Genomic DNA, 42,852 nt, shown 5'->3' on the forward strand with positions numbered 1-42,852 from the left:
GCTTGTTGGTATCCATTGTCATGCCAGCGAACACCGGCCCGAACTCCGGCGTGTTGCGACAAAACCCCGCCCAGGCAATCAACGGTTCATCCTTGACCGAAAACCAGGCCCGCGTCTTTTTCCCGGGCTCGCCTTCGGGATTTGCAAAGTGGGTGATAGGAATGAGACAGCGGTAGCGCGGTTCGACGACGAGGCGTTCCCACATTGGGTTGGTGAGGTCCGCGACGAGACCAATGCGACTCGGTGGCCCGCCATTCAGACGCGTCTCTTTCGTATGCCGCGGGAAGCCCCAGGGCATCGCTTTGAGCACCCGACGCCCATCGTTCTCAAAGACGACCAGCCCTGCGGTACCCTCGATGGTCTCTGGTGGCACGGTAATCGCCGCCGCCTCATCGACGCCAAAATGTGTTGCGATCTCCCCGGCCGTTCGGACGACTGCAAAAAGCCTCGACATGGCTGACCTCATCATTACTTTCTCATGCGGCGTACCGTATCATAAGAACATTACCAGAACAAACCGCCTGTTTCCGCCAAGCTCAATAAATGTGAGTCCGGAAGCAAGCTCAGATGTCGAGGTCGATCCAAACCGGGGCGTGGTCGCTCGTGTGCGGAAGCGCCCGTACTGACTTGTCAACACCGGCGGCCCTGAGCGTCTTTGCCAGGCCAGGGCTCAACAGAAAATGATCGATCCGCAATCCGGCGTCACGGGCAAAGGCATTTCGAAAATACTTCCAGAATGTGTAGATCCGCTCATTCGGATGGAGGTGCCGCACCGCATCGGTCCAGCCTTGCTCGACGAGTGCGGCATAGGCTGACTTTACTTCCGGTCGGAACAGCGCGTCATCGCGCCACCGTTCAGGTTTGTAGACATCGAGGTCGGTCGGCATCACATTGAAGTCGCCGACGAGAGCGACTGGAATGTCTAGTTCGAGCAGTTCCGCGGCATAGTCGTGCAACCGTTCGAACCAGCGAAGCTTGTAGTCGAACTTCGGTCCGGGCGCGGGATTACCGTTTGGTAGATAGAGGCAACCGATAATAACGCCGTCGATTGCCGCCTCGATGTAGCGACTGTGCGTGTCATCCGGATCGCCGGGCAGGCCACGCCGCGTTTCGAGCGGATCCTGCTCACGCGCTAGAATGGCCACTCCATTCCAGGATTTCTGGCCATGCCAGATTGCGCCGTAGCCGGCGCGCTCAAGTTCTCGACGTGGAAACTTGTTGTCGGGGGCTTTCAGTTCCTGCAGGCACACGACATCTGGTGCCGCCTCACCAAGCCAGCGCAGCAGCACGTCGAGACGGCCGTTGATGCCGTTGACATTGTAGGTGGCGAGTTTCATCTGACATTAGCGCTTGCGATCGCCTTTACCACCTTGGCCCGGCTGGGCGTCATTCTTCGCATCGTGACGCGCATCGGCCGACAGAGATCGCGAGACATCGACGCTTTCCTTGAACTTGCCATCTTCATCGCGACGGATATAGCGTTTGTCGGGACCGGTATCGATCAGTTCACGCTTGTTCATGGCAGGACTCCCTTGAGGTTGTTCCTCCTAGAAACGCGCGTGAACGCCAAAAGATGCATGCGAATCAAGACGCTAATCGGCGACTCGCAATGCGAGCGGCCGCTGCCAGCTAAGTCATTGAAAATGATTCATTTTGACTCGGAACGATTCGCCCGCTGATTCGGTTGAATCGCATTGGTTGCGTCAGGAGTATCGGGGTCATGGTTAGCCCAAGAGCGAACTGGAAAGGCTTCATCAAGTTCGGAGAGGTCTCCTGCCCTGTGGCGCTCTATACGGCCGCTTCCTCGTCGGAGCGGATCGCATTCAACACGCTCAACCGGAAAACAGGAAACCGGGTCAAACGCGAGTTTGTCGATAGCGAGACTGGCAGGCCTGTCGAGCGCGACGACCAGGTCAAGGGCTATGAGATCGACAACGGCAGGTATATCGTCCTGGAGCCGGATGAAGTCGCCGCAGCCGTGCCCGAGAGCAACAAGACGCTGAACATCGAAGCCTATATCCCCTGCTCACAGATCGACACGACCTACTTCGACAAGCCCTACTATCTGGCGCCGGACAAGATGGGGTCGGATGCCTTCGTGCTTCTGCGCGATGGCATGAAAAACGAAAAGGTCGCAGCCATCGCCCGGACGGTTCTCTTCCGCCGCATGCGCACCGTTCTCATTCGCCCACACGGCAAAGGCCTTATCGCCAACACGCTCAACTTCGATTATGAGGTCCGCTCGTCGGCGAAAGCCTTCGAGGACATGCCCGACCTCAAGATCGAAGGCGAAATGCTGGAACTTGCCGAACACATCATCGGCACCAAGAAGGGTAGTTTCGACGCGAGCACGTTCGACGACCGCTATGAGGCTGCCGTCGCCGAACTCGTGAAAGCCAAGATCGAGGGCCGTTCGCTGCCGAAGAGGAAGGCACCGGTGGCCTCGAAACCCAGCGACCTTCTGCAGGCGCTGCGCGAAAGCGCTGGCCTCGGTGCAAACGAGGCCCAACCCAAACGCACTGCTGCAAACGTCAACAAGGGCGCCGTTCGCCAGAAAGCTGCAAAGCCTGTGGCAAAGCCCAAGGCCGCCGCGGCGACGCGCCGGGCCGGCTGATCGAAGGAGTTCGCCATGGCAGTTCGTCCCTATTGGAAAGGCTATCTCAAGCTCTCGCTGGTCACGTGTCCGGTGCAGATGATGCCGGCGACCTCCGAGAACGAGAAGGTCCGTTTCCATACTCTCAATCGCGAGACTCAAAACCGCGTCGTCAGCCACTACGTCGATTCCGTCACCGGCAAAGAGGTCAAGGAAGAGGACGAAGTCAAAGGCTATCAGCGCGGTGAGGACGAATACATCATCCTGGAAGACGAGGAGCTCGAGAATGTCGCGCTAGACAGCACCAAGACGATCGATATCTCGACCTTCACGCCGCGCGACAGCATCGAATGGGTCTGGCTCGATACACCCTACTATCTCTCCCCCAACGATCCGGTCGGTCAGGAGGCCTTCTCCGTCATCCGCGATGCGATGGCATCGCAGAACATGGTCGGCATTTCTCAGCTGGTCATCACCCGTCGTGAACGCGCCGTCATGATCGAGCCACGCGGCAAAGGTATCGTTCTCTGGACTTTGCGCTATGGTGACGAGGTCCGGGATGAAGAAACCTATTTCGAGGGCATTGGCGATGAAAAGGCAGATTCCGACATGATGCCGCTCATCCAGCAACTGATCAAAAAGCAGACCCAGGACTGGACGCCGAAGCTGGTCATTGACCCCGTGCAGGATCGGCTTCTCGACATCATCAATACGAAAAAGAAGGCGCTCAAGAAGCCGTCGAAGAGCACGACCAAGGCTCCCGCCTCGTCACCGACACCCAACAACGTCGTCAACATCATGGATGCTTTGCGCAAGTCGGTCGCTGCGGAAAGCCGGTCCGGTAAATGAGCAGACGTGCCAAACCGCTGCTCCAGGATGACCAGGTCGCCAAGTCTCAGCCACGCCGGCGGCGCGATCCAGCCCAGCCGAACCTGCCGTTCGATCCGATGCCTGATCGTATCGAGCCATGCCTGGCGCTGTTGAAGACAACAGCGCCGGTCGGTCCGGACTGGGCCTATGAGGTGAAGTGGGACGGTTATCGGCTGGCGATCCATATCGAGCCGAAGGGGGTTCGCATCATCACGCGCGGCGGCCATGACTGGACGCACCGGTTTCCGGCAATCGCAGACGCAGCCAAGAATCTGGGTGTCGGGACAGCCATTCTGGATGGCGAGGCGGTGGTGCTCGACGAGCAGGGCCGATCGGATTTCGGGGCTCTGCAGCGATCACTGGGCGGACGCGGCGGCAAGCGGACATCGACGGAATCCATCCTCTATGCCTTTGACCTCCTCTATTTCGACGGCCACGATCTGACGGGGACGGAGCTCTCTGTGAGACGACATCTGCTCGAAGATCTGCTCGCCGGCGCCGGCGGCGCGATCCAACTGTCCGAGGAGGTCAGCGGCGACGGCACCAAGCTCCTGGAGCATGCCTGCACCATCGGGCTGGAAGGTATCATCGCCAAGCATCGCGACAGCACCTATCGATCGGGCCGCACCGGTGATTGGCTGAAGATCAAATGCGTGCAGAGCGAGAGCTTCATGATAGTCGGCTATGAGCAGTCGGCGTCGGCCCGCGGCGGCCTCGGCAGCTTGCTGCTTGCCGGCCGAAACGGGAATGATTGGGTTTACGTCGGGTCGGTCGGAACCGGGTTCAACGCAAAGGATGCCGAGTACCTGCGCAAGACGCTCGACAAGCTCAAGACAAAACAGCCGGTCGTGCCGCTCAAAGGAAAGAACCTGGTATTCGCGCAGCCGACGCTGATTGCCGAGATCGATTTCCGCGGCTGGACCCACGACGGCAGTCTGCGCCACGCATCCTACAAGGGCCTTCGCGAGGTTCAGGATAATGCCGCCGTCTTTGACATGAGCGAACGGCACGCCAGCTAAAATGAGCAGGGCGCTCGACCCTTGCGGGGAGCGCCCTGTCAGACCCGGACAACCGCACGCGACAGACAAGCTGCTCGGTAAGCGGTCATCAAAACGGGTAGTGGGCGATAGGTGATAGCTGGCTCCGGGAAATTCAAGCCCTGCCCAAGCAATCAGCGCTCACGGCTCATCAATCCGTTCGAGTTCGAAGAAGTAAATGCGATCATCTCCCTGGGTCGTCATCGCTCCCATGATCCTGCGATCATCTATCCTGCGGAAGTGATCGACAATGGGCTGGTCGTCATAGACCATCGCGGCACTCGCCACGCCGTGAAATGACATGGTTTTCAGGGACGCCACGGGGCCTTTGGCCCGGAACCCGCGCTGAAGATGCGAAAACAGGTTCTTCGCGACATTCATCCTACCAGTGGAAACTTGAGCATGTAGTACTCATGGGTGTTGTGCCGATGCGGCTTCAGATGAGTGCCTGCGGCGATCTCGAACTCGGAGACATATTCTAAATACGCCCCTTCGGTCATGACCCGCATCGACTCCTTGAGGACCATGAAATAGGTCTTGCAGCTTCCGCCGTGCTTGTTCGTCGGCTCGATCTGGCTCTTCATCCCTTCCATTCGGTATCCTTGGGTTCGGTGAATTACTGGGCGAGATAGCCGCCGTCGACAACAAGCTCACTGCCGGTGACGAACGAGGAGTCGTCGCTCGCCAGGAAGAGGCAGCATTGAGCGACTTCCTCCGGAGTGCCCATCCGACCCATAGGCGTATTCCCGATGATGCCGTTGTTCATTTCCTCAGACTGGGCCGTGACAAGCGGAGTGCGAATGAGACCGGGATGCACGGAATTCACGCGCACGTTGTCGGGAGCATAAGACACGGCGGCGTTCTTGGTCATGTTGCGGACGCCGCCCTTCGCGGCGTTGTAGGCTGCGGCACCAGGCACACCGACATTCCCCCAGATCGAGGAGAAGTTGATGATCGATCCCGAACGGGCCTTGCGCATCGCGGGCAGCACCGCCTGCATACCCAGGAACGATCCGGTCAGATTGACGCCGATCACTTTATTCCAATCCGCGAGGCCGGTGTCGAGTATCTTCCCATAATTGAGGACGATCCCGGCGTTGTTTACGAGGATGTCGATCCGGCCGTGAGCCTGGAGCGTGAAGTCGACGACGGCCTTCCAATTGGTCTCGTCGGAGACATCCAAGTCTTGGTTTACAACGCCGGCGAGAGCTACTGGCTGCTGCTTGACGTCTCCAGCGATAACCTGCGCGCCCTCAGCCGCGAACAGTTCGGCGACGGCGCGCCCGATGCCCTGAGCCGCTCCGGTCACGATCGCCACTTTGCCTTGAAGTCTACCCATGCTTTTCCTCCTCAGTGATGTATCCTTGGAGCGCCGGAGCGCTAAGTCTGGTCGGCGAGTAAACATCGGCCATCCGGATGAGTATCTTCGGATGCTCGTTTCCCGTCTTGGTGAGTTCCTCGAAATCTTCTGTGGCTGCAGCGTCCTGCGTCACACGGTCCGTCACGATCTTTGGTTCATGCCTTGTCGAGTTCTTCGAGAAGGGCTTCGAAGCCCGGCATCAGGCGCGACATGATTTCGTCGCCCTCGAGCTTGTCGAGCACGTCGGAGAAGATTTCGGGACCGACGCTTTCGATATGCCCGGCGTCCTTGAGGATTTTCAGGATTTCGAGGTTCGGGATTTCGCCCTGGCCGATCGGCACCCGATAGGAAAGGCAGTCGCGTTTCATCGATCGACCCGGCGGGCAGACAAGGGGACCGTCGGCAATCTGGACGGTGTCGAACGTTCCGACCGGAATCTCCATGAGAAGCGCATCGTTGCGCCCGCCGCGGACATAGTGCCAGGTGTCGAAGATGATGCCGCTGTTCTTCCGGCCAGCGTCTCGGACGATCGTCCAAACCTCGTCTACGGTCTTCAGACCCCAGAGTGGCATGGCTTCGATCAGGCACTTGAGACCGTTCTCCGCGGCGCGGTCGCACATCGCCGCGTAATGGCCGGTCAGTTCGTCGAGGGTGTAACGACCCTCCGGAAAGCTCCCGATCAGGTGGATGCGGTCGACCTGCAGGGCCTCGGCGATCCGGAAGAACTCGTCGGGCGTCGTGTCGAGATAGGGCTTGATGTCGGGGTCTTCGCCGGGGGTAAGGCCATCGGGGACCCAGCTCGTCAGCGGGTCCAGGTAGCTCAGCCTGACGCCGTTGTCGGAGGCGATCGAACGGATGTCCTTATCCGACAGGCCGCCTGCGCGGGTGTTTTTGTAGTCCATCGGAGAAGTGCTGAGCCAGCCAAAGCCGTTCTTCGCAGCGAGCTCGACGCGCTTCCGATAGGGCACGCTGCGGACCTGGGACAGCCACAGCATCCGCTTTTCGGTGGGGTATTTCATCGTGTCTTCCTCGGACGTCACTTGAACTGGGCCATGGTGGTTTCGAACGAACACTTCGCCTGCTCGGCGAGCGGCAGCTTGCGATAGGTCTCGCTGATGATCTCGACACCCCAGGGACCTTCGTAGCCGGCATTCTGGACGGCCTCGATGAACTCCTTAGGCTTCAGCACGCCTTCGCCCGGTAGGCGGCGATGATAGATAGTGTCTTCCCACAGGAGGCCTTTCACATCGGCGTCGGCGTCGTCCAGCTCGATAGAGCCGATGAAGCGGGACGGAATCTTCTCGATGTCCTTGTAGGGAATGCCGCCGCGGGCCATGTGCCAGATGTCGATGAGCAAGCCACCGTTGGGCTGATCGGCACCTTCCACGATCGCGCGTGCCACTTCCAGCGTCCGGACATTGGAGAAGGGCATGATCTCCATGACGACCCTGACGCCGTACTTGGCGGCGTCTCGGCAGACTCCGGCGAACGCTTCGCACATGCGGTCGACGTCGGGCGTCATTTCCGCTTCGGTCGGTGCATACAGATCGCTTCCGAGGCCGGGAGCTATCTTGAGATTGCGGACGCCGAGACCCTGCGCCACCTCGAGCATCTCCGTCCGCATGACGTCCGACTTCGCCCGGCGCTCGCCGTCCAAATACCAGCCGGAGAGAAACTCGTACTCGAGGTATTTGATGTCGTTGTCATCGACGATCCGCTTCATTTCCTTGAGGCCGATCTGGGCGGCCGTCGCCTGGACATCGGCGTGGATAAGGCCCATGCCCTTGTAGCCTACCTTGGCGGCCGCCTCGACGCGATCCTTGAAGGGGATCGGACTGATTTCGGTCGGACCGAACGGATAGACGTCGCCTCCGAGTGTGAAGAACGCCGCCAGCAACTCGATGCCGTTTTTCCCAGTCATTTCCATTACTCTCCTGACGACATCGCGCCGTCTGCGTTTTAGATGACCCTTTCTACACTGAAGCTCTGGCGCAATAAATCACGCGCCAGAGATCAACATTGTAGCATAAGGATATACAATGAGCGGGCCTAGATGGAGCGGATGCTGCCGCCGTCCACGCCCCAAACCGACGACGTGACGAAGCTGGCGAGGTCGGACGCAAGGAAGACAATCACGTTGGCGACCTCTTCGGGCGTCCCAAGACGTTCAAGCGGAAGCTGCCGCAGCTTCATCTCATGCTCGACAGCCGCCTGCGGCTCCATCTTGTGGAACGCGCCCATCGTCTCGGCGAAGCCGCCCGGCTTGGTCCAGAACGGAGTCCAGATCGGTCCCGGCGCGACCGCGTTGACCCGCACGGCCTTACCCTCGGCACGTGCGAGGCCTTTGGTCAAGGCGAGCACGGCAGCCTTCGACGCCGAGTAGTCGATCGGGACGGGTTCGGGCTGACGGGCGAGATCGGAAGCGTTGTTGACGATGACCCCTTTCCGCTCGCGGAGGATCGGAAGCAGCTTCCGCGTCGCCCTGACATAGCTCATGAAATTAAGGGAGAAGGTCTTTTCCCATTCCTCGTCGGTCAACTGGTCGAAGGTGCGGATCGCACCCGAACCGACATTGTTCACGAGCACGTCGACCGCGCCGCCGGTCGCCGTGAGTAATTCGTCCAGGCCCGCCGATACGCCGGCTCCCGTGGACAGGTCTGCCTTTGCGGTATAGGCCGTTCCGCCCGCGGCGGCGACTTCGGCCTTCGCCTCAGCCATGGCATTCTCGTCGATGTCCACGAGGCCCAACGTCGCACCTTCCCGTGCGAACGCCACCGCGGTCGCACGACCGATGCCGTTGGCGGCACCCGTGATGAAGACAATTTTACCCTTCAGTCCAGTTTCCATTTCTCTCTCCCTTGGGATCGTTTGAATATCGGGGGCGCGTCAGACCGAAGCGCCTTCCTCCCCGGTTCGGAAATCAAAGCTCGTGGTCAGCCCGCCATCGGCGACCAAGTCAGCGCCCAACACTGCCGTCGAGCCGCTCGACAACAGGAACATCGCCGCCTGCGCGACTTCTCGGGCCTCCAGAATGCGGCCGCCCGGCTGGCGCGCTGATCTGGTCGCAAGAAACTTGTCGCTATCGGTGGCGGATTCAAGGTGGCGCTTGAAGAGGCCGGCCAACATGGGCCCAGGGCTGAGAACATTGACGCGGACGCCACTTCGGGAGTGGTCGACCGCGACCGTGCGGGCCAACTGCCGCACCGCTGCTTTCGTGGCGTTGTAGATGCTAAGTTGCTGTTCCGCCAAAGTGGCGTTGACGCTGGCGACAGCCACGATCGCCCCATCATGGGCCTTGATCATCAGCGGCAGCAGGGATTTGATCGCCAGGGCAGTGCCCACGACGTTCACGTTGAGCGCCCGGGAGATGATCGCAGGTGTGGCCTCCAAGATAGTGCCGACGTCTAGGATGGCTGCAGATGTCACAAGGCCGATGCGCTTCGCGCCAGAAGACCTCAGATCGGCGACGACCGTCTCCCAGGTCGCCTCTCCGGCGACATCCCCAGCAACATGGTGATACCCCGCGAGCGCGGCCAGGTCGTCCTGAGCGGTGGCGATATCGACGCCGACCGTGGCCACTCCCGCCTCAACGAGAAGGCTGCAAAGTTCATGGCCAAGGCCAGACGACGCTCCGGTCACTACGACGGTGTCGGGAAGTTCGAAGGTGAGTTGCGGCATCGTCATTTCTCCTTGGCGGCGAGCACGAAGTCCCAGTCGACCGACCAGAACGAGCCTTCAAAGCCGAGTTCGTTGGCCCGTGCGGGATCGGTCACCTTGTCGAAGTCTGCTATGAGCGAGTCCTTCACGCCGAAGACTGAGTCCTCGGCGAGGTATTGGCAGTCGGGCGTGAAGATGTGGGTGATGACCGGGTCATAGCCGGGGGCGGTCACGATGAAGTGGATATGCGCGGCTCGGTTGGGATGCCTGCCAAGGTGACCCAGCAGTTTGCCCACCGGACCATCGTCTGGGATTGGGTAGTAACGGGGTTTGACCGCCCGGTACCAGTAAGTGCCGTCGCTTTCCGTGGTGAAAACGCCGCGGAGGTTCCAGTCGGGCTGCACGTCCTTCTGCTGCACGTCATAGAACCCGTCATCGTTGGTCTGCCAGACGTCGACGAGCGCGCCGGCGATCGAATTGCCATCGGTGTCGACGACATGTCCGCGCACGACCATCGGCTCTCCCTTGCCGTCCAGGCAAATGTTGGTCCCGTTGGCGTAACGCGGCGCAGCAGGAACATAGAACGGTCCCAGGATCGTGTTCTCCGTCGCACCGTTGGGGCGACGATGGTTGATGGAATCGACCAACATCGAGACGCCAAGAGTGTCGGAGAGCAGGATGAACTCCTGACGCCAATCCGAACACATCTGCCCGACCTCGGTGAGGAATTTGATGCCCTGAAGCCATTCCTCGTGCGAGGGCTCGATTTCCTTGATCGCGGCGTGGAGGTGCTTCACCAGGACGGACATGACCTCGCGAAGGCGCGGATCGACGTCCGGACCCATTCTCGCGTTCACGACATCGACCGAGGTCTCCTCCGCGAAATACGGATATTTTGGCTTCGACCCTTCGGCTTTGCTCATCTCAGACATTATCTATCCTCCTCGGCCCGAATTGCTCGCCATCAAATGGCCGGAGCGTCGCCCGCATAGGCGCGGGCGATCAGCGCGCGGATGCCGTCGCGCTCCAATGGTTGGGGGTTCCAGTACGGGTTGGCCAGGGCGCGTTCGGTCGACACGTCGACACCGTGTTCCGGCATGCCGATCTCTCGCAGGGACCTCGGTGCTCCGATCCGTCCAGCGAGTTCGAAAAGCGCCGCAGCGGGGTCCCGATGACCCAGCACGTCTCGGAGCTTTTCCATCACTTCGGGGATGGCGGGTGCGTTGTAGGCAAGCGCATGCGGCAGGACCACCGTGTGGGTCTCCGCATGTGGCAAATCGAACGAGCCGCCCAGCGTGTGGCAGAGCTTGTGATGGAGGGCCATACCGACCGCACCCAAACAGATGCCGCAAAGCCATGCTCCGTAGAGTGCGTCTGCGCGCGCCTCGCGATCGGACGGATCGTCGTGGATCAGCGGCAGCGAGCGCGCCAAGGCCCGGATCGCCTCCAGCGCCATCAGGGAGACCACCGGGTTCCTCTCCTTCGCATACAGTGCCTCGACCGCGTGAGCGATCGCGTTCATGCCGCTGGTGCCCGACATGCCGACAGGCAGCGTGAGCGTGAGGTCCACGTCGTAGATGACGACCTCAGGAAGAATCTTCGGGCTGCTCTGCGTGACCTTCTGCCCGTCCTTGGTCTCGCCAAGGATCGGTGTCATTTCTGACCCGGCGTAAGTGGTCGGAGCAACGATCTGAGGCAGGTCGGTCCGCAGCGCGATCGCCTTGGCCAAACCAGTCGTCGATCCACCGCCGACCGCGATCAGACCGTCGACCTTCTTGTCGGCCACGACCCTCATCGCGTCCTCCGTCACGTCGAGGGGCGTATGCATCGTGGCGCGCGAATAGACCCCGACCGAGCTCGTGCCGAGAAGCCCTGAGAGTTTCTCCGCATCCCCGGCCTGCGGCGGCGTCGCCAGGACCAAGACACGCTTCAGCCCGAGGCGGTCGACTTCCGCCGGAAGCTGGGCCAGCGTTCCCGACCCGAAAATCACTCTGGCCGGCTGGCCGTTATAGACGAAAGACTGCATGTCGGTTCCTCGAATTCCGGTCCTCCATCGGACCGGACCCCCTGCGTTCCTAGCGATTGTCGACGCGCTTCAAGAACGCGTTGATGTCCACTTGCCGCCAGACATTGGCATGGGCGAACGGGTCGTTGTTGTTGAACGCGATCACGTCGTCGATCTGCTCGGCCTCGAAGACGAAGAGCGAGCCGATCATGGTCTCGCCGTCGTCGGCGACGAGCGGTCCGGAGATGACGGTCTTCACCGTGCCAGCGGAGAGGTATGCCTTGTGGGCGTCGTAGTTCGCCAGGCGGCGTGGGAGGCCGTCTTCATAATCGAGGCAATGAACCGCAAAGAGCATGGTCTTTTCCCTTCTTCGTTTTCGCATTCCCTCGAACGTCAATCTTGAGGGAGCGGGGGCGGCTTGAATGCCGCCACCGTGTCCGTTTCGATTACTTTCCGTTGGCCGGGTAGCAATCTTTCACGTTGTCCTTCGTAACAATCTCATGCGGCAGGAAGCGGGTCTTCTCGACCGTCTTTCCATCAAGTACGTCGGCGACGGCCTGGGCGGCATAGACACCGTCGTCGATTGGCGACTGGAGGACGCTAGCGTACTGCGTGCCGTTCTCGATGGCGGTGATGCCTTCGATGCTGCAGTTCGAACCGACGAGCACGAGCTTGGTCGGGTCCATGCCAGCGCGCTGCGCAGCGACGATTACGCCCGCGAGCATATTGTCGGCTTGGGCATAGACGCCCTTGATCTTGTCGCCATACTGAGTGAAGAGAGCCGCAGCGGCCTCGGTCGCCTTGGTCTGGTCCCAGTTGCCCGGTTGCGCACCTGCAATCTTGATCCCGGTCGCGTCGCCCTCGAGGACCTTGGTGAAGCCGTCGAGACGCTGAATCTGGGGAGGCGTGCCCGGAACACCGAACACGACAAACACCTCGTCGCTGCTGCCGTAGCCCTTGTCCTTAAATCCCTGGATCATCGCCTTGCCAGCGGACTCGCCGTTGCCGATGTCGTTCGGGCCCGTAAAGACATTCCAATATTCGGAATACTTCTGGTCCGGCAGGGAGTTGGTCACGACGAGGGGAATGCCCGCGTTCTTGATCTTGCGGAGCGAGGGCACGATGGCACTCGCGTCGGCGGGCCACAGGACGATTGCGTCCGGCTTCTGGCCGATCGCCTGGTCGACTTGCGAGGCCTGTTCGGCGGCGTCGAAGTTGTTGATCTTCACTTCCACCTCGATACCGAGCTTCTTGGCCTCCTCCTTGAATGCGGTCTGGTGAAGCGAGCAGTAAGAGCACTCTTCCGAGACCGTCAGAAGAATGATCTTGGAACCTTTCGCGGCGGCGTTCGCATCGACGGCTCCAAGGAGCGGCGCGGCCATCGTCGCCAACACGGTCGCGGCAAACAGTTTCGACATCAGCTTTTTCATGTCATTCCTCCCGTAGGGCAGTTTCACCTGTTAGCCGCTGGTGATGGAGCGGATTCCTTCAGGCCGTGGCGGTCAGGCCGCCGGACCGATCGATGAATGTGGATGACGCCTCGCTCGCGCGGCCCGGTATGTGTTGATCAACTCCCGTGCCAATCGTCCGTCCAGGAGCACGACGGTCAGAAGCACCACGCCGTTGGTGAACAGGATGCCGGAAGCATTGGACCCGAGCAGGCTCAGGCCGTTGTTGAGGACGCATAGAATGAAGACCCCGACCATGACGCCGATCGGTCCGCCAATGCCGCCCGCCAGGGCGACACCGCCGATGATCGCGGCTGAAGCCGCCTGGAGTGTGATGTTCGCGCCCATCTGGGCGGAGGCGGTCGCGAGGCTCAGCGAGAGGAGCGAGCCGGCCAGAGCGGCGCAGACGCCGGAGAGGCAGAACACGACCACCAAGGAGACGCCCAGACGCGCGCCGCTGGCGGTGGCGACGTGGCGCTTGCTGCCGGTCGCGATTATGTCGCGCCCGATGCGGGTGTGACGCATGATAGCAAAGGCGAGAACGAAGGCCAGGAACGTGATGACGCTACGAACCGACATCACCGCCATGAAGGGATCGTCGAGAAACGCGCCCGCGTCGAAGTTATCGGTGCTGACGACCCGTCCGTCGGCTATCCAAAATGCCATTCCGGCGAGCGCCATCATCGTTCCCACTGTGACGACGAGCGATGAAATGCGGAGCCATGTGAAGATCACGGAGTTGATCAGGCCGACCAACGCGCCGAAGGCGACAGCACAGCCGACCCCTACGAGAACGCTGGATTCTCCCGTCTTCAAGGTGATGAGGCCGCCGACCGCCACCATCGAACCGACGCTCAGGTCGAACTCTCCGGCGATCATGGTGAGTGACAGACCCAAGGTCACGAGACCGAGGAGCGCGAAAGATTGCAGCAGAGCGTAGAGATTCTGGGGGCTTGTGAAGGTTGGCGTCGTGATGGCGAACGCGAACATGATGACGATCAGAAGAAGCGCGCGTCCGATCAGCGGGACACCGCCGAAACGGCGCAGCATCCGATCCCGGGGGTTTGTGACGACTGTCATCGGGATTTTCCTCCCACGAGCGCGCCGAAGATCACGGCCGCGATCACGACCAAGCCCTTCACCGCGAGTTGAACTTCGAACGGCAGTCCCTTCACCAATAGGATGTTGCTGACGACTGAAAGGAAGACCGCGCCCCATGCGGCGTCCAGGATTTTGCCCCGGCCGCCCTTGATCGACACCCCGCCGACCAAGACCGCGGCAATGGCGTCGAAATCCAGGCCTGCGCCGAGCTTGAGATTTCCTTGGGCCGCCTGCGAAGCGAACATCGAACCCGAAAGCGACGCGGCGACAGACGCCACCAGGAAAGCGATCAGCAGCGTCCTCGCGATCCGCAGCCCCGCGATGGCGGCGGCGTCCCTGTTCATTCCGATGAGGCGGAGCTCCCTGCCAAAGCGGGTGCGCTCCACGACGACCTCGGCCGCCACCGCGAGGACGATGAAGAACATCACCTGGTTGGGTAGAACGCCAACGAACCGACCGATGCCGAGCCAGGACGCGTCGCCCTGGCCAACGATCGTCAGGCCGCCGGAAAAGTATGCGCCGACGCCCATGATGATCGACGAGATCGCGATGGTAGCGATGATCGGGTTCGCGCCCGTCACGCCGACGGCGACACCCTGGATAAGACCGATGCCAGCGCCGACCAAAACAACGATCAAGAGCGTCGGGAACAAACCCAAATGGAGAACCGACGCAAAAATCACGGTGGACACCGCCGCGATGGCACCCATCGACAGCATGAAGAGATTGCCGCTCATTGTGACGAAGGCCATGCCGATGGCGGCGACGCCAACCGCGGCGACTGAGAACATCATGGCGTTGACGTTCGTCATCGAGAGGAAGTTGGGAATGGTCGCCCAACCCCAAAGAAGAAGAGCGACCGTCACCAGCTTCACTGTGGTCGCCTGGACCCGGTCAGCCCGGAACGGCACTTGAAGCCATTCCGCTGCTGGGCCGGTCTTGTTTACATTGGATGGATTGGTGAGCGGAGTCGTCATCGTAGTCATGCCGGTTCTTCGTTCGCTTCAGCCCGAGGGCCATGGAGGATGTCGGTGAGCACGTCGTCGATGCTCGCCCCGGCGGTCGCCCGGTCGGACACAATGGCTCCGCGGAAAACCGTGATCACCCTGTCGGCCAGTTCGTGGACTTCTTCGATGTCGGTGGTGAAGAAGAGGATCGACATTCCCGAAGACGCTAGCTCCCGGAGCTGCTTGTAGATTTCGGTGCGCGCGCCGATGTCCACGCCGCGAGTGGGTTCGTTCAGCACAAGTATTTTCGGTTCGAGAGCAACTGCCTTGGCCAGGGAAACCTTCTGTTGGTTGCCGCCGCTCAAGGTGGAGACTTCATGGGGAAGCCGCCTGATGTCGATCTGGAATCGCCCCGCAAGTTCCTTTGCCTTCGCCTTTGCCAGTCCGGTCCTGATGAAGCCGAGCTTCGTCACACGGTCTAGGATTGAGGACGTGATGTTGATTTCTATTGGAGCGTCGAGGAACACACCCTTGCCCGCCCGGTCCTCTGAGACGTAGGCAATGCGGGCGTTCATCGCGTCGGCCACCGAGCGGACTTCGACGAGCCGGCCATCGACTTCAATCTTTCCCAGATATGTTTTCCGGAGCCCGGCTATCGCCTCGATGACTGCGTCAGCGCCGGAGCCCAACTGACCGACGACTGCCAGGACCTCACCCTTATCGAGAACCAGATCGATGGGATCGAACCGACCCGCGACCGAGAAGGACTTGGTGGCGAGCCGGACCTCGCCCGAGGAGGCCGCAGGGGTCTCCCCGATTGCATGTCTGCTGGCGACTTCGCGCCCGATCATGGACTGCACCAATTCGTCCGTGGTGAAAGCGGCAGTCGCCTTGGTCACGATGCGCTCGCCATTGCGGAACACGGTGACCCGGTCGGTGAGCTCGAAGACCTCTGGAAGCCTGTGGCTGATGAACACGATCGTCGAGCCCTGGTCCCGCAGCCATCTGACGGCCGTGAACACGCGGCGTATCTCGCTGTCGGACAGAGTCGCTGTCGGTTCATCGAGGATGAGGATGCGGGCTCCCCGTGACACACCCCGTGCGATCTCGATCAGTTGCTGCTCAGCGAGGCCAAGCTCGCGAGCGGGTTGATCGAGATCGACGTGGGAGAGCCCGATATCGTCAAGTTGACGACGAATGGCGACGCGGTAGCGACTCCGGAAGAGGAACTCGCCGATCGACTGGTCGCCCATAAGAACGTTGTCGAGCACCGAGAGGTCTGGAATGATCGACAGCTCCTGATGGACGATGGAGATCAGCCGGGGATCAGTTCTCCGACCCGCCTTGAGGGCGACGCCATCGACTGTGATCTCTCCTTCCGTCGGAGCGACAAGGCCTCCCAGGATTTTGACCAACGTCGATTTTCCAGCGCCGTTTTCCCCGCAAAGCCCGTGAATTTCGCCCGGCATCAGATCGAAGTCGACATTCTTCAGAGCGACGACGCCGCCGTAGGTTTTGCGGAGGCCTAGCACGTTCAGGACCGGCGCGAGCTTGAGGTCTTGGGACTGTGTCATCATTTGGGTCATCGGTTCCTCCGCCTCCAGTCCTCAGTCGGCGCTTAAATGCGCGCCGGCGCTTTTGAGGGGGGAGTAGTCGACCTGGTGTCGGGCGATCCGGACGTCTTTCAGGGAATCCCGGACCCGCAGATGCGCGGGATGCGTGGCGTACCCCTCCAGGGAGGCTTCGTCCTTGAACTCGGAATAAAGCACGACATCGCAGGCATAATCGACGCGCGAGAAATCGATGCCGACCTCAAGGAACACCAGACCGGGGATTTCCCCCAGGAGACTCTCGAACTTGGATTTGAGGTCGAGGGCAGCAGCCTGCTTTTCCTCGACGCTTTCTCCACGGACGTCCCACATGACGATATGCTTGATCATGGATCTACTTCTTGATTTTTGAGTTTCGGACTGCCGGAGGACCGGCTGGGTTGAGGTCTTGGGAAATCACGTTTCCCGACTGCAGGGGCGCTCGGCGCCTGCTTGGGCAGGCGCATCGTGGCCGACCCGGCAAACCAAATTGAAGCTCATGAAATCCTCCCAACGGCTGTTTCCTCCGCCGTGGGTCTAAGCTTAACTTCCTGAACTTCGGGAAAAAGACCTCGCAAAGGGAAACACTTTCCCACTTCTCACAAAAACAAACCGGCTCTGACGCCGGTTGATTTTCATTGTCTTGGATTACTGATTGAGCCGTCAGGTCATCGGTTTGCAGTCGAGGAACGACCTTAGACGAGGTGTCATGAAGTCCAGGAATGCGCGAACACGCTGCGGCAGTCTCTCGCCGCCAAGGAAAATGGCGTGCAGGTCCTCGGTGTCGCCCGCGACCTAGTCGGCCAGGACCTCGACGAGCGCGCCCGACAGCAACTCTTCTCGAATATGAAAGTCGCCGAGCTGCCCTAGACCATCGCCTACGTCGTACTGAATTTCAATTCACGTCATTTTGAAGCTTTGACGCCGCCACCATCGATGTCTGATTGGAAGAAGTTGTTTGAAGGATTTAAGAATTCGCGCGACTGCGCTTTGGCGTTCAACGTGGTCGCGGCTGCCGGCGACCAGTGGTCAGAAGGGATGAACCGAGTGACTTGGCTTGATGACGCCTTGCATCGCGTCGGGCTTCCGTCAGCGCGAGAGATTCTTGACCAGGCTGCTTTCGGAAATGGCGTCGGATTCACCTGACGACACAAATGATCCGCTCAATGTCGTCGAGGGCTATTTCCTAGCCGTTGGCAGGGAAGTCCTCAACGTTTGGGCAGATGGCGACTCGGCATTGACGCCGAAACGCATCGCGTCTGAAAAGCTGCCAGTAGTTCCGATGTTTGATACAAATGGCCATCTGATACCGGTGAGTAAAACCTTTGACGTGTCAAAATTTTCACCAGAGGAAGTCCGCGCGCTCTGCCAATCTGGCCACTTGGAGGCGAAATTTCATAAGCGCCTGCCGATGATGTCGGGGATTTGGACTTGCATGGGTTCGTCGACATGCACCGCACTTCCCATTTGGGGCAATGCATCTGGTCAAACACCTAAGCCGTCCACGTTGCCTCGTAGGCTTTGTCCTTGAATTCTTTGACGAGGTAGTCGATGAACAAACGCGTCTTGGCCGGAAGGTGATGTCGCGTCGGATATGCGATGTTCATGGTCAGGCGCGGCAAATCCCAATCGTCCATGACCCGAACTAACCGCCCAGACTCCAGATCGTCATTGATGATGTAGGTCGGTTGCGCCAAGATACCGAGGCCATCTAACGCGGCTCTACGAATGATCTGGCCGTCGTTCGAGTTCAGAAGGCCCGTCACCGGCACCATAATCGCCTCGCCACTCCTTCTGAAGGTCAGATGGTTCCAATTGTCGGCAAGCGTGTAGAGGAGCAAATCGTGCTCCACGAGCTCGGCGGGATTACTTGGCGCGCCTCGTCTTGCTAAGTATTCGGGCGACGCTGCGAGGAGCCGCCGGGTCTCGGCGAGGCGGCGAATGGTGATCGAAGAGTCCGCCTCTACCCGGCGCGTGCGGATCGCCAGATCGACGCCGTTTTCAATCAGGTCATAGTAGCGGTTGGAAACCACGACCTCGACCCTGACCTTCGGATAGCGCTGTGTGAAAGCAGGGATCAGAGGACTGAGGTGCAGAAGGCAAAACGAGAGGGAGGCGCTGATGCGCAGGAGTCCGCTGGGGCTCATCGCGCCTTCGCTGACACTCGATTCGGCATCGAGCATTCCCGCGATGAGTTCCTTGCCACGGTGGTAGAACATCTCGCCCTCACTCGTGAGGCTTAACTGCCGAGTTGTGCGCTGTATCAGCCGGGCATTTAGACGCTCCTCGAGAGATTGCAAGTTTCTGCTCGTGGCCGAAACGGACATGTCCATCGCGTCGGCGGCTTTGGTGATACTGCCGTGCTCCGCGATTTGTATGAAGACTTCGATCTCTGTGAGACGATCCATAGCCCGGACATTCTTGCGTTGAGCGCGAACACTATTGCCGATGTTCAAACTTTGCTTGCGCGTGAGCCAAAGCATAATGTAACCCTACTGGAACAGAAGAGCTTCAATTTCTCCAGTGTGTGGAGCAAAAGTTTACAATGACCCAGATCGACCAGTTGAACGGAGTCATCGCATTTGTGCACTCCGCAGAAGCGCTCAGCTTCACGGCGGCGGCCGCCAAGTTGGGCATCACCAAGTCTGCAGTCGGCAAAAGCGTCACGAAGCTTGAAGAGCGCTTGGGCATCAAACTGCTGCACCGGAGCACACGGCGATTGAGTCTAACTCCCGATGGTGAAGCCTATTTCGCAAACGTGCGACACGCGCTTGGCGAAATAACTGCGGCCGAGACAACATTGCTCTCGAAAAGCCAGGTGATTTCAGGGCGATTGCGGATCGACGCTCCGGCAGCGTTCGGACGGCAGATTCTGATGCCTTTGCTGCTGGACTTTTCAAGAGCCTATTCGGGTCTGACTTTGTCGCTCTCGTTTACCGACAAGATCGTCGATCCCGTCGAAGAGGGTGTCGACCTCACAATCCGATTTGGCGAAACTCGCGACTGCACCGGGCTGATATCCAAGAAACTCACAGAGCAACCCGCCGTCGTTGTGGGGTCGCCCTCATATTTGACAGCACGCGGAACGCCTCAAAGCGTCACCGATCTTCAACACCACGATTGCATCTGCGGTTTCGGGGGTAATTCAGCAAGTTGGCGCATCAAGGGTTCAGACGGCGCTGCGGTTCGATATTCGCCCCCTGTCAGTCACCAGTTCGGTGACGGAGAGGCGATCGTGCAGGCGGCGTTGGCCGGTTTGGGGCTCTGCCAAATGCCCCGTTCGCTCGTGAGGGCGCATTTGGAGAAGGGAACCTTGACGTCAGTTCTGGAGCAGGTCGCAGACGTTCCAGTGTCCGTCTATGCCATCTGGCCGGTTACGCGCCATCTGCTGCCGCGCGTTCGAACCGTCGTGGATTTCCTGGCGGAGAAAGGGCGACAAGGAGCCCTTGACTGAGTGAGGTCTGGGGCAATTAGCCCTTGGCGCGCGCAGAGTTCGACAGGCGAAGCTGCTCATTCAACACCAATCTCGGCGACTTTGGTTTGGGAACTATGCCGCAGCATGGTCATGCGGGTTGACGGCTTATCAACTCCAATCCCGTCGGCCAATCGTATGCCGCGTCTCCGTCCCATTGATTATGCAGTTGCGCCGGTCAGATCGTGGGCTTGCTGATAGTCCTATGGATCACGATCGAGGGCGCTCGAATGCTGGGTTTGGAACATCGGATCGGCTCAATTACCCCGGGCAAGCAGGCTGATCTGACAATGCTCAGAGCTACCGACCTCAACATGATCCCGTTGCTCGACCCCGCGAACGGTGGCGATGAACGCCAACGGGCGGCAACGTCGAAACCGTCATGGTTGCGGGAGAGTTCGTGAAACGTGACGGGCGCATTTTTTGAATACAGACCTGGATAAGTTAGCTCGAGAATTGACCGGGTCCTCGGAGTGTTTGATGGCAGAGTTTCGCCAAATTGGTCAGAGGTTGACTTAGGCGGAATTCTTGCGCGCATCGGGAAAGTGTTTTCCGATTTCGGCTCTTACTTGCGGAATTAGCATCAGTATTATCCAAAGCCACCGGAATGGAGGCCGGATTGCGGAGCTCGCAAGCTTGCTTGCTGACCACCGCGGTAAAGTTCCGGCTCAAGGTGTTTCGCGGGTTGACCAGTGCTTGGCGCGTGACTGCACGCCGCCAAAGCCTGGAAGGATGGAGAGGAGTTCGCGTTGAAAGCAATCCGCTACTACGGCAAACATGACGTCCGCATCGAGGACGCTCCCGAGCCAGGGCCACTCCAACATGGCCAGGTTATGGTTGAACCCTCCTTTTGCGGCATCTGCGGCACCGATCTGCATGAATACGAATCCGGTCCGATCTTCACGCCGAAAAAACCAAACACTTACAGCGGGGCAATCCTCCCACAAATCCTGGGCCACGAGTTTGCGGGCCGTGTCCTCTCGGTCGGCGAGGGAGTGGAAACGCTCAAGCCCGGCGACCGCGTGTCCATCCAGCCGCAGATCGGCCCGCGCTTAGACTATTTCGGGAGCCGCAATCTATCGTTCTTGGGACCGAATGCATCTGTCGTCGGTCTGAGCTGGCCATGGGGCGGAATGGCGAAACGAGCGATCGTCCAGGAATACAACGCCGTCCTCATGCCGGACGACGTGACGGACCAACAAGGAGCGCTGGTCGAACCCGCGGCGGTTGCCGTACATGCTGTCGACCGATCCGGATTGACGCCGGGCGGAACGCTTTTGATTACGGGTGCAGGCCCGATCGGCGCACTCGTAGTGTTTGCAGCTCGCGCCGCTGGCGTGACTCGCATTTTCGTCAGCGAACCAAACGCCAACCGTCGGGCACGTATAGCCGCTCTATCGAGCGACGTGACGGTACTTGATCCCGGTTCCTCCGACTTCATGTCCACGATCAAGGACGGGACGGAGGAGGGCGTCGGGGTCGACGCCGCGATTGAGTGCGCGGGCCATCCCCGCGCCCTGCAGACTTGCCTTCAGGCCGTTCGCGCCCAGGGCACCGTCGTCCAGGTCGGGTTAATGGGCGGCCTCGCCGAGATCAGCCCGTTCGACCTGACGATGCGGGACATCACTCTGCGGGGATCGCTGAATTACCCGCTGACCATCTGGCCGCGAATTTTCGAGATGATGAGGACCGGCCTCTATCCAGCTGAGAAGATCGTCGATGACGAAATCGCCATGGATGATGTCGTCGACAAGGGCTTCCGGGAACTCCTGGACCCGAACGGGGGCAAAATGAAGATACTCGTGTCGATGCAGTCCGCCTGAGGCTGTCAACGGACTTCTGTCCAAAGGAAAGATCGAAATTCCGCGAGGAGGGAATCCTCGCGTGGATGTCGGCTGCCCAAGGTTTCGAAAGTTTTCAACCGGGAGCTGGGAGTGCTCCCCAAAATCGGAGGAAGAAATGTCGATCAAGAAATATCTGACGGGGGCACTCGCAGCCACCGTCCTGGGATGGGGTCTGGGATCAGCCGCCCGTGCTGGGGAGTTCGACGGCGTTACCGTGAACGTCATTACATTCACCGGACCGCAGATTGCCGAACCGTTGCAGCGCCGCGCACCTGACTTCGAGAAGCTCACGGGAGCGCATATCAACGTCGTAACCGTGCCGTTCTCGGAACTTTACCAGAAGATTCTAACCGACTGGACGGCTGGCACGAACTCGATCGACGCCGCAGTCTACCCTTCCTCCTGGCTGGTCGACTTCTCCGGCCTACTCGAGGATTTAGATGAACGCATTGCGAAAGACACTGCTCTCAAGATCGACGACATCGCGCCGTTCTTTGATCAGTCCGACCAGATGCTTGACGGTAAGCGCGTCGCCCTCGTTCTGGATGGCGACTTCCATATGATGTACTACCGCACGGATGTTGCGAAAGAGCTCGGCCTTGAGGCACCAAAGACCTGGGACGACTATCTCGCCTTCGCCAAGGCGGCAAACGGTAAGGACCTCAACGGCGACGGAAAGCCCGACTTTGGTTCATGCATTTCCAAAAAGCGCGGCGCGCAAAGCTTCTGGTTCATCAACGACGTGGCGGGCGCATTTTTGCAATCGCAAGGCACGACGCAAGGCATGTTCTTCGACCTTAAAAATTTCAAGCCTCTGATCAACAATGAGGCGTTCGCTGAAGCCCTGCGAATCTTCAAGGAAACCACGCAATACGGCCCGCCGGACGAACTCAACATGGACGTCGGCGACACCCGCAACATGTTCATCTCCGGCCAGTGCGCGCTGTCGCTTGACTGGGGTGACATCGGCGCTCTCGCAATAGACGCGGAGAAGTCCAAGGTCATCGACAAGGTCGGCGCGGCGATCCTGCCAGGTTCGAAGAAGGTCCTCGACCGAGAAACGGGCAAGCTCGTCGACTGCGACGATAAAAGTTGCCCTTATGCGGTAGACGGCGTCAATCACACTCCGTTTGCGGCCTACGGCGGACACTCCGCTTCAATCAACGCCAGGGCCGACCAGAAGGTCAAGGACGCGGCCTACGCCTTCTTCAGCTACATGAGCCAGCCCGCCCAATCGAACGTGGACGTCACCATCGGTAAATCCGGTTTCAATCCGTATCGGCTCTCGCAGTTCGCCTCCACGGACCTCTGGGTCAAGGGCGGCTTCTCGGCCGAGGCGGCCAAGAACTACCTCACCGCCATCGAAGACTCGCTGAACTCGCCGAACATGGGTCTCGATCTGCGTATCCCGAGTAATCAGAAGTACTTCCAGGTCGTACTGGACACGGCGATTGCCCGCTACATGGCCGGCGAAATCGACATCCCAACCACGATGACAACGATCGAAAATGGCTGGAATGAGATCACCGAAGAACTTGGTGCCGAACAGCAGCTCTCTGCCTACAAGGCGTCGATCGGCGCGGAATAGTTGCAGCTGCCCTCGCCATGTTCGTTGGCGGGGGCATTCTTCATAGGGGTTTCAACGTGTCAAACTACAAGAGCCACACAGTGTCGGACTGGTTGGATAGCAGGACGCCAATGGTTTTCGTCTTGCCCGCAGTCGTCTTGATTCTGGGCTTCTCCATTTTTCCGCTGCTGGTTTCTGCATGGATGGCGATCAGCCGTTTCAAGCTCGTCGGCGGCGGATACCAATTCCGCTACGTCGGCTGGCTCAACTTCAAGAAATTGTTCTTTGGTTCGGAGCAGTACCATCTCATAGGCACGTTTGCGGCCATTCCAGTCAGCGGCTGGATAATCCTGCTGGCCGTGGTAGCACTGGTCGGCCTTGGGGCCTACAGATATGCCAATTGCGGTCCGATCACGGTTCTGGGAATTGTAGGGCGTTTGATTTCGTTCGGCGTCGTCCTGTTCCTTGCGTGGCTTATTGCCGCGACGATCGGCACGGGTGGTCAGATGGGTTCGCTTTCGACGACCATTTTCTATGTGACGCTCGGCGTGTTGATTCAGTTCGTCATCGGTACTGGACTCGCCTGGCTGTGCTCGCAGAACATCGCGGCGCGGAGCTTCTTCAGACTGGTCTTCTTCATTCCGCTGATGGTGACTCCCGTCGGCATCGCCTACACGTTCCGCATGATGGTCGACATGAACGTTGGACCGATCTCGCCGATCTGGCAGGCGCTGGGCCTCGGTCAGTTTTCCTGGTCGTCAAATCCGTGGTCAGCCCGAATGGTCGTCATCGTGGGCGATAGCTGGCAGTGGATTCCCTTCATTTTCCTGGTCATGCTCGCGGCCTTCGAGAGCCAGCCCAAGGACGAGTTGGAAGCAGCTTCCATCGACGGTGCTTCCGGCCTCCAGATATTCCGCGACATCACGTGGCCTTCGGTCGCGCCCGTGGCGGCGACGGTCGTTCTGATCCGTGTCATCGAAGCCTTCAAGATCATCGACCTCCCCAACATCCTGACGAATGGCGGTCCGGGCATCGCGTCCGAGTCCCTAACTCTTCACTCTTTCATTCAGTGGCGCTCCCTCGACCTCGGGGCCTCGTCGGCCGTGGCGTACGTGCTCTTGTTCGTATCGACCGTCATTTGCGTGTCGTTCTTCAACTTCGTCGTCAGTCCAGCGAGGAGGACAAGCAGATGAGCATTTTCGAACCCCGCCGTCTCGGCGAAATGTCGCCCGGCATGAAGGTAATCGTCTATTCGCTCCTCGCAATTTGGACGGTCATTGTACTCTTCCCGCTTTACTGGGTGGTGATCACAAGCTTCAAACTGCCGATACAAGTCACCGCCGGCCCCGCTTACATTCCCTTCGTCGATTTTCGACCCTCGATGCATGCCTGGCACTACATCTTCGTCGACCTGGGCAACGACACGCTTCGGCCCTATTTGAACTCGGTGATCGTGTCGGTGTTGGCCACCGTGCTGGTCATGATCGTTGGTTCGCTTGCCGCCTATTCGCTCGCGCGCTTCACATTCCGCCCCAGGCTCCTGACCATCGGCATATTCGTCGTGTCGCTGATCGGCGTCATTCTCCTGGTCGTCGCGCTCGGCGTTAGCTGGCAGATTTCGGTGGCGGCCGGCATCGCGTTGGCTTTCCTGGCAGCCCGCGCGTTTCGAAGGGTGTCGTCGCCTCATCTTGGCAACTCGGACATCCTCTTCTGGATGATATCGCAGCGGATCATGCCGCCCGTCATCGCGGCGCTTCCGATCTACGTGATGTTCCAGCAGATAGGTCTTCTCGACACGCACTTTGCGCTGATCATCACCTACACGACGGTGAATCTGCCGATCGTAGTTTGGCTCATGTACGACTTCTTCGTCACGATCCCGAAGGACCTCGAGGAATCGGCCGAGTTGGATGGAGCAACGAAGTTTCGAATCTTCTTCGAGATCATTCTGCCGCTCGCGAAGCCTGGCCTGGTTGCGACGGCGTTGCTGATGTTCATCTTCGCTTGGAATGAGTACTTGCTCGCACTTTTCCTCTCGAGCGCCCATTCGCAGACCATCACCCTCTTGGTGTCGGCCCAGAACGCCACCCGTGGTCCGCAGTGGTGGTACATGTGCGTCCTCATCATCATCATGGTGCTGCCTGTCATGCTCATGACCCTCTTCCTCCAACGTTTCATTGCGAAGGGCATGCTGCTCGGCGCGGTCAAAGGCTAACTGACATGACGGTAAAACTAGACAAGGTCGCCAAGAATTTCGGCGTGGTGAAGGTGCTTCACGAGCTGGACCTCGACGTGAAGGAAGGCGAGTTCCTCGTTCTTCTGGGAGCGTCTGGCTCGGGGAAGTCGACGGCGCTCCGCATGATCGCGGGTCTTGAGACGACAAGCTCCGGCACGATCACGATCGGCAGCCGCGACGTCACGAACGTCCTGCCCAAGAACCGCGACGTGGCGATGGTTTTCCAATCCTACGCGCTTTACCCGCACAAAACGGTGGCCGAAAACATCGGCTACCCGCTCAAGGTGAGAGGGACGCCGCGCGAAGACATCGCGACGCAGGTGAAGGACGTCGCGGGGCAGGTCGAGCTCCTGCCGTACCTCGACCGCTTTCCGAGACAACTGTCCGGTGGGCAGAGACAGCGCGTCGCGCTCGCACGAGCGATGGTTAGACGGCCAAAAGTCTTTCTCATGGACGAGCCGTTGTCGAATCTCGACGCGAAACTTCGTGGCCACATGCGGGCCGAACTCAAGCATATGCAGCAGGAGCTTGGGATTACGACGATCTACGTCACTCATGACCAAATCGAAGCAATGACGCTGGCTCACCGCGTTGCCCTCCTGGAAGGCGGGCGACTTCAACAGCTGGACACGCCCGCCAACATCTACAACGACCCGGCGAACCTCTTCGTCGCCCGCTTCATCGGGTCCCCGCCCATGAACGTGATACATGGATCGTTGGACGGGTCGACCTTCAAGACGGCCGGGGTCGAAGTCGCGACGCCCGTATCCGGCAACCTTTCGAAGGTCGTGCTCGGCGTCCGCCCTGAGGACTGCGCCATCGTTTCGCCCGACGCCGCGGACCTCAAGGCCAGCATCTATACGATCGAACTCATCGGCGACCACACGTTGGTCACCGTCAATCTTGGCTCCGACATGCTGACGATCAAGGCTTCGAAAGACTTCGCGGGCAAAACCAACGACGTCGTCGGGGTCGCCCTGAGCCGAGACCGCCTTTTCGTCTTCGATGACGCCACTGGCTCGCGTGTCAGGTGAAGGTGATGCCGACAAGAAAATCCGCGGTCCCGAGCGGATCGAGCGGACGAGGACTCCGAAGTGCCGAAAATATGCTCTTTGCAGGAGGCTGTTGCAAACAACCTTCACAATGGCTGTGACGGTGAGCTACCGACCGGCGCAGGGCCGAAGGGGCGGACCCGGCCCGGCGCGCGACCACACCGGCGCGCTGCCGTTGCTGGAACATGTACCTTTTTCCCAAAGGCAGCGCGGTCCGCCCGACGGGGCGAGACCCATACTTCAATTAAGCAATCTTCACACCCTCATGTGAGCTTCATCGTCCAAACTGCACTCAGCGACGCCCAATCAGACGGATGTCGGTTCTGCCCATCAGCCGCCCCTCCCCCGAGCGCACCTCAAGCCGTGAGACCTTCGATCCGTCGACCGCATCGGTCATGTCCGCGGGATGGGCGCCGGGCGCGAACAGCCACCGATCACCCCATTGTCTCAGCGCCACGATGGTGGCGACGAGATCTTCACCCATCTCGGTGAGCATATATTCGTGGCGCTTGGCGTCGGCCGCGACAGGGCGCCGCTCTAGGATCCCACCGGCTGTCAGCTTCTTCAAGCGCGTCGACAGCAGGTTGCGCGACATGCCCAGCCGCTGCTGGAAGTCATCGAAGCGACTCACGCCGCCGAAGGCTTCGCGTAGGATCAGTAGGCTACCCCATTCACCGATGAGATCTACTGCCCGCGCCATCGGACAATCCACATTGGCCCAACTCTTGCGTTCCATGCTTGCTCACTAGCATCGCCCAACAAGTTTCTCAACTCCGATATCCGCGTTCATGGCCTAACTACCAGCTTTCCGCGTGCGTGGTTCGAGGCAAGCACGTCATAAGCGTCTCCCAATTCCTCGAGGCTGTAGACGGCGGTGACAGTCGGTTTGATCGCACCAGCTTGGACCAGGGCTGCGATTTTCGCCATCTGAGCGCCGCTGGTGCGAGTCAACGGCCCATGGAAGGTCGCACCTCGCGCCGCCGCCCGTTCGACATAGGGGCGAACGCCGGCCGCGGCGGCTGCGGCGGCAGGATATGGCAAGCCCATCTCCTGGAAGGACTGGACATCCGCTACAAGGACCAGGCCGACATAGCGCCCGCCCGGCTTGAGGCTATCGATGCCCCTCTCGATCAAAGGACCACACACACCGTCGTAAACGACGTCGAATGGACCGGCCTCGTCGAACCGGGTCAGGGCGTAGTCCAGGACATGGTCCGCCCCGAGGTCTCGCATCCATTGCTGGTTGGACGCGCTCGCGGTGGCGGTGACCTCCGCGCCGAGATGTTTGGCCAGTTGAATCGCGAATGATCCGATCCCGCCAGCGCCTGCCTGGATGAGGACGTGGTCCCCAGCCTGGAGCCCGGCGCGATCAATGAGCGCCTGCCACGTTGTGAGTCCCACCGTCGGTAGGCTGGCAGCCTCGACATGGCTGAGGCCAGTGGGCTTGCGGGCGAATAGGTCAGGCGCCGCTGCGACCCGCTCGGCGTAAGCGCCCTGGGTTCGACTGGGCAGACGTCCGAACACCTCGTCGCCGGGTTTGAATTCGCAGCCTTCGGGTGCGGTCAGGACGGCCCCTGAAATGTCGAAGCCCATGACCTTAGGGAAGGCGAACGGGAAGGCGGAATCGAAGAACCCCTGCCGCATCGCCGGCTCCACTGGATTCACGCCGGCCGCCCTGATCTCTATCAGCAGATCGCCTTCCGAAGCGACTGGATCCGGCAAGTTGCCAGTTCGTAGGTTTTCATTGCCGCCGTAGGCCGTCAGATATGTCGCACGCATGCCTTGTCCCTTTCGTCTTGTTATTGAACTTTTAGACCGCCGCCCAGACTTTGGCAAGCGAAATGACCCGATGGCCCGACCAATGTCTTGATGATGAGCTCCCGACTGCGCCGGGATTGCTTGGATTGCATCCTCTGGGAAATCTCATCCTTCCGGTTCCTCGATATCTCCAAAAGCGAGTTGGACAGGGACCGGGACCCAGCCCTGACAGCCTGCCCTGCTCGATCAGAAAGGCTCGAATCTGGTTGATTGTCGCCGTGCGTCGAGAGATCAGACACGAACGAACTCTATGGCAAGCTTTCAGATCGAGTTGGTCCTGCGTCTTCTCGACGATGCACGGCGGCAGCTTCTTGAAGGTATCGACAAGCGCCAGGCGCTTGATCTTCCTACCGAAGGAATACGTCCATCCTCGGCCCGCCCGCATAACGGTGATGCCGTCGCTGACGTCGAGCACTCCGTCGAGCTTGTGTCTGATGAAGAGGATGGTGCTCCCTTCCGCCCCGAGCCGCTTGAGCAGCGCCGTGCCGAAGCCGACAATGTGAAAAGCCTCCTTGCCTATATCGATGCCGATTGAAGCAAGAGCGGTATCAGGGTCGTCTCCATGGCTGCTTTTCCGATTTAGTGGTTGTGGCCTGTGCAAAGTACCATCGCAGGGTGAGAAGCCGGTCCGCACGAAGTGCGGTTCCGACATCAAAAAAATGCCGCGATATGGCTCGACTATCGGCTCAAAGACTCCTCAAATTCCGCCCTCAGGCCGATGCAGCTGACAATGGAATGGTCCACGCCTCGCCCGGCTTGAGCGTTCGAAACCGCGCACGATCGATGTCGCGCCTGTGGAGTTCCTCTTCAAGCCGTTGCAAAGGCTCCTCGACCGGCTCGTCTGTCAAATTAAAGGTACCGAAATGGCAACCGAGCGCGTGGCGCGCATTGAGAAGGTCAAACGACGCGACCGCTTCTTCCGGCATCATGTGTGCATCTTCCATGAACCATCTAGGCTCATAAGCACCGACCGGCAATATGGCCAGATCGTAGGGACGATCTTTCCGCCTCGCCCTCTGGGCCCACCAGCCTGCCCCAAAGCCAGTATCGCCGGCGATGAAGATCGCATGCTCTTTCCAATTCAGAACAAAGCCGGCCCAGAGCGCCGCATTGCGATCACGGAAGCCGCGCGCTGACCAATGCTGCACCGGCACCGCCGTGACTGAAACGTGTTGCCAATCTGAATGTTCGTCCCAGTCGAGGGCAACGGCCCGCGCCTTCGGGGCCGCCTTGCGGATAATCACGTCGTTGCCCAGCGGCGTGATAATGACGGGGTCATGTTTGTCGACCAGCGTGTTCAGCGTTTTCAGGTCGAGGTGGTCGAAGTGGTTGTGACTCACCAGCACCAGGTCGATTGGAGGCAGATCGTCAATCGCCAGACCGGGCTTGTCCACCCGTCTCGGACCAGCGAACCTCGAGGGACTGGCGCGCTCGGACCAGACCGGGTCAACGAGAAGATTGACACGCTCGAGCTGGATGAGACAAGAGGCATGCCCGATCATCGTCACCCGCAGCGTGCCAGGATCAGCCTGGAGGAGGACCGGATCGGGATCCAGGTTATCAACACGTTTCGGCCAGACCGCGCGCTTGCCACCAAGCCGCCAGCGTAAGATTTGCGAGAGCGACTTTAGGCCCGAGGCGCCGGGCCCAAAGAAACGCTTGCCATCGAAATGGTCGCTGACGGGTCCTTTGTAGTAAGTCGGCATTCGGTCACTTTCGGATTGTGGTTCTAGAAGATGCGACATAGGCACCTCACTGGCCGGCCTGCACGAAAAGCAGGCCGGCCAGTGAGATTTTATCCCTGTCAATTAGCGCAAAGTCCCCCGCGTCGCTAAAGCAGCTTGTCCAAAGTTATCGGCAAGTCGCGAATACGGCGGCCTGTCGCATTGAAGATGGCGTTTGCTACTGCCGCTCCAACCCCTGTGATGCCGATCTCACCAATGCCACGCGCGCCCATCGGTGCGTGTGGATCGGGTATATCGGTCCAGATCACCTCGATCTCGGGTACGTCCATGTGCACCGGCACATGATATTCGGCGAGGCTCGGGTTCATGATGCGCCCCAGCCGTTCGTCGAATAGTGTTTCTTCCATCAAGGCAAGGCCGAGGCCCATGATAATGCCGCCGCGGAACTGGCTGGCTGCGGTCTTGGGATTGAGAATGCGACCACAGTCAAACGAGCCGAGGAAGCGACGCACGCGTATCTCACTAGTTACAGCGTTGACAGCGACCTCGCAGAACATCGCACCGTTGCTGTGCATCGACCAATGCTGCGTCTCGAGCGGCGGCGGTGCAGTGCCCACGACCACCAGTTCGTCGAGCTGCGCACGTGCCAGGATCGCGGCGTAGCTGTCGTGCAGACCCGGATCGTCAAGGTTGGAAAGACCGCCGTTGATGCCACCCACTTCGTCCGCCGTCAGCCCGGCAATCGGCGAGTCGTTGCCCGCAAGCTTGAGCAGTTCGCCCACCAACTCGCGATGTGCGGCGATGACCGAGAAGCCGATTGAAGCGGTCTGTTGTGCACCGGCACCGCGGACCACGCCGGGCTGGAAACTGTCGCCATAGCGAAAAACGACCTTGTTAAGGGGCAGTCCAAGGCGGTCGGCGACCACCTGGGTGTGCGCCGTCATCGTCCCCATGCCCATCTCATGTGCGGCGATCTCGACTGTCACACCGCCGTCGCGTGACAGCGTCATGCGCGCAGCACCGCCCGGCTCGCGGTAATAGGGATAGGTCGCGGTGGCCACGCCCATGCCGATCTGCCACTCACCCTCGCGGCGGCTAGCTGGTGCGGCACGCTTCGACCAGCCGAACCGCTCGGCACCGTCACGGTAGGCTTTTTCCAGATCGCGCTGCGATATCGGCGCGCCAGTCAAAGGATTCTTCTCGGGCTCGTTTTTCAGGCGAAGTTCGATCGGGTCCATGCCCATCTCTACCGCGAGCTCATCGACCGCGCATTCCAGTGCGAACGTACCGACCGCTTCGCCGGGGGCGCGCATGAATGTGTTGGCCAGCGTGTCCACAGTGGCGATCTGGAGGTCGAACTTGAGGCTGCGGCTCGCATAGACGCTGAGCAGCGGCAGGATGAACGGCTCCGGCATCGGGTTATGCGGGCTGACGGCCGCCGTCCCGCTATGGACCAGCGCGTCAAAGGTGCCGTCCACCTGTGCGGCGATGGCGACGCGCTGCTCGGTCTGACCCCGGCCGCCGATGACGCGGTAAACGCCTTCACGCGACAGCATCAGACGTACCGGACGCCCCGACAGCCTCGAGGCCGCCGCGGCGAGAATCTGATGCCACCACAGACACTTGCCACCAAAGCCGCCGCCAACGAAGGGCGAGGTCACACGAACCTGCTCTTCGGCGATCCCGAACACCTCGGCGAGGCTCCAGGCAGTGTGCGCCACGAGCTGCGAGGCGTCGTGAACACGCAGCGTATCCCCGTCCCAGGCAACCGTGCAGGCGTGCAGCTCGATCGCGTTGTGGCTTTGGCGCGGAGTCGTGTAGCTGCCGTCGACCTTGTACGGCGCGGCGGCGATCGCCTTGTCGGTATCGCCGTTTTCCATCTTGAGCGGCATGCCCATCATCATGCCGGTTTGCGTGCCGTTGGTCTTGGCTTCGGCAAACGAAGTAACTGAGGGCTCGGTCTCATATTCGAAGCGGAGCAGCGATTTGGCGTGATCGGCCTGTTCCTGAGTCCGGGCGAGCACCACCGCGATTGGCTGTCCGTTCCAGTGCACGCGGTCGTCCTGCATGATCGGCAGGTCAATGTTTCCGGCAGCCTTTGGCTTGGTATGGAGCAGAGGGGGAAGGGCCATCTTCGGCGCGTTGAGGTGCGTCATCACCAGTGTCACGCCGGGCGCCGCTTCAGCCGCCGCCGCATCGATCCGGCTGATGCGGCCCTTGACCACGCTGCTGAACGCGACCGATGCGTAAAGCATCCCGTCGAGCGGGAACTCGGCCGCGAACGGGGCCGCGCCGCGCACCTTGAGCGGACCGTCGAGCCGCGAGAGAGCCTTGCCGATATTGCCGTGTTGTTCGCTGATCAGGGGATCGGGCCGGCCACCAGGAATGAAGCTGTCCGGTGCGAGTTGGACCGCCTTCATCATCGCCATCTGCACGACGCCTTGCACAGCGTTCTTGGCGTCCTCGAGAATGTTGCTCATGCTTCCGCTCCCGCCAGTCCCATGAGCACGGCGGTGATCGTCCGCGCCGCGAGCTCGATCTTGAACCCATTGTTGTTGAGCGGCTTGGCATCGGCCAGCTCTGCGTCCGCCGCCGCGCGGAATGCCGTCGCCGTTGCCGGGCCGCCTTTCAGCAGCGCCTCCGCCTTGACCGCGCGCCACGGCTTGTGCGCCACTCCACCAAGCGCGAGCCGTACGTCCTTGACGATGCCACCATCGATCTCCAGCGCTGCTGCCACGGACACCAATGAAAAGGCATAGCTGGCCCGGTCGCGCACCTTGCGGTAGCTGGAATGTGCCGCAATCGGCAACGCCGGCAGCTCGACTGCGGTGATCAGGTCGCCAGGCTCGAGCACCGTCTCGATGTCTGGTCGGGTGCCGGGCAGGCGATGAAAATCGCTCAGTGCCACGCTGCGGGTTCCACCCGCACCGTTTATGTGGACCACTGCGTCGAGCGCGGCGAGCGCTACGCACATGTCGGACGGATGCGTCGCCACGCAGGCGTCTGATGCACCTAAGATGGCATGGATGCGGTTAAAGCCGCCGATCGCATCGCAGCCCTCGCCGGGCGCACGCTTATTACAGCGCGAACCTTCATTGTCGAAAAAATAGGTGCATCGCGTACGCTGGAGCAGATTGCCGCCGACCGTCGCCATGTTGCGGATCTGCGCGCTGGCGCCCGCAAGGATCGCGCGGGAAAGCACGGGGTAGCGGGTGCGTACTGCCGGGTGAGCGGCCAGAGCACTGTTCCTCACGCCAGCCCCGATAAGAAGGCTGCCATCCTCGCGCTCCTCGATCGTGTCAGCCAAGCCGGTCACGTCGACCAGCGCCGTTGGCCGCTCTACCGTTTCGCGCATTAAATCGACCAGGTTGGTGCCACCGCCCAGGAACTTGGCGCCCGGCGAAGACGCCAGTGCGAGCGCCTGCCCCGCATCTGTAGCACGCGAATAGGTGAACGGGATCATTGGGCGGACTCCTTATTGAGCGCGCCGGCGTCCGGCGCGCCGCGGGCGCTCCCGTAGACTTCGCTGATCGCATCGATGATGCCGTTATGCGCGCCGCAGCGACAGAGATTGCCGCTCATCCGCTCCTGGAACTCGGCGCGGCTGATGGTGATGGTCTCGGCGGCGAGGTCTTCGGTCACATGGCTCGGGATGCCCCGTTCGATTTCGCTCGCCATGCCGATGGCGGAGCAAATCTGACCCGGCGTGCAGTAGCCGCACTGGAAGCCATCATGCTCGATGAAGGCAGCCTGCAGCGGATGCAAGCTCTCGCCCTTGGCCAAACCTTCGACAGTCGTAATCGCGCGGCCGTCATATTGCACCGCCAGCGCCAGACAGGAGATGATCCGCTCTCCATCAACCAAGACCGTGCAGGCACCGCATGCGCCCTGATTGCAGCCGACCTTGGTGCCCGCGAGGTGCAGATGCTCACGTAGCAGGTCGAGCAGCGAGGTGCGTGGATCGTCCGGGACGGACACCTTTGAGCCGTTCACTTCGATTGGCATAATCCGAGCTCCTTCTGGGTTACCGTCACTCTACAGTTGATCCACTTGAAACATGTTGGCTTCGGCGTTCGGCCAACCGTTCGATCCCATGGCTTGGCCGACTGCGGCTTTGTCAGGAAACCTGGGCACGGCGCCGATATTGCGCTGCTCAACGTATCGTTTGGCACTCCCGTTGATTTCCGGCACAGTCTTCATCAGCAGCAAGTGGATGTTCAGCCAGTTGTTGCCGAAGTCCGGTAACGAGAAGTCCCGGCTGCGCGTCTGGAGACCCTCGTGGCTTCATGGTGATAGCGGCTCCAATATTGGAGTAATCACTCCAGTAAACACATAGAAGGAAGCGTGGGCTTGATCAAGCTCTTTTTGGAGCGATTGCAACAGAATTAGTATTGGAGCATCCGATGGCCTACATTCAACGGAGGAAGCGATGAGCTTCATCAAGAGGTTTGGAGCGATTGCAACAGAAAAGAGAAGAACCCCGGCGACGTCCGGGCCGACCAAAATCCTTTGATCGCAAAGCCGCGCTGCAGCGAGCGCTGCATCTGTTCTGGGAGCAGGGCTATGAAGGTACGTCCTTTGACGACCTCATCGCGACGATGAGTCTCAGCCCATCAAGCTTCTACAACAGCTTCGGCAGCAAGGAGCAGCTCTATCGCGAAGCGGTGGAGGCTTATCTCGTGATGTCAGGCGAATGGTATCGAGACGCGTTCTCCGAGGAGAACGATACGAAGTCAACCTTCCGAAAGATGCTACAGACGGCCGCGCGGGAATTCGTGAGCGCCGATCACCCCAGCGGCTGCATGGTCTCGCTGGCCGGCACGCATGTGCCTCCCAGTCTTGCAGGCTTGCGCGCGACGATGACAGGTCACCGCAGGAACGCTGAGGAGGCGATGGCCGCAAGACTCCGCAAGGGTATTGAAGATGGGGATGTTTCAGCCGCGACCAATGTTGACGCCCTCGCAGCCTACTACAGTGCCGTGTCGCGCGGCTTGGCGGTCCAGGCGCGTGACGGCGCGACGCTCGAACGCCTTCTTCAGATCGTGAGCATTGCAATGAATGCGTGGCCTGTCAGCCCACAGAGCTGACAGTACATTCTCAATTCTGAGCGTGAACAGGGCTCGGCAAGAAGAAGCAGGCGCGAACAACGCTCATCGTCGCGCTGCCGTTGCGATCATCGAACCGCCGCTGAGCCTCCCGCCAGCAATGGCTGCTGGTGGCGCGAGCAGACGCATGTACTGAAAACGACCCGTAAACCTGAAAGTGAATCTTGTTAGGAAATTCTGTAAGTTTAACCAGGGCAATAAGTCTCCTCAGCCGGACAATGCCGTCTCGAATTTGTAAGCTGGATTCTGTTGATGTAGCTTGGCGCAAGTCGCGTGAACAACAAGGTGGCACATAAGCTCGTATGGAAAAGCCTTGCCGTCGCGCGGCTCTTGCATTTATATGGATACTAATATAGTATCTGCAAATGGCTTCAGTAAACACCCAATTTTCCATCGCAGTCCACGTGATGGCGGCAATCGCACATCACGACGGAGTTTTCGCGTCGGAAGTTCTTGCGCGAAGCGTGAATGCGAACCCGGTTTTCGTTAAAAGAATCCTCGTTAAACTCTCGAAGGCGAAGCTCGCCAAGACGACTGTTGGTAAGTCGGGCGGTTATGGCCTGGCACGAAGCCCCGATAGGATTTCGCTCCTAGACATCTATTCTGCGGTAAACCCTCCAGATGCTTTCGCGATCCATACTTATCCCGTGAGCAAGGAGTGTATCGTGAGTTCTAACATCAAGGAAATCATGAGCGACGTGCTGGTTGGCACTGAGGTGGCCGTCCATGGGCATCTGAGCCAGACGACGTTGGCGGATGTGGTGTCGAAAATCAGAGCCAAGGCCAGTTAGCCTTTTGCCCTGATTTTTTTTGGCCATAATAGATACTTTCATAGTAACCAATACCAATCAAAAGGACCACGAAATGACGCAACTGAACGAAAAGTCTCCTGTGATTACCGGTGGCGCTACCGGAACCGGGCCAGCCGCTACAAAGCATGGCAAGGATGCGCCCACCGCCGTTCTCATCGGAGTGACCGGAGGACTTGGTCACGCGCTAGCCAAGCTCCTCGCGGCCGAGGGCTACCGGTTGGTGCTCGCGGCCCGGAGCGAGAACGACGCCGCTAAGCTGACCGGCCGGAACGACGGTTCGGCGATTTACCAGCGCGCGGACGTCACCGATCCGGCGAGCATGGACAAGCTGGCGGCAGTGGCCTTCGAGCACCTCGGCCGGGTCGATGCGGTGGTGAACCTTGCGGGCATCTCGCCGCGCAAAGCCATTGAGGAATACACTTTGGCCGACATCGACGATCTGTTCGCGATCAACGTCAAGGGGCCCATGTTCGTGACCCGGGCCTTCCTGCCTGGACTGCGCAAGCAAGCCGGTAACGCAGTGGTTGTCCACATCGGCGGTGCCATGGACGGCCGGGTGGCGCTGCCGTTTATGAGCTCCTATGCCGCGAGCCGTGGCGCGCTGGCGAGCTATGTGCAAAGCGCCAACCGCGAGCTTGCCGGGACCAACGTAATGCTTTCCTTCTTCGGGCCTGTTCCCTCCAACACCGAGGCCGAATCGCCTTTCTTCGACATGTGGAGCAAGCTGGGCGTCGACCTCTGCGAACCCGACCAGGTCGCGCGCGAGATCCTCGCCACCATCCGCAAACGTCGTCAAGTCCACGTCATGGGCGGCGGGACGCTCAAAATGCTTACGATCGCGAACGCCATATCGCCGTCCATTGCCGACGCGATGGGTCTGCGGAAATTTGGCAAGCTCATGCAGCAGTATCGTCCGCGCTGATCGGGCGTCAGCACTGCGATGAACGCGTGGCCTGTCAGCCCATAGGGCTGACAGTACTTTATAAGCTGTTGCCACAGCACACCCAAATGAAAGCATCTGATGTTCCACCTCATTTTTGGAATTCCCTGGCTGGTCGTTGTCGTACGCTTCATCCAGCCACTGCCATGGATCTGGCCGGCGAAGGCATCACTGACGATGCTTCTGTTGGTCGCATCGCAATTTCATCTGGTTAGTCGCCTCTCTTCCGGCTCGGTCTTCGACCCAGAGTTTCCGCGCCCTTTGGTCATTGCTTTCAATGTCCTTTTCGGCGCGATCGTATTGCTTGGAGTGTTTCAGATTGCGCTAGATGTGGCCTCACTCGCGATCATCCCGTTCAAGGGAGGCTTCCCCTCTGCCCCGGCAGGTCTGCGATATGCTATCGGAGTTTTGGCTATTGGCCTTTCAGCGTATGGTGTCAGCCAGGCAATCAGGGTGCCGCCGCTCAACGACATAGAAATTCCGGTCGCTGGACTGCCTCCCGAATTTGACGGCTATCGGATGGTTCAACTGACCGACCTTCACATCAGCCGTCTGTTCCCAGCCGCATGGACCAAAGAGGTTGTATTGAGGACAAATGCGCTCGATGCGGACCTGATCGTCATCACCGGGGACTTCATCGACGGTGGCGTTGCCCACCGCAAAGACGATGTCGCACCGCTGTCGGGATTGAGGGCACATGACGGTGTCTACGCAATTCCGGGGAACCACGAATATTTCTTCGATTACCAGGAATGGATGCGCCATCTTGATATATTGGGAATGCGGATGCTCTCCAACAGCCACGTCGTCCTCAAGAGAGGCAAAGCAGAGGTCGTACTGGCGGGTGTGACAGACTTCTCCGCCCGCGGGCACGGCGCTCCACCGACGGACCTCGCCGCAGCGATCAAGGGAGCTCCTGCGAACACTCCCATCGTATTGCTCGATCACCAGCCGATGATGGCCAAAAAAGTGGCCGCCTCTGGTGTGGCGCTGCAGCTGTCGGGGCATACACATGGTGGCATGGTTCTCGGCCTCGACCGCTTGATCGCACGCGCCAATGGAGGCTTTGTTTCGGGTCGATACCAAATCGGAGCCATGACGTTGTACGTAAACAACGGAACAGCCCTGTGGCCCGGATTCGCATTAAGGCTCGGCGCGCCATCGGAACTAACCAGAATCACCCTCCGCGCGAAAACCAAGTGATTAGCAAGCATACCTGTCTGTAACATCGTTTGTACGGAAAACGACCCGGACCGTGTGGAAACTCAAAACCAAATTCGGTGCATAGAATGCAATTTCATAGAATTCTGACTTTCAATGATCTGGCAACGCCTTGAAGGGATGCAAACCGCCGACCACGCTATTCTGGTAGAAACGTGACGTTCTATTTCCGGACTTGGAAGACGACGACTCTGTCTGAAGGCGTCCAATATCCGGCATTTGTGACTGCAGTGCAGTCGGCTTCTGCAGCATGCGCCGAACGCCACGCCCGCCGTCTAGAGCCGACGAGCGGCGAATCCTGCGAAAGCCTGACCTCCGGTCACGCCCCATCATTCGGGACCGCGAGGATCCCATTCATCCTCCCGGTCATCGTGGATGTGAGAAATCTCTGGCTCTGGCCGGAACGGCGGCAACTCCGATTGATAGAAATCGTCCAGGGTCAACGCCGCCTTGCCGACCGCCGACAGCTCGACACGAAGTATATGGACGGCAACCTCACCCGCGCCGTCGTCAGCATCCCGATAATCGTGAAGCGTCCAGTTTAGCCAGGGAAAGATCGCCGTCATGAAATAATCGATGGTGTAGGCCGGCATCGCCACATCAAAAGTCAAATCGGCTTCCGCGTCGGGCTCTTCGTTGAAAACGACTTCGGCCCCGCGGAAATTGAGCGTCTTGTTCACCCAATCCTCGACGCGCAAATAGATGTCCGGCTGCTCGGCGAATTGACGGATTGCCGGTAGATCGAGCGCTAACTGAGCCCGGCGTGTACTCGCAAAATCGGAGGCGATGCCCGCAGCAATAAAATGCTCATGTTCCTGGTCGAGGGTCTGGTCGCGCGGTATTCCTATGGCCCAGCCACCATTCTCCCCCTCCTCGATCAGATGCTCTTCGATGCGCTGCCAGAGCGTGATGTTCGTGATCGGATTGTGGAGGATCAGGAAAACCGGAAGCGAATAATTGGTCCAATATTCTCTGTGCCGCGCCTCGCCATAATACACATAGCCGTCGCCCCGCGCTCGGAAGTAGGAAGAGCCGGATTTGATCTGGAGAGCGATGAGCTTGCCGCCAGCCTTGCCGTCCGGATTACGTTTCTCAGCTTGTCCGTCGATGCCATAATCGCTGGTCGGCTGTTCGCGGAAAATCCAGTCGAGCCGGGTGAAGATCAAGCCGACGGCATGAATCCCAGCGCGATCGGTTTGGTCCGTTGAACCAACCATTACTAACACCTTCGTCAAAAAAAGCGGTTTACATGGGCACTTTCGCTGACGATATCTAGTACCGTCTACGCTTCATTCTCCTATATTCACGCCGAACCGGGGCGGTGTAAAGCATGTCGGACAAGTCGGTTCTAAGAAGGGGTCGACCTGCGGTCAATTTCGGCGAGGCTAATACCTTCTACCTCCTTATCGCGCGGGGCCGTCGCCCTGAACAGATTTGAACCCCACAACTCGATTCCAACCACCTGGAGACGTTGGCGTGAAACAGGATTGCCAAACCCTACGATCTGCTCTTAAGAAAACGCCCTGAACCGCGGTCGCCGCTACCTGGAGAACAGTTTGCAAGTCCTTGTCAGAGACAACAATGTCGATCAGGCGCTTCGTTTCCTGAAGAAAAAACTGCAGCAGGAGGGCATTTTCCGGGAAATGCGGCTTCGCGAGCACTATGAAAAGCCGTCTGAAAAGCGCGCCCGCGAAAAAGCCGAGGGAATCCGGCGTACGCGAAAATTAGCGCAAAAGAAGCTGAACCGTGAACTCGGCATCAGTACAGCTAAAAAGCCTAAGCCGGCTTCGCGCTCCAAATAGACACAGCCCATCGCGATCAAATGCGCGGCATGCAAAGGCTTCGCCCGCGACCGCAGTCGGCCAATGGCGCGACGGGGTGGCGGCGGCCGTATTGCTGCTCGCAAACGCCGCCATCCTGACGCTCCGCTAACGCGTTAGGCCGCCACAAATAGTGCAGTTTCTTCTCTGAATGAGAACCGTTGTGAAATGCAAACGCTGTCCCTGCGTGGGCCGCGCGATAGCTCAAGTGTCAGCAGGCTGTCCTCCGGGAAGGCGGGACTGAGCTCGAGTTTTAGATACTCGAACAGCTGGCGATCGTGGACGGCGATCATCACTTGGCGGCCATGCTCCTTCGATAAGGTTCTTAGCAACGCCGCGAAATGCGCAATGTGCACGTCGTCCATCGACTGGACCGGATCATCGAGGATGAGCCAAGGCAGGTCCGGGGGCACCGAGAGATGGAGTCCGATGAACAAGGTCAGCGCAGCAGTATTCAGATTGCCAGCGCTGAGCATGGCGCCCGGCGTGCCACCGGCATCCCCACCATCGCGATGTTCCGTGATCAGCCTCGGTTGAAGTTTCTGTGTTGACGAGTCCGGGATCCGAAAGGCCGGCACAAACGGTTCGCCGGGCGCCAGCCGAACAAACAGATCCCGCCATAGGCGATTGAGTCGGTCATTGAACTCTCGACGGATCATAGCAGAGCGCACGCGGTCGACAGCGTTTCTGATCTCGTTACCTTGGTCGCGCAAAGCCTGGGCACGAGCGAGCGCTTGGTCTGCCCGCTGCCATGTGGCAAAGTCGGCAGCAATCTGCACGTCGGCTTCCTTCCGGCGTGTTACCGCCGTGCGAATCGCCGCGATCATGTCGGCACCGTTTCGCCGCGTCGAGAGACGCTCCTCCAGGCGTGTCGCCTGCGCTGTCAGGATTTTCTCCAGCCGAGCGGCGCCTGCCGAAAAGGTTTCGCCCTCTGCGAGTGCGTCACCACCAGTCGCCAGCGCAAAGTCGTTCAATGTCTCGCGCGCCGCCGCAAGCGACACGTTGTGTGTCTGGGCCTGACTTACGACGCGCCGTGCGGCGACGTCGGCCGCACGTAATCTCCCGCCCGCGCGCAAGGCCTCGGTCAGGGACTCCAGCTCAGCGATGAGTGCGACAATTGCAGCCAGGCGCCGATCAAGCTCTGCCAGCACCTCCTCTTCGAGCCTGCGTGCAGCAATCGCTTCTATCTCGCGGTCCAACCGCTCGATGGTCACATGTAGTTCGCCTCGGGTGCGCCCAAGGGTCAGCAGGCGCTCTGCGGAAGCAGACAGCGACCGCACCTTGCTATGGACATGGTCTTGGAGCGGGATCTTGCTGACCTCACCGAAGTTGCGATCGCAAACCGGGCAGATCTCATCCCCAATGAAGGCCGTCAGCTCCGCAAGCGCGGACCCAAGACTGCCAGCGCCGCTCGACATGCGGGCGACTTCTTCATCAATAGTGTCGCGCTGGCGCTGTGCCACGTCACGCTCATCTTCTGCAGCCGCGTGGCGGGCGATGTCGGCCCGTGCCTGGGTTGCGCGAGTGGAGAGCTGCGTCTGCTCGGTCCTCAGGCGCGTCAGAGCCGTATCGGCAAACTCGCCCGGATCACTCGGCAGCGAAACGTTGGGAAGCTGCGCTTCGACACGACCGCGCAACGCGGCGATCCGGTCGCCATATTCGGCTTCCCAGATTGAGAATGCCCTGCTGGCCTCGTCGGCGCCAGCGGATGGAAGGGCGGATCCGGTCGCGCTTTGCGCGGCGTCGATCTCTCGCCGGATCGACGCCAGCCTTCGCTGTTGGTCGGTCAGCCGCGCGAATGCTTCGGAGTCATTTCCATCCGAAATGGCGGCCTCGACCTCGTGAAGAGCGTCCTCACGCACCCCGACGGGCAGCTCAAGTCCGGTGCAAACGATCGCGAGGTCAGCAGCCAGGCTCCCAATCTGCTTGTCCAACGTATCCTTGGTTTTTCTCTGGTCGGACAGCAGCCGGTCGAGACGCGATTTCTCGTTCTCCGCAGCCAACCAGCCGTCGATATTCTTGCGCACATTACGCACGTCGGAAAGCGGTTTCAGCCCAGCTTCAAGGGCGTCGAGCTGATCAAGCCCCAGCAGCTTGCCAACAAACTGCGCAAGGGGCGACGCAGCGTCGCTCCCGGCGTCCTGGTAGATCTGCAGGAGCTGGCCGAGTAGCGACTGCGGCAAGAACGCCCGCTCCCGGAAGAACGTGGCATGCTGCTCGTCAAGTGAGGTGATCGATGTGACGCCAGCGGAATTCAAAACGGCGTTGAAACTTTGTTCCTGCGCCCCGGCCAGGGTCCTCACAAGCACACTGCCTTCAATCGCCTTGCGATGCAGCAATTGCATTCCATAGCCAGGGTCGGCTCGCTCCAACGACTGTATCTTTCCGGTCAACGCCAGCTCAACGGCCGATAGAAGGCTCGTCTTGCCAGCGCCGTTCTCGCCGTGCACCAGCACCACCTTAGGATTCTCCGAACAATAACGGAATCGCGAATTTCCTGGGGTGCGTCTGATTGACTCATGTGGTTTGGGATTCCCGTCGGGCTCAAATCGACGTATGTCGATGAGATGATCGACGAGGATAGCATCCGATATCGCTGGGAGACGGTTGGGCGCACGCTTGATGAGCGCGGTCGTCGGATGTTTGCGGCGGCCGAGGCGAGCACAGCGGGCT

44 protein-coding genes and 2 pseudogenes are annotated in these 42,852 nt (G+C 59.8%); 17 read left to right on the forward strand and 29 right to left on the reverse strand.

The window, feature by feature from the left end:
* From AC1D06_RS28720 to AC1D06_RS28730, 3 genes are all read right to left on the reverse strand, one after another.
* Nucleotides 1-454, reverse strand: a 454-nt coding sequence (locus AC1D06_RS28720; RefSeq protein ID WP_477989267.1) for an SOS response-associated peptidase family protein, incomplete at its 3' end; no start/stop codon positions are given.
* Between the two features lie 109 nt (nucleotides 455-563).
* Nucleotides 564-1,337 (reverse strand): exodeoxyribonuclease III, encoded by a 774-nt coding sequence (gene xth / locus AC1D06_RS28725; RefSeq protein ID WP_477989269.1) that lies wholly within the window; start codon nucleotides 1,335-1,337, stop codon nucleotides 564-566.
* 6 nt (nucleotides 1,338-1,343) lie between these two features.
* On the reverse strand, nucleotides 1,344-1,520 hold the full coding sequence (locus tag AC1D06_RS28730; RefSeq protein ID WP_477989271.1) for a hypothetical protein: 177 nt from the start codon (nucleotides 1,518-1,520) through the stop codon (nucleotides 1,344-1,346).
* A 200-nt stretch (nucleotides 1,521-1,720) separates the two neighbouring features.
* Between AC1D06_RS28730 and ku (AC1D06_RS28735) the strand changes: the two genes are divergently transcribed.
* The 3 genes from ku (AC1D06_RS28735) to ligD are packed head-to-tail and all read left to right on the forward strand — an operon-like array spanning nucleotide 1,721 to nucleotide 4,482.
* A complete protein-coding gene (gene ku, locus AC1D06_RS28735; RefSeq protein ID WP_477989273.1) occupies nucleotides 1,721-2,614 on the forward strand; it encodes a non-homologous end joining protein Ku in 894 nt (297 codons plus the stop codon).
* 15 nt (nucleotides 2,615-2,629) lie between these two features.
* Nucleotides 2,630-3,442 (forward strand): non-homologous end joining protein Ku, encoded by an 813-nt coding sequence (gene ku, locus AC1D06_RS28740; RefSeq protein ID WP_477989274.1) that lies wholly within the window; start codon nucleotides 2,630-2,632, stop codon nucleotides 3,440-3,442.
* On the forward strand, nucleotides 3,439-4,482 hold the full coding sequence (gene ligD / locus AC1D06_RS28745; protein ID WP_477989275.1) for a non-homologous end-joining DNA ligase: 1,044 nt from the start codon (nucleotides 3,439-3,441) through the stop codon (nucleotides 4,480-4,482). Before ku (AC1D06_RS28740) ends, ligD begins: the two co-directional genes overlap by 4 nt.
* Nucleotides 4,483-4,641: 159 nt before the next feature.
* On the opposite strand, the pseudogene AC1D06_RS28750 reads toward ligD, so the two are convergent.
* The 15 genes and pseudogenes from AC1D06_RS28750 to AC1D06_RS28820 form a co-directional block, all read right to left on the reverse strand.
* Nucleotides 4,642-4,887: pseudogene (locus AC1D06_RS28750) on the reverse strand (DUF4334 domain-containing protein); the annotation flags it as partial.
* The gene (locus tag AC1D06_RS28755) at nucleotides 4,878-5,093 is read right to left on the reverse strand and encodes a hypothetical protein (protein ID WP_477989276.1); all 216 of its coding nucleotides are present in this window, start codon (nucleotides 5,091-5,093) and stop codon (nucleotides 4,878-4,880) included. The pseudogene AC1D06_RS28750 and the gene AC1D06_RS28755, both read right to left, overlap by 10 nt.
* Before the next feature lie 23 nt (nucleotides 5,094-5,116).
* On the reverse strand, nucleotides 5,117-5,839 hold the full coding sequence (locus AC1D06_RS28760; RefSeq protein WP_477989277.1) for an SDR family NAD(P)-dependent oxidoreductase: 723 nt from the start codon (nucleotides 5,837-5,839) through the stop codon (nucleotides 5,117-5,119).
* Nucleotides 5,840-6,015: 176 nt separating this feature from the next.
* Nucleotides 6,016-6,879, reverse strand: coding sequence for a sugar phosphate isomerase/epimerase family protein (locus AC1D06_RS28765; protein WP_477989278.1), 864 nt, complete (start codon nucleotides 6,877-6,879; stop codon nucleotides 6,016-6,018).
* Between the two features lie 17 nt (nucleotides 6,880-6,896).
* Nucleotides 6,897-7,781, reverse strand: a complete 885-nt coding sequence (locus tag AC1D06_RS28770) for a sugar phosphate isomerase/epimerase family protein (RefSeq protein WP_477989279.1) — start codon at nucleotides 7,779-7,781, stop codon at nucleotides 6,897-6,899.
* A 128-nt stretch (nucleotides 7,782-7,909) separates the two neighbouring features.
* Nucleotides 7,910-8,707, reverse strand: coding sequence for an SDR family NAD(P)-dependent oxidoreductase (locus AC1D06_RS28775; protein WP_477989280.1), 798 nt, complete (start codon nucleotides 8,705-8,707; stop codon nucleotides 7,910-7,912).
* A 39-nt stretch (nucleotides 8,708-8,746) separates the two neighbouring features.
* Nucleotides 8,747-9,538, reverse strand: a complete 792-nt coding sequence (locus AC1D06_RS28780) for an SDR family NAD(P)-dependent oxidoreductase (RefSeq protein WP_477989281.1) — start codon at nucleotides 9,536-9,538, stop codon at nucleotides 8,747-8,749.
* Between the two features lie 2 nt (nucleotides 9,539-9,540).
* The gene (locus AC1D06_RS28785) at nucleotides 9,541-10,452 is read right to left on the reverse strand and encodes an intradiol ring-cleavage dioxygenase (RefSeq protein ID WP_477989323.1); all 912 of its coding nucleotides are present in this window, start codon (nucleotides 10,450-10,452) and stop codon (nucleotides 9,541-9,543) included.
* Between the two features lie 29 nt (nucleotides 10,453-10,481).
* On the reverse strand, nucleotides 10,482-11,543 hold the full coding sequence (locus AC1D06_RS28790; protein WP_477989282.1) for a maleylacetate reductase: 1,062 nt from the start codon (nucleotides 11,541-11,543) through the stop codon (nucleotides 10,482-10,484).
* A gap of 49 nt (nucleotides 11,544-11,592) precedes the next feature.
* A complete protein-coding gene (locus tag AC1D06_RS28795; RefSeq protein ID WP_477989283.1) occupies nucleotides 11,593-11,877 on the reverse strand; it encodes a YciI family protein in 285 nt (94 codons plus the stop codon).
* Nucleotides 11,878-11,968: 91 nt separating this feature from the next.
* Nucleotides 11,969-12,952, reverse strand: coding sequence for a sugar ABC transporter substrate-binding protein (locus tag AC1D06_RS28800; protein WP_477989286.1), 984 nt, complete (start codon nucleotides 12,950-12,952; stop codon nucleotides 11,969-11,971).
* Between the two features lie 72 nt (nucleotides 12,953-13,024).
* A complete protein-coding gene (locus AC1D06_RS28805; RefSeq protein ID WP_477989287.1) occupies nucleotides 13,025-14,050 on the reverse strand; it encodes an ABC transporter permease in 1,026 nt (341 codons plus the stop codon).
* Nucleotides 14,047-14,946 (reverse strand): ABC transporter permease, encoded by a 900-nt coding sequence (locus AC1D06_RS28810; protein WP_477989288.1) that lies wholly within the window; start codon nucleotides 14,944-14,946, stop codon nucleotides 14,047-14,049. The genes AC1D06_RS28805 and AC1D06_RS28810 overlap by 4 nt, the downstream gene beginning before the upstream one ends.
* A 107-nt stretch (nucleotides 14,947-15,053) precedes the next feature.
* The gene (locus AC1D06_RS28815; RefSeq protein WP_477989289.1) at nucleotides 15,054-16,604 is read right to left on the reverse strand and encodes a sugar ABC transporter ATP-binding protein; all 1,551 of its coding nucleotides are present in this window, start codon (nucleotides 16,602-16,604) and stop codon (nucleotides 15,054-15,056) included.
* A gap of 21 nt (nucleotides 16,605-16,625) precedes the next feature.
* On the reverse strand, nucleotides 16,626-16,958 hold the full coding sequence (locus AC1D06_RS28820) for a Dabb family protein (protein WP_477989290.1): 333 nt from the start codon (nucleotides 16,956-16,958) through the stop codon (nucleotides 16,626-16,628).
* A 754-nt stretch (nucleotides 16,959-17,712) separates the two neighbouring features.
* Here AC1D06_RS28820 and AC1D06_RS28825 point away from each other — a divergent pair.
* Nucleotides 17,713-18,138, forward strand: coding sequence for a hypothetical protein (locus AC1D06_RS28825; protein ID WP_477989291.1), 426 nt, complete (start codon nucleotides 17,713-17,715; stop codon nucleotides 18,136-18,138).
* Here AC1D06_RS28825 and AC1D06_RS28830 read toward each other — a convergent pair.
* Nucleotides 18,101-19,090 carry a LysR family transcriptional regulator gene (locus tag AC1D06_RS28830; protein WP_477989292.1) on the reverse strand — a complete coding sequence of 330 codons (990 nt, stop codon included), beginning with the start codon at nucleotides 19,088-19,090 and terminating at the stop codon, nucleotides 18,101-18,103. The two genes, AC1D06_RS28825 and AC1D06_RS28830, sit on opposite strands and share 38 nt — an antisense overlap.
* Before the next feature lie 62 nt (nucleotides 19,091-19,152).
* Between AC1D06_RS28830 and AC1D06_RS28835 the strand changes: the two genes are divergently transcribed.
* The 7 genes from AC1D06_RS28835 (at nucleotide 19,153) to AC1D06_RS28865 (ending at nucleotide 26,760) form a co-directional block, all read left to right on the forward strand.
* Nucleotides 19,153-20,061 (forward strand): LysR family transcriptional regulator, encoded by a 909-nt coding sequence (locus AC1D06_RS28835; protein WP_477989293.1) that lies wholly within the window; start codon nucleotides 19,153-19,155, stop codon nucleotides 20,059-20,061.
* Nucleotides 20,062-20,309: 248 nt separating this feature from the next.
* Complete coding sequence (locus tag AC1D06_RS28840) at nucleotides 20,310-20,483, forward strand: hypothetical protein (protein ID WP_477989294.1); 174 nt, start codon at nucleotides 20,310-20,312, stop codon at nucleotides 20,481-20,483.
* A 345-nt stretch (nucleotides 20,484-20,828) separates the two neighbouring features.
* Nucleotides 20,829-21,902 carry a 2,3-butanediol dehydrogenase gene (locus AC1D06_RS28845; protein ID WP_477989295.1) on the forward strand — a complete coding sequence of 358 codons (1,074 nt, stop codon included), beginning with the start codon at nucleotides 20,829-20,831 and terminating at the stop codon, nucleotides 21,900-21,902.
* Nucleotides 21,903-22,038: 136 nt separating this feature from the next.
* Nucleotides 22,039-23,511, forward strand: a complete 1,473-nt coding sequence (locus tag AC1D06_RS28850) for an ABC transporter substrate-binding protein (RefSeq protein WP_477989296.1) — start codon at nucleotides 22,039-22,041, stop codon at nucleotides 23,509-23,511.
* A gap of 110 nt (nucleotides 23,512-23,621) precedes the next feature.
* Nucleotides 23,622-24,683 (forward strand): carbohydrate ABC transporter permease, encoded by a 1,062-nt coding sequence (locus AC1D06_RS28855; RefSeq protein WP_477989297.1) that lies wholly within the window; start codon nucleotides 23,622-23,624, stop codon nucleotides 24,681-24,683.
* The gene (locus AC1D06_RS28860) at nucleotides 24,680-25,705 is read left to right on the forward strand and encodes a carbohydrate ABC transporter permease (RefSeq protein WP_477989298.1); all 1,026 of its coding nucleotides are present in this window, start codon (nucleotides 24,680-24,682) and stop codon (nucleotides 25,703-25,705) included. Before AC1D06_RS28855 ends, AC1D06_RS28860 begins: the two co-directional genes overlap by 4 nt.
* 5 nt (nucleotides 25,706-25,710) lie before the next feature.
* Nucleotides 25,711-26,760, forward strand: a complete 1,050-nt coding sequence (locus tag AC1D06_RS28865; protein WP_477989299.1) for an ABC transporter ATP-binding protein — start codon at nucleotides 25,711-25,713, stop codon at nucleotides 26,758-26,760.
* A 310-nt stretch (nucleotides 26,761-27,070) separates the two neighbouring features.
* Here AC1D06_RS28865 and AC1D06_RS28870 read toward each other — a convergent pair whose 3' ends face one another.
* The 3 genes and pseudogenes from AC1D06_RS28870 to AC1D06_RS28880 all read right to left on the reverse strand — a co-directional run.
* Nucleotides 27,071-27,514, reverse strand: coding sequence for a winged helix-turn-helix transcriptional regulator (locus tag AC1D06_RS28870; RefSeq protein ID WP_477989301.1), 444 nt, complete (start codon nucleotides 27,512-27,514; stop codon nucleotides 27,071-27,073).
* Between the two features lie 50 nt (nucleotides 27,515-27,564).
* Nucleotides 27,565-28,557, reverse strand: a complete 993-nt coding sequence (locus tag AC1D06_RS28875; RefSeq protein ID WP_477989303.1) for an NADP-dependent oxidoreductase — start codon at nucleotides 28,555-28,557, stop codon at nucleotides 27,565-27,567.
* Nucleotides 28,558-28,679: 122 nt separating this feature from the next.
* A pseudogene (locus tag AC1D06_RS28880) lies at nucleotides 28,680-28,885 on the reverse strand (IS110 family transposase); the annotation flags it as partial.
* Between AC1D06_RS28880 and AC1D06_RS28885 the strand changes: the two are divergent.
* Nucleotides 28,847-29,131 (forward strand): hypothetical protein, encoded by a 285-nt coding sequence (locus tag AC1D06_RS28885; protein WP_477989329.1) that lies wholly within the window; start codon nucleotides 28,847-28,849, stop codon nucleotides 29,129-29,131. The pseudogene AC1D06_RS28880 and the gene AC1D06_RS28885 overlap by 39 nt on opposite strands.
* Nucleotides 29,132-29,306: 175 nt before the next feature.
* Here the strand turns inward: AC1D06_RS28885 and AC1D06_RS28890 are convergent, their stop codons facing one another.
* The 5 genes from AC1D06_RS28890 to AC1D06_RS28910 form a co-directional block, all read right to left on the reverse strand.
* Nucleotides 29,307-30,302, reverse strand: a complete 996-nt coding sequence (locus AC1D06_RS28890) for an MBL fold metallo-hydrolase (protein WP_477989305.1) — start codon at nucleotides 30,300-30,302, stop codon at nucleotides 29,307-29,309.
* A gap of 125 nt (nucleotides 30,303-30,427) precedes the next feature.
* Nucleotides 30,428-32,704, reverse strand: coding sequence for a xanthine dehydrogenase family protein molybdopterin-binding subunit (locus AC1D06_RS28895; RefSeq protein ID WP_477989325.1), 2,277 nt, complete (start codon nucleotides 32,702-32,704; stop codon nucleotides 30,428-30,430).
* A 53-nt stretch (nucleotides 32,705-32,757) separates the two neighbouring features.
* Nucleotides 32,758-33,744, reverse strand: a complete 987-nt coding sequence (locus AC1D06_RS28900; RefSeq protein WP_477989307.1) for an FAD binding domain-containing protein — start codon at nucleotides 33,742-33,744, stop codon at nucleotides 32,758-32,760.
* The gene (locus AC1D06_RS28905) at nucleotides 33,741-34,286 is read right to left on the reverse strand and encodes a 2Fe-2S iron-sulfur cluster-binding protein (protein WP_477989308.1); all 546 of its coding nucleotides are present in this window, start codon (nucleotides 34,284-34,286) and stop codon (nucleotides 33,741-33,743) included. Before AC1D06_RS28905 ends, AC1D06_RS28900 begins: the two co-directional genes overlap by 4 nt.
* Before the next feature lie 30 nt (nucleotides 34,287-34,316).
* Complete coding sequence (locus AC1D06_RS28910; protein ID WP_477989310.1) at nucleotides 34,317-34,490, reverse strand: hypothetical protein; 174 nt, start codon at nucleotides 34,488-34,490, stop codon at nucleotides 34,317-34,319.
* A 248-nt stretch (nucleotides 34,491-34,738) separates the two neighbouring features.
* Here AC1D06_RS28910 and AC1D06_RS28915 point away from each other — a divergent pair, with 248 nt between their 5' ends.
* From AC1D06_RS28915 to AC1D06_RS28930, 4 genes are all read left to right on the forward strand, one after another.
* The gene (locus AC1D06_RS28915) at nucleotides 34,739-35,368 is read left to right on the forward strand and encodes a TetR/AcrR family transcriptional regulator (RefSeq protein ID WP_477989311.1); all 630 of its coding nucleotides are present in this window, start codon (nucleotides 34,739-34,741) and stop codon (nucleotides 35,366-35,368) included.
* 383 nt (nucleotides 35,369-35,751) lie between these two features.
* Complete coding sequence (locus tag AC1D06_RS28920; RefSeq protein WP_477989313.1) at nucleotides 35,752-36,177, forward strand: RrF2 family transcriptional regulator; 426 nt, start codon at nucleotides 35,752-35,754, stop codon at nucleotides 36,175-36,177.
* Nucleotides 36,178-36,250: 73 nt separating this feature from the next.
* Entirely contained in the window at nucleotides 36,251-37,120 is an 870-nt protein-coding gene (locus AC1D06_RS28925) for an SDR family NAD(P)-dependent oxidoreductase (RefSeq protein ID WP_477989315.1), read from the forward strand.
* A 99-nt stretch (nucleotides 37,121-37,219) separates the two neighbouring features.
* Nucleotides 37,220-38,341 (forward strand): metallophosphoesterase, encoded by a 1,122-nt coding sequence (locus AC1D06_RS28930; protein ID WP_477989317.1) that lies wholly within the window; start codon nucleotides 37,220-37,222, stop codon nucleotides 38,339-38,341.
* 347 nt (nucleotides 38,342-38,688) lie between these two features.
* On the opposite strand, the gene AC1D06_RS28935 is transcribed toward AC1D06_RS28930, so the two are convergent.
* Nucleotides 38,689-39,576, reverse strand: a complete 888-nt coding sequence (locus AC1D06_RS28935; RefSeq protein ID WP_477989327.1) for a DUF4365 domain-containing protein — start codon at nucleotides 39,574-39,576, stop codon at nucleotides 38,689-38,691.
* A gap of 339 nt (nucleotides 39,577-39,915) precedes the next feature.
* Here AC1D06_RS28935 and rpsU point away from each other — a divergent pair, with 339 nt between their 5' ends.
* Nucleotides 39,916-40,161 (forward strand): 30S ribosomal protein S21, encoded by a 246-nt coding sequence (gene rpsU / locus AC1D06_RS28940; RefSeq protein ID WP_477989319.1) that lies wholly within the window; start codon nucleotides 39,916-39,918, stop codon nucleotides 40,159-40,161.
* 134 nt (nucleotides 40,162-40,295) lie between these two features.
* Here the strand turns inward: rpsU and AC1D06_RS28945 are convergent, their stop codons facing one another.
* Entirely contained in the window at nucleotides 40,296-42,638 is a 2,343-nt protein-coding gene (locus AC1D06_RS28945) for an AAA family ATPase (protein WP_477989321.1), read from the reverse strand.
* Nucleotides 42,639-42,852 lie beyond the last annotated feature (214 nt).

It is taken from the genome of Rhizobium sp. P2_G2 (assembly GCF_056403555.1).

Bases quoted from the DNA above. Each gene is read 5' to 3' on its own strand.
- xth (WP_477989269.1), bottom strand. From the start codon at position 1,337: ATGAAACTCGCCACCTACAATGTCAACGGCATCAACGGCCGTCTCGAC.
- AC1D06_RS28730 (WP_477989271.1), bottom strand. From the start codon at position 1,520: ATGAACAAGCGTGAACTGATCGATACCGGTCCCGACAAACGCTATATC.
- ku (WP_477989273.1), top strand. From the start codon at position 1,721: ATGGTTAGCCCAAGAGCGAACTGGAAAGGCTTCATCAAGTTCGGAGAG.
- ku (WP_477989274.1), top strand. From the start codon at position 2,630: ATGGCAGTTCGTCCCTATTGGAAAGGCTATCTCAAGCTCTCGCTGGTC.
- ligD (WP_477989275.1), top strand. From the start codon at position 3,439: ATGAGCAGACGTGCCAAACCGCTGCTCCAGGATGACCAGGTCGCCAAG.
- AC1D06_RS28755 (WP_477989276.1), bottom strand. From the start codon at position 5,093: ATGGAAGGGATGAAGAGCCAGATCGAGCCGACGAACAAGCACGGCGGA.
- AC1D06_RS28760 (WP_477989277.1), bottom strand. From the start codon at position 5,839: ATGGGTAGACTTCAAGGCAAAGTGGCGATCGTGACCGGAGCGGCTCAG.
- AC1D06_RS28765 (WP_477989278.1), bottom strand. From the start codon at position 6,879: ATGAAATACCCCACCGAAAAGCGGATGCTGTGGCTGTCCCAGGTCCGC.
- AC1D06_RS28770 (WP_477989279.1), bottom strand. From the start codon at position 7,781: ATGACTGGGAAAAACGGCATCGAGTTGCTGGCGGCGTTCTTCACACTC.
- AC1D06_RS28775 (WP_477989280.1), bottom strand. From the start codon at position 8,707: ATGGAAACTGGACTGAAGGGTAAAATTGTCTTCATCACGGGTGCCGCC.
- AC1D06_RS28780 (WP_477989281.1), bottom strand. From the start codon at position 9,538: ATGCCGCAACTCACCTTCGAACTTCCCGACACCGTCGTAGTGACCGGA.
- AC1D06_RS28790 (WP_477989282.1), bottom strand. From the start codon at position 11,543: ATGCAGTCTTTCGTCTATAACGGCCAGCCGGCCAGAGTGATTTTCGGG.
- AC1D06_RS28795 (WP_477989283.1), bottom strand. From the start codon at position 11,877: ATGCTCTTTGCGGTTCATTGCCTCGATTATGAAGACGGCCTCCCACGC.
- AC1D06_RS28800 (WP_477989286.1), bottom strand. From the start codon at position 12,952: ATGAAAAAGCTGATGTCGAAACTGTTTGCCGCGACCGTGTTGGCGACG.
- AC1D06_RS28805 (WP_477989287.1), bottom strand. From the start codon at position 14,050: ATGACAGTCGTCACAAACCCCCGGGATCGGATGCTGCGCCGTTTCGGC.
- AC1D06_RS28815 (WP_477989289.1), bottom strand. From the start codon at position 16,604: ATGACCCAAATGATGACACAGTCCCAAGACCTCAAGCTCGCGCCGGTC.
- AC1D06_RS28820 (WP_477989290.1), bottom strand. From the start codon at position 16,958: ATGATCAAGCATATCGTCATGTGGGACGTCCGTGGAGAAAGCGTCGAG.
- AC1D06_RS28830 (WP_477989292.1), bottom strand. From the start codon at position 19,090: ATGCTTTGGCTCACGCGCAAGCAAAGTTTGAACATCGGCAATAGTGTT.
- AC1D06_RS28835 (WP_477989293.1), top strand. From the start codon at position 19,153: ATGACCCAGATCGACCAGTTGAACGGAGTCATCGCATTTGTGCACTCC.
- AC1D06_RS28840 (WP_477989294.1), top strand. From the start codon at position 20,310: ATGCTGGGTTTGGAACATCGGATCGGCTCAATTACCCCGGGCAAGCAG.
- AC1D06_RS28850 (WP_477989296.1), top strand. From the start codon at position 22,039: ATGTCGATCAAGAAATATCTGACGGGGGCACTCGCAGCCACCGTCCTG.
- AC1D06_RS28855 (WP_477989297.1), top strand. From the start codon at position 23,622: ATGGTTTTCGTCTTGCCCGCAGTCGTCTTGATTCTGGGCTTCTCCATT.
- AC1D06_RS28860 (WP_477989298.1), top strand. From the start codon at position 24,680: ATGAGCATTTTCGAACCCCGCCGTCTCGGCGAAATGTCGCCCGGCATG.
- AC1D06_RS28865 (WP_477989299.1), top strand. From the start codon at position 25,711: ATGACGGTAAAACTAGACAAGGTCGCCAAGAATTTCGGCGTGGTGAAG.
- AC1D06_RS28870 (WP_477989301.1), bottom strand. From the start codon at position 27,514: ATGGAACGCAAGAGTTGGGCCAATGTGGATTGTCCGATGGCGCGGGCA.
- AC1D06_RS28875 (WP_477989303.1), bottom strand. From the start codon at position 28,557: ATGCGTGCGACATATCTGACGGCCTACGGCGGCAATGAAAACCTACGA.
- AC1D06_RS28885 (WP_477989329.1), top strand. From the start codon at position 28,847: ATGGCAAGCTTTCAGATCGAGTTGGTCCTGCGTCTTCTCGACGATGCA.
- AC1D06_RS28890 (WP_477989305.1), bottom strand. From the start codon at position 30,302: ATGCCGACTTACTACAAAGGACCCGTCAGCGACCATTTCGATGGCAAG.
- AC1D06_RS28895 (WP_477989325.1), bottom strand. From the start codon at position 32,704: ATGATGAAGGCGGTCCAACTCGCACCGGACAGCTTCATTCCTGGTGGC.
- AC1D06_RS28900 (WP_477989307.1), bottom strand. From the start codon at position 33,744: ATGATCCCGTTCACCTATTCGCGTGCTACAGATGCGGGGCAGGCGCTC.
- AC1D06_RS28905 (WP_477989308.1), bottom strand. From the start codon at position 34,286: ATGCCAATCGAAGTGAACGGCTCAAAGGTGTCCGTCCCGGACGATCCA.
- AC1D06_RS28920 (WP_477989313.1), top strand. From the start codon at position 35,752: ATGGCTTCAGTAAACACCCAATTTTCCATCGCAGTCCACGTGATGGCG.
- AC1D06_RS28925 (WP_477989315.1), top strand. From the start codon at position 36,251: ATGACGCAACTGAACGAAAAGTCTCCTGTGATTACCGGTGGCGCTACC.
- AC1D06_RS28930 (WP_477989317.1), top strand. From the start codon at position 37,220: ATGTTCCACCTCATTTTTGGAATTCCCTGGCTGGTCGTTGTCGTACGC.
- AC1D06_RS28935 (WP_477989327.1), bottom strand. From the start codon at position 39,576: ATGGTTGGTTCAACGGACCAAACCGATCGCGCTGGGATTCATGCCGTC.